Source organism: Mycolicibacter sinensis (assembly GCF_001673565.1).
GTDB lineage: Bacteria > Actinomycetota > Actinomycetes > Mycobacteriales > Mycobacteriaceae > Mycobacterium > Mycobacterium sinense_C.
Genome location: NZ_LZMF01000070.1, coordinates 1 through 57352, shown reverse-complemented (window position 1 = coordinate 57352; position 57352 = coordinate 1). Strand labels below are relative to the sequence as shown.

Annotated in this window: 54 protein-coding genes, 1 tRNA gene and 1 other RNA gene (1 of these 56 cut by a window edge); 21 read left to right on the top strand and 35 right to left on the bottom strand. The window is 67.8% G+C overall.

The window, feature by feature from the left end:
- The 10 genes from egtB to A5648_RS10830 form a co-directional block, all read right to left on the bottom strand.
- A protein-coding gene (gene egtB / locus A5648_RS10870; RefSeq protein ID WP_065024553.1) for an ergothioneine biosynthesis protein EgtB crosses the window boundary here: on the bottom strand, nt 1-742 show its 5' portion. Its footprint begins 548 nt before the window's first position; the window shows 742 of its 1290 coding nt (coding positions 1-742); the start codon lies at nt 740-742; its stop codon lies off the left edge, out of view.
- Nucleotides 739-2025: an ergothioneine biosynthesis glutamate--cysteine ligase EgtA gene (gene egtA / locus A5648_RS10865; protein WP_065024552.1), complete on the bottom strand. Its 1287-nt coding sequence runs from the start codon at nt 2023-2025 to the stop codon at nt 739-741. Before egtA ends, egtB begins: the two co-directional genes overlap by 4 nt.
- A 66-nt stretch (nt 2026-2091) precedes the next feature.
- Complete coding sequence (locus A5648_RS10860) at nt 2092-2733, bottom strand: sensor domain-containing protein (RefSeq protein ID WP_109470752.1); 642 nt, start codon at nt 2731-2733, stop codon at nt 2092-2094.
- Nucleotide 2734: 1 nt separating this feature from the next.
- Entirely contained in the window at nt 2735-3166 is a 432-nt protein-coding gene (locus A5648_RS10855; protein ID WP_065024551.1) for an Ohr family peroxiredoxin, read from the bottom strand.
- A gap of 32 nt (nt 3167-3198) precedes the next feature.
- Nucleotides 3199-4647, bottom strand: a complete 1449-nt coding sequence (locus A5648_RS10850) for a catalase (RefSeq protein ID WP_065024550.1) — start codon at nt 4645-4647, stop codon at nt 3199-3201.
- 88 nt (nt 4648-4735) lie between these two features.
- On the bottom strand, nt 4736-5083 hold the full coding sequence (locus tag A5648_RS23775; RefSeq protein ID WP_082966429.1) for a hypothetical protein: 348 nt from the start codon (nt 5081-5083) through the stop codon (nt 4736-4738).
- Nucleotides 5084-5160: 77 nt separating this feature from the next.
- Nucleotides 5161-5508: a hypothetical protein gene (locus tag A5648_RS10845; protein ID WP_065024549.1), complete on the bottom strand. Its 348-nt coding sequence runs from the start codon at nt 5506-5508 to the stop codon at nt 5161-5163.
- A gap of 65 nt (nt 5509-5573) precedes the next feature.
- Complete coding sequence (locus A5648_RS10840; protein WP_065024548.1) at nt 5574-6698, bottom strand: DUF4185 domain-containing protein; 1125 nt, start codon at nt 6696-6698, stop codon at nt 5574-5576.
- Nucleotides 6699-6755: 57 nt separating this feature from the next.
- Entirely contained in the window at nt 6756-7802 is a 1047-nt protein-coding gene (locus A5648_RS10835) for an aspartate-semialdehyde dehydrogenase (protein WP_065024547.1), read from the bottom strand.
- Nucleotide 7803: 1 nt separating this feature from the next.
- Nucleotides 7804-9069 (bottom strand): aspartate kinase, encoded by a 1266-nt coding sequence (locus tag A5648_RS10830; RefSeq protein ID WP_065024546.1) that lies wholly within the window; start codon nt 9067-9069, stop codon nt 7804-7806.
- 240 nt (nt 9070-9309) lie between these two features.
- Between A5648_RS10830 and leuA the strand changes: the two genes are divergently transcribed.
- On the top strand, nt 9310-11163 hold the full coding sequence (gene leuA, locus A5648_RS10825) for a 2-isopropylmalate synthase (protein ID WP_234787393.1): 1854 nt from the start codon (nt 9310-9312) through the stop codon (nt 11161-11163).
- A 217-nt stretch (nt 11164-11380) separates the two neighbouring features.
- Here the strand turns inward: leuA and A5648_RS10820 are convergent, their stop codons facing one another.
- Nucleotides 11381-12370, bottom strand: coding sequence for a DEDDh family exonuclease (locus A5648_RS10820; protein WP_065024544.1), 990 nt, complete (start codon nt 12368-12370; stop codon nt 11381-11383).
- 72 nt (nt 12371-12442) lie between these two features.
- Between A5648_RS10820 and A5648_RS10815 the strand changes: the two genes are divergently transcribed.
- From A5648_RS10815 to A5648_RS10790, 6 genes are all read left to right on the top strand, one after another.
- Nucleotides 12443-13666: a Mur ligase family protein gene (locus A5648_RS10815; RefSeq protein WP_065024543.1), complete on the top strand. Its 1224-nt coding sequence runs from the start codon at nt 12443-12445 to the stop codon at nt 13664-13666.
- On the top strand, nt 13663-14370 hold the full coding sequence (locus A5648_RS10810) for a type 1 glutamine amidotransferase (protein ID WP_065024542.1): 708 nt from the start codon (nt 13663-13665) through the stop codon (nt 14368-14370). Before A5648_RS10815 ends, A5648_RS10810 begins: the two co-directional genes overlap by 4 nt.
- Before the next feature lie 14 nt (nt 14371-14384).
- Complete coding sequence (locus A5648_RS10805) at nt 14385-15641, top strand: PucR family transcriptional regulator (protein ID WP_065024541.1); 1257 nt, start codon at nt 14385-14387, stop codon at nt 15639-15641.
- 63 nt (nt 15642-15704) lie between these two features.
- Nucleotides 15705-16928 carry an alkane 1-monooxygenase gene (locus tag A5648_RS10800; protein ID WP_065024540.1) on the top strand — a complete coding sequence of 408 codons (1224 nt, stop codon included), beginning with the start codon at nt 15705-15707 and terminating at the stop codon, nt 16926-16928.
- A gap of 70 nt (nt 16929-16998) precedes the next feature.
- Entirely contained in the window at nt 16999-17181 is a 183-nt protein-coding gene (locus A5648_RS10795) for a rubredoxin (protein ID WP_065024539.1), read from the top strand.
- Nucleotides 17178-18350 (top strand): NAD(P)/FAD-dependent oxidoreductase, encoded by a 1173-nt coding sequence (locus A5648_RS10790; RefSeq protein WP_082966428.1) that lies wholly within the window; start codon nt 17178-17180, stop codon nt 18348-18350. The genes A5648_RS10795 and A5648_RS10790 overlap by 4 nt, the downstream gene beginning before the upstream one ends.
- Here A5648_RS10790 and A5648_RS10785 read toward each other — a convergent pair.
- From A5648_RS10785 to A5648_RS10775, 3 genes are all read right to left on the bottom strand, one after another.
- Entirely contained in the window at nt 18347-19195 is an 849-nt protein-coding gene (locus A5648_RS10785; protein WP_065024538.1) for a hypothetical protein, read from the bottom strand. The two genes, A5648_RS10790 and A5648_RS10785, sit on opposite strands and share 4 nt — an antisense overlap.
- Before the next feature lie 137 nt (nt 19196-19332).
- Nucleotides 19333-19944 (bottom strand): recombination mediator RecR, encoded by a 612-nt coding sequence (gene recR / locus A5648_RS10780; protein WP_065024537.1) that lies wholly within the window; start codon nt 19942-19944, stop codon nt 19333-19335.
- Nucleotides 19945-20280, bottom strand: a complete 336-nt coding sequence (locus A5648_RS10775) for a YbaB/EbfC family nucleoid-associated protein (protein WP_082947220.1) — start codon at nt 20278-20280, stop codon at nt 19945-19947.
- A gap of 116 nt (nt 20281-20396) precedes the next feature.
- Between A5648_RS10775 and A5648_RS10770 the strand changes: the two genes are divergently transcribed.
- The 4 genes from A5648_RS10770 (at nt 20397) to A5648_RS10755 (ending at nt 24625) form a co-directional block, all read left to right on the top strand.
- On the top strand, nt 20397-21170 hold the full coding sequence (locus A5648_RS10770) for an Rv3717 family N-acetylmuramoyl-L-alanine amidase (RefSeq protein ID WP_065024536.1): 774 nt from the start codon (nt 20397-20399) through the stop codon (nt 21168-21170).
- A 51-nt stretch (nt 21171-21221) separates the two neighbouring features.
- Nucleotides 21222-22601, top strand: a complete 1380-nt coding sequence (locus A5648_RS10765; protein WP_065024596.1) for an FAD-binding oxidoreductase — start codon at nt 21222-21224, stop codon at nt 22599-22601.
- Nucleotides 22598-23893 carry a class I SAM-dependent methyltransferase gene (locus tag A5648_RS10760; RefSeq protein ID WP_065024535.1) on the top strand — a complete coding sequence of 432 codons (1296 nt, stop codon included), beginning with the start codon at nt 22598-22600 and terminating at the stop codon, nt 23891-23893. The genes A5648_RS10765 and A5648_RS10760 overlap by 4 nt, the downstream gene beginning before the upstream one ends.
- 93 nt (nt 23894-23986) lie before the next feature.
- Complete coding sequence (locus A5648_RS10755; protein ID WP_065024534.1) at nt 23987-24625, top strand: TetR/AcrR family transcriptional regulator; 639 nt, start codon at nt 23987-23989, stop codon at nt 24623-24625.
- On the opposite strand, the gene A5648_RS10750 is transcribed toward A5648_RS10755, so the two are convergent.
- Entirely contained in the window at nt 24622-25419 is a 798-nt protein-coding gene (locus A5648_RS10750) for an enoyl-CoA hydratase/isomerase family protein (RefSeq protein ID WP_065024533.1), read from the bottom strand. The two genes, A5648_RS10755 and A5648_RS10750, sit on opposite strands and share 4 nt — an antisense overlap.
- Before the next feature lie 112 nt (nt 25420-25531).
- Here A5648_RS10750 and A5648_RS10745 point away from each other — a divergent pair, with 112 nt between their 5' ends.
- A complete protein-coding gene (locus tag A5648_RS10745; RefSeq protein ID WP_065024532.1) occupies nt 25532-26272 on the top strand; it encodes an SDR family NAD(P)-dependent oxidoreductase in 741 nt (246 codons plus the stop codon).
- Between the two features lie 4 nt (nt 26273-26276).
- Here the strand turns inward: A5648_RS10745 and A5648_RS10740 are convergent, their stop codons facing one another.
- The 5 genes from A5648_RS10740 to ffs all read right to left on the bottom strand — a co-directional run bounded on the left by A5648_RS10740 (nt 26277) and on the right by ffs (nt 31662).
- Nucleotides 26277-27491, bottom strand: coding sequence for an FAD-dependent oxidoreductase (locus A5648_RS10740; RefSeq protein WP_065024531.1), 1215 nt, complete (start codon nt 27489-27491; stop codon nt 26277-26279).
- A complete protein-coding gene (locus A5648_RS10735) occupies nt 27491-29425 on the bottom strand; it encodes a DNA polymerase III subunits gamma/tau (protein WP_065024530.1) in 1935 nt (644 codons plus the stop codon). Before A5648_RS10735 ends, A5648_RS10740 begins: the two co-directional genes overlap by 1 nt.
- A 54-nt stretch (nt 29426-29479) precedes the next feature.
- Entirely contained in the window at nt 29480-30073 is a 594-nt protein-coding gene (locus A5648_RS10730; protein ID WP_065024529.1) for a CHAP domain-containing protein, read from the bottom strand.
- 188 nt (nt 30074-30261) lie between these two features.
- Nucleotides 30262-31536, bottom strand: coding sequence for an aminotransferase class I/II-fold pyridoxal phosphate-dependent enzyme (locus tag A5648_RS10725; protein WP_065024528.1), 1275 nt, complete (start codon nt 31534-31536; stop codon nt 30262-30264).
- Between the two features lie 31 nt (nt 31537-31567).
- An RNA gene (gene ffs / locus A5648_RS10720) (signal recognition particle sRNA small type) lies at nt 31568-31662 on the bottom strand.
- Between the two features lie 69 nt (nt 31663-31731).
- Here ffs and A5648_RS10715 point away from each other — a divergent pair.
- From A5648_RS10715 to A5648_RS10705, 3 genes are all read left to right on the top strand, one after another.
- Nucleotides 31732-31817, top strand: a tRNA-Ser gene (locus A5648_RS10715).
- An 80-nt stretch (nt 31818-31897) separates the two neighbouring features.
- Nucleotides 31898-32608, top strand: a complete 711-nt coding sequence (locus tag A5648_RS10710; protein ID WP_065024527.1) for a hypothetical protein — start codon at nt 31898-31900, stop codon at nt 32606-32608.
- 29 nt (nt 32609-32637) lie between these two features.
- Nucleotides 32638-33969 carry a DUF4226 domain-containing protein gene (locus tag A5648_RS10705; protein WP_065024526.1) on the top strand — a complete coding sequence of 444 codons (1332 nt, stop codon included), beginning with the start codon at nt 32638-32640 and terminating at the stop codon, nt 33967-33969.
- Nucleotides 33970-33974: 5 nt separating this feature from the next.
- Here A5648_RS10705 and A5648_RS10700 read toward each other — a convergent pair whose 3' ends face one another.
- The 4 genes from A5648_RS10700 to A5648_RS10685 form a co-directional block, all read right to left on the bottom strand.
- Nucleotides 33975-34538 carry a hypothetical protein gene (locus A5648_RS10700; RefSeq protein WP_065024525.1) on the bottom strand — a complete coding sequence of 188 codons (564 nt, stop codon included), beginning with the start codon at nt 34536-34538 and terminating at the stop codon, nt 33975-33977.
- A gap of 2 nt (nt 34539-34540) precedes the next feature.
- A complete protein-coding gene (locus A5648_RS10695) occupies nt 34541-35005 on the bottom strand; it encodes a DUF5078 domain-containing protein (protein ID WP_064855808.1) in 465 nt (154 codons plus the stop codon).
- Between the two features lie 229 nt (nt 35006-35234).
- Entirely contained in the window at nt 35235-38144 is a 2910-nt protein-coding gene (locus A5648_RS10690) for an MMPL family RND transporter (protein ID WP_207511659.1), read from the bottom strand.
- Complete coding sequence (locus A5648_RS10685; RefSeq protein WP_065024523.1) at nt 38141-38563, bottom strand: MmpS family protein; 423 nt, start codon at nt 38561-38563, stop codon at nt 38141-38143. Before A5648_RS10685 ends, A5648_RS10690 begins: the two co-directional genes overlap by 4 nt.
- Before the next feature lie 109 nt (nt 38564-38672).
- On the opposite strand from A5648_RS10685, the gene A5648_RS10680 reads away from it, so the two are divergent.
- Nucleotides 38673-39356 carry a TetR/AcrR family transcriptional regulator gene (locus tag A5648_RS10680; protein WP_109470750.1) on the top strand — a complete coding sequence of 228 codons (684 nt, stop codon included), beginning with the start codon at nt 38673-38675 and terminating at the stop codon, nt 39354-39356.
- On the opposite strand, the gene A5648_RS10675 is transcribed toward A5648_RS10680, so the two are convergent.
- The 3 genes from A5648_RS10675 to A5648_RS10665 all read right to left on the bottom strand — a co-directional run bounded on the left by A5648_RS10675 (nt 39348) and on the right by A5648_RS10665 (nt 42424).
- Nucleotides 39348-40376, bottom strand: a complete 1029-nt coding sequence (locus A5648_RS10675; protein ID WP_065024521.1) for a DNA polymerase domain-containing protein — start codon at nt 40374-40376, stop codon at nt 39348-39350. The two genes, A5648_RS10680 and A5648_RS10675, sit on opposite strands and share 9 nt — an antisense overlap.
- Before the next feature lies 1 nt (nt 40377).
- The gene (locus A5648_RS10670) at nt 40378-41412 is read right to left on the bottom strand and encodes an ATP-dependent DNA ligase (protein ID WP_109470759.1); all 1035 of its coding nucleotides are present in this window, start codon (nt 41410-41412) and stop codon (nt 40378-40380) included.
- Between the two features lie 106 nt (nt 41413-41518).
- Nucleotides 41519-42424, bottom strand: a complete 906-nt coding sequence (locus tag A5648_RS10665) for a haloalkane dehalogenase (RefSeq protein WP_065024519.1) — start codon at nt 42422-42424, stop codon at nt 41519-41521.
- Between the two features lie 74 nt (nt 42425-42498).
- Here A5648_RS10665 and A5648_RS10660 point away from each other — a divergent pair, with 74 nt between their 5' ends.
- Both A5648_RS10660 and A5648_RS24020 read left to right on the top strand, forming a co-directional pair.
- Nucleotides 42499-42915 (top strand): DUF302 domain-containing protein, encoded by a 417-nt coding sequence (locus tag A5648_RS10660; RefSeq protein WP_065024518.1) that lies wholly within the window; start codon nt 42499-42501, stop codon nt 42913-42915.
- Nucleotides 42916-42928: 13 nt separating this feature from the next.
- Nucleotides 42929-43084 carry a hypothetical protein gene (locus A5648_RS24020; RefSeq protein WP_165607329.1) on the top strand — a complete coding sequence of 52 codons (156 nt, stop codon included), beginning with the start codon at nt 42929-42931 and terminating at the stop codon, nt 43082-43084.
- On the opposite strand, the gene A5648_RS10655 is transcribed toward A5648_RS24020, so the two are convergent.
- A complete protein-coding gene (locus A5648_RS10655; RefSeq protein ID WP_065024517.1) occupies nt 43081-43548 on the bottom strand; it encodes an NUDIX domain-containing protein in 468 nt (155 codons plus the stop codon). The genes A5648_RS24020 and A5648_RS10655 overlap by 4 nt on opposite strands.
- Nucleotides 43549-43551: 3 nt before the next feature.
- Nucleotides 43552-44910 carry a WS/DGAT/MGAT family O-acyltransferase gene (locus tag A5648_RS10650; RefSeq protein WP_065024516.1) on the bottom strand — a complete coding sequence of 453 codons (1359 nt, stop codon included), beginning with the start codon at nt 44908-44910 and terminating at the stop codon, nt 43552-43554.
- 49 nt (nt 44911-44959) lie between these two features.
- Between A5648_RS10650 and A5648_RS10645 the strand changes: the two genes are divergently transcribed.
- The 3 genes from A5648_RS10645 to A5648_RS24605 all read left to right on the top strand — a co-directional run bounded on the left by A5648_RS10645 (nt 44960) and on the right by A5648_RS24605 (nt 47782).
- Nucleotides 44960-45700, top strand: coding sequence for an Rv3717 family N-acetylmuramoyl-L-alanine amidase (locus A5648_RS10645; protein WP_082966427.1), 741 nt, complete (start codon nt 44960-44962; stop codon nt 45698-45700).
- A gap of 2 nt (nt 45701-45702) precedes the next feature.
- On the top strand, nt 45703-47139 hold the full coding sequence (locus A5648_RS10640) for a neutral zinc metallopeptidase (protein WP_065024514.1): 1437 nt from the start codon (nt 45703-45705) through the stop codon (nt 47137-47139).
- Between the two features lie 319 nt (nt 47140-47458).
- The gene (locus tag A5648_RS24605; RefSeq protein WP_065024513.1) at nt 47459-47782 is read left to right on the top strand and encodes a DUF4333 domain-containing protein; all 324 of its coding nucleotides are present in this window, start codon (nt 47459-47461) and stop codon (nt 47780-47782) included.
- Nucleotides 47783-48156: 374 nt separating this feature from the next.
- Here the strand turns inward: A5648_RS24605 and A5648_RS10630 are convergent, their stop codons facing one another.
- The 6 genes from A5648_RS10630 to A5648_RS10605 form a co-directional block, all read right to left on the bottom strand.
- Nucleotides 48157-48729, bottom strand: coding sequence for a hypothetical protein (locus A5648_RS10630; protein ID WP_065024512.1), 573 nt, complete (start codon nt 48727-48729; stop codon nt 48157-48159).
- A gap of 271 nt (nt 48730-49000) precedes the next feature.
- Nucleotides 49001-53911 carry a DEAD/DEAH box helicase gene (locus tag A5648_RS10625; protein WP_065024511.1) on the bottom strand — a complete coding sequence of 1637 codons (4911 nt, stop codon included), beginning with the start codon at nt 53909-53911 and terminating at the stop codon, nt 49001-49003.
- 184 nt (nt 53912-54095) lie between these two features.
- Nucleotides 54096-54467, bottom strand: a complete 372-nt coding sequence (locus tag A5648_RS10620; protein ID WP_131810550.1) for a hypothetical protein — start codon at nt 54465-54467, stop codon at nt 54096-54098.
- Nucleotides 54468-54664: 197 nt separating this feature from the next.
- On the bottom strand, nt 54665-55261 hold the full coding sequence (locus tag A5648_RS10615) for a recombinase family protein (RefSeq protein WP_065024509.1): 597 nt from the start codon (nt 55259-55261) through the stop codon (nt 54665-54667).
- Nucleotides 55262-56013: 752 nt separating this feature from the next.
- Nucleotides 56014-56766 (bottom strand): hypothetical protein, encoded by a 753-nt coding sequence (locus tag A5648_RS10610; RefSeq protein WP_131810549.1) that lies wholly within the window; start codon nt 56764-56766, stop codon nt 56014-56016.
- A 54-nt stretch (nt 56767-56820) separates the two neighbouring features.
- Nucleotides 56821-57352: IS3 family transposase (locus A5648_RS10605; protein WP_065024507.1), on the bottom strand; the 532-nt coding region annotated here is incomplete at its 5' end.

Below are 57352 nucleotides of genomic sequence, written 5' to 3'. Positions count from 1 at the left end.
CGCTCAGGCCGGCCTGCTCCCGGTGGTTCCAGCCTCGCTCGGTCCACCACCGGGGCTGCCGGTAGCCGCCGTCATCGATGAACGCCCGCCATTCGCGGTTGGTCACCGGTACCCGGCCGATCCGGAACGCGGCCACCTCGACGCGGTGGGCCGGCCGCTCGTTGTCGAGCGCGAACGGCTCATCGGTGAGGTCGACGCCGAGCACGAATTCACCGGCGGGCACCAGCACCGAGGTCCCGGCCAGCTCGGGCCGCCCGGCCGGCAGCGGTCGCCCCGCATCGAGCAGCGGCGCGCCGGTGCGCAGGTTCAGTGCCTGCAGCATGGTCTCGTCGTGCTGGTGTTCATGGCTGAGCACCAGACCGAACACGAAGCCGTCGGCGAAATCGCCGAAATCATCGGGCAGGGCGTCCAGTTCGTCGAAGACCTGGGATCGAACTGTGGCGCAATACTTCCGGGCTTGCTCCGGGCTCAGCAACGGCAGATCGACGCGGCTGGCCCGGGGATGGACGAACGCGTCGTAGAGGCCCTCGACGTCGGCTGGCAGCGTCCCGGGCCGGGCCGGATCGCCGCCGCGCAGCAGCCACAGTTCCTCCTGCTGACCGATATGGGCCAGGTCCCACACCAGCGGGCTCATCAATGGGTCGTACTGGCGGTGCAGTTCGGTGTCGTCGAAGTCGACGAGCGCCAGGGTGCGCTCGCGCGCCCGGGCCAGGCCGCGCGCCAGCGTCTCCGGTGTGCTCACGACTGCCCTCGCGCCAGCCGGGCCACCATCGCCGGGACACCGGTGCGGCCCACCTCGTCGGCGACGTCGTCGGCTGGGCAGCGGGCCCGTTCGGCCAGCCCGACCAGCCGGTCCATCCCGGCCCGCAGCGGCGCCGGCGCCTGATCGGCCACCAGCTCCAGGCACCGGCGCGCGGCCTTGTGCAGGCGCGGGTCGGCCAGGCCGATCCGGGCGGCGACGTCCCAGGCGGTCGCGACGGGCTCGACCGCGTCGGCGGCGGCGTCGGCGGCGACCGGGTCGTCGAGCAGGGTGGCCAGGGTGAAGACGAGGGCCGGCCACAGTGCGTCACCGACGCTGTCGAGGTAGCGGATCTCCAGCCACCCTCGCGGGCGCACCGGCGGAAACAGGGTGGTCAGGTGGTAGTCGAGGTCTTTGACCCCGGCGCGACGGCCGCCGAGGCGCACCCGGCCGTCGGCCCAGTCGGCGAACGGCACGTAACGGCTGACCGGGCTGGCCTCCGGGGCATGCACCAGCATCACGGGCGCCTTGAGCGCATAGCGCGCCCAGTCCGCGGCGGGATCGGTGCCGTCCAGACCCAGGACGGGACCGCAGCGCGCCGAGTCCAGCCGGCTCCACACCCGTTGCCGGGTGGAGCGCCAGCCGGAGAATTCCCCGCCCAACAGCGGGGAGTTCGCGGCGATCGCGACCATGGTCGGGCCCAGCGCGTGCGCCAGCCGCACCCGGTCGGCCCAGCCCGACCGCGGTCCGGCATCGAGGTTGAGCTGCACCGAGGCCGTCGACGTCATCATCGCCGCGCCGGCCGAGCCGGTGTGGCTGGCGGCGAAGAACTGCTCCATCGCCGCGTAGCGCGCGCCGGGGTTGACCCGACTCGCCGGGCGCAGCGGGTCGGCGCCGAGGGGCACCAGCCCCAGCCCGGCGTCGGCGAACGCCGAGCGCAGCACCGCTTGGTCGGCGGCCATCGCCTCGATCGCGGCGAGGGCACCCGGAAGCGGCGGGCCGGACAGTTCCACCGCGCCACCGGGTTCCACGGTGACCCGACTGTCGCCCGGCAACACCGGCAGCGACGTCAGCACCTCGCCGATCTCGGCCCAACCGGGGCGGCGCAGCGGATCGGCCGGATCGAAGCAGTGCGCCTCGATCTCCAGGCCCACCCGGCCCAGCGGTGCATCGGTGAGGCAGCGAACAGCGATGTACTCGGCGGCTTCGGCGGCCCCGCACAGTTCGTCCTCGTGGGGGCGCGGGTCATCGGCGCGGGACAGTGGTGTCGCCGCGACGAGCCCCATATATCAACCCCTCCGCCTGTTGATTTCCCCGACGCTACCGGAGTCGCCCGACAAGTTGACCGCCGTTTACTGGCCCAGGGAGTTCTGCATCGCCCCGGCCAGCACGTTCACCGCCGGCCCGGCGTTGCCGGACTGGCAGACCTTGGCCTGTAACAGCACGTTGGCCCGCAGGCGGGTCTGGTTGAAACAGCGGCGATCGGTATCGGCCTCCTGCTTGGTCCAGCCGGCGTCGGCCGCGGCGGCCGGCCCGCCCTCGAACGCCCACACCTGCGTGGCGCCGTTGTCCAGGTGCATCGCGGTGGTGCGACCCGAGCACCCGGTCGTGCGGTCGGTCGCCCGGTGGAAAGCCCGCTCCGCAGCGGCCTCGGTGGCGAACACCCCGACCGCCTGTTTGACGAAATGGGTTTGGTCGGTGGCCGAGGTCTGGGTCACCGCACTGTTGTAGGAGGCCAGGTCGGGATCGTTGTAGACCTCGGGCAGGCCGATGTCGGCCCAGTTGTTGCATGCCGGGTCGTCGACCCAGAACGCCTGGAACGGCGCCCCGGACACGGCTTCCCAACCCATCGGGGCGCCGACGATGTTTCCGACCGACCCTTTCGGCAGGACCGCATAGGACACCACGCCCGGGTCGGAGGGCCGTGCCGTGACCGCAGGGGCAGCTGCGAGCCCCAGACCGGTCGCCACCACCAATGCCGCGGCGGCCCGCACGCTACACCGTCGCCGACACGATGAAGTCGGCGTTGCCGCGGGTGACGCGCGAGTACGGGCACACCTCGTGGGCCTGCGCCATCAGGTCGTCGGCGATGGCCTGCGACAGCCCCGGCAGATTCCCGATGATGGTTCCGGTCAGGCCGAATTCTTCGGTGGCGGCGTCCTTACCCAGGGCGACCTGGACGGTGACGTTGGTGGCGTCGTCGAGCGCGACGGCGGACCGGCGCGCCACCAGGCGCAGCGCGCCCAGGAAACACGCCGCGTAGCCCGCGGAGAACAATTCCTCGGGGTTGGTGCCCTCACCGTTGCCGCCCAGCTCGCGGGGCGGGCGGGTGTCCAGGTCGATGCGGCCGGTCGCGGAGCGGACGTGGCCGTCTCGACCACCGCCGGTCGCTGTCGACTCGGTGGCGAAAACGACTTTGATACTCATGGCTCGATCATGCCAGGACGACGGCCCGCCCGTCAGGCAAGGTTGGCCCGCACCCCCGCCTCCACGGCGCGGCCCAGGTCCGGATCGACGTTGTGCCAGTACTCGAACACCCGCGACAGCACCGGCTCCCGCACTCCGTTGGAAGCATGTCCAATGATGTTGTCGGCCAGTCGCTTTCGCTGATCATCATCGTAGACGTGCCGAACCAGGGTTCCGGCCTGGCCGAAGTCGTCGTCGTCTTCGCGCAGTGTGTACGCGGCGCGCACCATGTCTCCGTCGGCGTGCCAGCGCACCTCGGCGGCGCGGGCCGGGTCGGCCACCGGGCCGCCGACCGAGTTCGGCGCGTACACCGGGTCACTCGCGTTGCGGAACCGCATGGCGCCGTCCTTGGAGTAGGCGTGCACCTCCGTTTTCGGTGCATTGACCGGCAACTGGTTGTAGTTGGTCCCGATCCGGGCACGATGGGCGTCGGCGTAGGAGAAGCCGCGAGCCAGCAGCATCTTGTCGGGGCTCAGGCCGGTGCCGGGCACGGTGTTGCTGGGCTCGAACGCCGCCTGCTCGATCTCGGCGTGGTAGTCGGACACGTTGCGGTCCAGCGTGAAGCGTCCGACGTCGATCAGCGGATAGTCGGCGTGCGGCCACACCTTGGTGAGATCGAACGGGTTGAGCCGGTACGTCTTCGCCTGCTCGAACGGCATGATCTGTACCTTCACCGACCAGCTGGGGTATTCGCCGCGTTCGATCGCGTCGTACAGATCGCGCTGGTGGTAGTCGGCGTCGGCGCCTGCGAGCCGCTCCCCCTCGTCCTGGGTGAGGCACTCGACGCCCTGATCGCTGATGAAGTGGTACTTGACCCAGAAGATCTCGCCGGCGGCATTGACCCAGCTGTAGGTGTGGCTGCCGTAGCCGTTCATGTGCCGCCAGGATTTCGGCAGACCCCGGTCACCCATCAGATAGGTCACCTGATGCGCCGATTCCGGGCTGAGCGTCCAGAAATCCCACTGCATGTGGTGGTCGCGCAGATTGCTTGCCACCAGACGCTTTTGGGACCGGATGAAGTGCTGGAACTTCATCGGGTCGCGGAAGAAGAAGATCGGGGTGTTGTTGCCGACGATGTCGAAGTTGCCCTCGGCGGTGTAGAACTTGAGCGCAAAGCCGCGCACGTCGCGCCAGGTGTCGGGGCTGCCGCGTTCGCCGGCGACGGTGGAGAACCGGGCTAGCAGTTCGGTTTCGGCGCCCGGCGCGAATACCGCGGCGCGGGTGTAGGCGCTGACGTCCGCCGTCACCTGCAAGCGGCCGAACGCTCCGCCGCCCTTGGCGTGCGGCTGGCGTTCCGGCGTGCGCTCCCGGTTGAACATCGCCATCTGTTCGAGCAGGTAATGGTCCTGCAGCAGGATCGGGCCGTCCGGGCCGACCGTCAGTGCGTCGCTGTCACTCGGCGCCGGAGCACCGGCCTCGGTGGTGGTGTGGTGCTCGGTCATCGGTGTATCTCCATTTCAGGTCGGCGCAACCGGAACAGACCCGCGCGAATCCCCTTGGGATCGTGGGGCGTTGGTGTGCTGGGAACGACTAACGGTGCGGCGGGGGCGGCGGGACGCCCGGTCCGCCCGGCCCGTTACCGGGACCGGCGGGACGGAAGCCGGGCCAACCCGGTTCGTTACCCGGACCAGCGGGCCCGAAGCCCGGGCCCATCGGCGGACCGTGATGCATCATGCATGGCCCGTGACGGTGTCCGTGCCAACCGCTATCGCTGAGGTAGGTGCCTGCGCAGAAGATCACCGCGGCGACGAACACGGTCCCGGCGATGATCACCACCCATGCTGCTACCTGAAACAGCCGGTTCGGTTTGGCCGGTGGCGACGGAGGCGGTGGCGGTGGCGGTGGCGGCGCCGGTTTGGGTGCGGGTGTCTCGGTCATATCCCGTAATCATGCCTGAGAACCAGGCCAGCCGCCGCCCTTTGAGGCGGCGGCTGGTTTGCTGGTGGCCGGACCGGCTACCGGCCGGGCGGGGGCGGCGGCGACGGGGTGACCGACGGCGGCAGCTCGCCGGGCCCAGGTCGTTCCGGACCCGGCATCATCGGGCCCGGCCCGCGGTGCGGGCCATGGTGGAACCCTTTGTGGAACATCGCGCCGTGGTGAGGCCCGTGGTGTTTGTGGTGGCAGTGGTGACCACGCATGCCGCCGTTGGCATAGACGCCGGCGAAGAAGATCGACGAGACGATGAAGACGATCCCGGCGACGATGGCGACCCAGGCGGCGAGCCGGTAGACCCAGTACGGCTTGGGCTCGACCGCGCGGGGCGGCACGGCCGGGGGCTGGGTGGTTTCAGGTGTTTCGCTCATGGTTGACATGGTGCGCGAACAATCGCCCGGCATCGCTAGGTGCCGGCTATGCGTCCGCTATGAGCTCAGGGCGCTGACCACGGCTTGAACGGATTGACCGCGAACTGGATCACCCGGTACGGCGCCCGGTGATGCGGCTCGGTGTTCCACTGGCTGATGAACACCCGCAGCTCGTCCAGCGTCGAGCCCGGTGAGATGTAGCCGCCGTAGGGCTGGGCCAGCCGGTTGTCGAACGGTGAGGGCAGGGTCTCCACGGGCACCGGCGCGTCCGGCCACTCGGTGTGCTGCACCACCGTGGTCACCGGCGCGGTGCCCAGCCCGGTCGGCTCGTAGGCCACCCGGACCTCCATGTTCCCGGTGGTCCCGTTGAAGTAGGACAGCACCGGCTTGCCGTCGACCTGGCGCAGGCTCAGCTCGCCGATCTGGTCGTTCCATAACGGTGTGGGTTTATGCCCCCAGCCGTTGCCGGCCGCCCAGCCCTGCCAGGCCGACCGGTCGGTGAACGCCTCCGGAGCGACCCGGTACAGCGTCACCGACGCGCTGCGGTCGAAGTTGTTGGCGACGAGGTACACCCAGCCGGTGACCGAGTCCGGTGTCGGAACCGGGTCGTAGTAGCCGCTGATCTGGGATTGGCCGAAATCCTGATAGGAGGCCGGTCGTACCGAACCCGGTACCGTCTGCCAAGCCGGTTGCACCGGATCGGCTTTCACCAGACGTGAGGTCTGGGGCACCAGCATCGTGGCGGTGGTCACCATCAGGTAGTTGGTCCGGTTGATCGACACGATCCCGGCCGGCAACTGCGTGCTGCCGGCCGGTGACGGGTCGGCCAGCAGCGGTCTGTCCACCCCGATCACCCCGGTGTAGCGCACCCCGGCGGGGTCGTCGACCGAGTCCGGGTCGAGCCGCAGCGCGATCGGGGAATACCAGCCGCCGAACCCGACACCTTGGCCGGCGAAGCTGTCCCCGCAGATCTGCAGCACCGCGGTGGGGAACTCCATGAACTCGCACAGATCGGTCGCGCCGATGCCGTAATCACCGGTGAGCGTGCCGGTTCCAGCGCTCGGCCCGATCCGGACCACCTGACCCTCGGCCAGCGGCCACAGCACCGGACGCGGGATCGGCGCGGGCGGTTCGGCATGTGCGGGCGGGCAGACCAACAGCGCGATGACTCCCATTGAGCGTGCAACCATTGCGAAATTCCGCGCGGTTTTTCGCAGCCGGTGCACGTTCGGCGCCTCGGAGCGGGGTCAGGCCCCGGAAGACGCAGCCAGCAGCTCGGCGATCTGAATCGTGTTGAGCGCGGCCCCTTTACGCAGGTTGTCCCCGGAGACGAACAACGCCAGGCCGCGCCCGTCGGGCGCACCGGGGTCGACCCGGATCCGACCCACCAAGGAGTCGTCGGCGCCGGCGACAGCCAGCGGGGTGGGCACATCGGTCACCGTCACACCCGGTGCTGCCTTCAGCAACTCGGTGGCCCGCTCCGGCGAGATCGGCCGGGCGAACTCGGCATTGATCGACAGCGAGTGCCCGGTGAACACCGGCACCCGAACGCAGGTACCACTCACCAAAAGGTCTGGGATGCCGAGGATTTTGCGGCTCTCGGACCGCAGCTTCTGGTCCTCGTCGGTTTCACCGGAACCGTCGTCGACGTAGCTGCCGGCCAGGGCGACCACGTTGAAGGCGATCGGCGCGACGTACTTGTTCGGCGCCGGGAAGTCGACTGCGCCGCCGTCGTGCACCAGCTGCTCGGCGCCGTCGGCGACCGCGCGCACCTGCCCGGCCAACTCCTGCACCCCCGCCACGCCGCTGCCCGAAACCGCCTGGTAGGTCGACACGATCAGCCGGGTCAGGCCCGCCTCGTCGTGCAGCGGCTTGAGCACCGGCATCGCGGCCATCGTGGTGCAGTTCGGGTTGGCGATGATGCCCTTCTTCAAGGACACCCCGCGCACATCCCGGTCGAAGTTCACCTCCGAGACCACCAACGGCACGTCGGGGTCTTTGCGCCAGGCCGAGGAGTTGTCGATCACCGTCACCCCGGCGGCGGCGAAGCGCGGCGCCTGCACCTTCGACATCGCGCCGCCGGCGGAGAACAGTGCGATGTCCAGGCCGGTCGGGTCGGCGGTCTCGGCGTCCTCGACCTCGATCTCAGCGCCGCGGAACTCCAGCTTGCGCCCGGCCGAGCGCGCCGAGGCGAAGAACCGCAGCTGATCGGCGGGGAAGTTGCGTTCTTCCAGCAGGTTGCGCATCACCTGGCCGACTTGGCCGGTGGCACCGACTACGCCTAATGCGACCATCTCAGCGTCCCGTCCCGGCGTACACCGTCGCCTGCTCGTCGCCGCCGAGGCCGAACGCCTGATGCAGCGTGACCACGGCCTTGTCCAGGTCCGATTCGGCCACCAGCACCGAGATCCGGATCTCCGAGGTGGAGATCAGGTCGATGTTGACGCCGTTGTCGGCCAGCGTCTCGCAGAAGGTGGCCGTGACGCCCGGGTGGCTGCGCATCCCGGCACCGATCAGCGACACCTTGCCGACATGGTCGTCGTAGAGCACCTCGGTGAAGCCGATCTCGCTCTTGCGGGACTCCAGCATCGCCACCGCGGCGGGCCCGTTGTCGCGCGGGCAGGTGAAGGTGATGTCGGTCTTGCCGTCCTCGACCTTGGAGACGTTCTGCAACACCATGTCGATGTTGATGTCGGCGTCGGCAATGGCGCGGAAGATCTTCGCCGCGTAGCCGGGCAGGTCGGGAATGCCGACCACGGTCACCTTGGCTTCGCTCTTGTCGTGGGCAACTCCGGTCAGGAGGGCGTCTTCCATGGGGATGTCCTTGATCGATCCGGAAACGATGGTGCCGGGCTTGTCCGAGTAGGAGGACCGGACATGAATGGGCAGGTGGTAGCGGCGGGCGTACTCCACGCAGCGCAGCATCAGCACCTTGGCGCCGCACGCGGCCAGTTCGAGCATCTCCTCGAAGGTGACCTTGTCCAGTTTCTGGGCGTTGGGCACGATGCGCGGGTCGGCACTGAAGATGCCGTCGACGTCGGTGTAGATCTCGCAGACGTCGGCGTTGAGCGCGGCGGCCAGCGCCACCGCGGTGGTGTCCGAGCCGCCGCGGCCCAACGTGGTGACGTCTTTGGTGTCCTGGCTGACGCCCTGGAAGCCGGCGACCATCACCACCTGGTTCTCCCCGAGCGCGGCCTGCAGCCGGCCCGGGGTGACATCGATGATCTTGGCCTTGCCGTGCACGCCGGTGGTGATCACCCCGGCCTGCGAGCCGGTGAACGAGCGGGCCTGGCAGCCCAGCTCCTCGACGGCCATCGCCACCAGGGCGTTAGAGATCCGCTCGCCGGCGGTGAGCAACATGTCCAGCTCTCGAGCCGGTGGGGACGAGCAGACCTGTTGGGCCAGGTCCAGCAGGTCATCGGTGGTGTCGCCCATCGCCGAACAGACCACGACGACGTCGTCGCCGACGTTCTTGGTCTCGACGATGCGCTCGGCGACGCGGCGGACCCGGTCGGCGTCGGCCACCGACGATCCGCCGTATTTCTGCACGACGAGCGCCACGGCTGTCCCTTCTACGTCCACGGGGTTTTGGGCCGACAATCAGGATACGGGGTCGTCCTCGCCGCGCTCACGCCAGCAGGATGGCGGCTTCGCTACCGGCGCGGCTTCGCCCGACCAAGGTCTGCCGTTTTCGCCGTGGCGCCTTTGCCGCGCTAAACTGGCCGACGTGCAGCGGGTGCTCCTTCTCGGACGCCGCGACGGGGTCTGATCCAGACCGGCCTCCCGTCGCGGGTGTTCGCGATGCGCCGGTCTTCAGGTCCCTCTGACAAACCCGGAGCAATCACCGTGACTACTTTCTCCAGCGCCGACTCCTTCACTTCGGGGCGCCCCATCACCAAACCCGCCGGGCCGCCCAGCCCCGGCCAGCCCCCCTGGAATCAGCAGCGCGGCTCGGCGATGCCGGTGCAGCGCTACCGCAGCTTCGCCGAAGAAGTCGAGCCCGTCACCCTCAAAGACCGCACCTGGCCGGACACCGTCATCGACAAGGCACCGCTGTGGTGCGCGGTGGACCTGCGCGACGGCAACCAGGCGCTGATCGACCCGATGAGCCCGGCCCGCAAACGCCGCATGTTCGACCTGCTGGTGGCCATGGGCTACAAGGAGATCGAGGTCGGCTTCCCCTCGGCCAGCCAGACCGACTTCGACTTCGTCCGCGAGATCATCGAGTCCGGTGCGATCCCGGACGACGTCACCATCCAGGTGCTGACCCAGTGCCGCGACGAGCTGATCGAGCGCACCTTCGAAGCGTGCGACGGCGCCAAGAACGTGATCGTGCACTTTTACAACTCCACCTCGGTCCTGCAGCGCCGGGTGGTGTTCAAAGCCGACCGGGCCGCGGTGCTGCAGATCGCCGTCAACGGGGCCCGCAAATGCCTGGAGGAACAGGCCAAGCATCCGGGCACCCGGTGGCGCTACGAGTACTCCCCGGAGTCCTACACCGGCACCGAGCTGGAGTACGCCAAAGAGGTATGTGACGCGGTGGGCGATGTGATTAAGCCATCGCCCGATTCGCCGATCATCTTCAACCTGCCGGCCACCGTGGAGATGGCCACCCCGAACGTTTACGCCGACTCGATCGAGTGGATGCACCGCAACCTGAAGCGGCGCGACTCGGTCATCCTGAGCTTGCACCCGCACAATGACCGCGGAACTGCCGTCGCCGCAGCGGAATTGGGTTACCAGGCCGGGGCGGACCGGATCGAGGGCTGCCTGTTCGGCAACGGCGAACGCACCGGCAACGTCTGCCTGGTGACGCTCGGGTTGAACCTGTTCTCCCGCGGGGTGGACCCGCAGATCGACTTCTCCAACATCGATGAGATCCGCCGCACCGTGGAGTACTGCAACCAGCTCAACGTCCCCGAGCGCCACCCCTATGGCGGCGACCTGGTTTATACGGCGTTCTCCGGCAGCCACCAGGACGCCATCAACAAGGGCCTGGACCAGATGAAGGTCGACGCGGATGCCGCCGACTCCGATGTCGACGACATGCTCTGGCAGGTTCCCTACCTGCCGATCGACCCGCGCGATGTGGGCCGCACGTATGAGGCGGTGATCCGGGTCAACTCGCAGTCCGGCAAGGGCGGCGTGGCCTACGTGATGAAGACCGACCACGGGCTGGTGCTGCCGAGGCGGCTGCAGATCGAATTCTCCAAGGTGATCCAGCACCTGACCGACGGCGAAGGCGGCGAGGTCACCCCGAAGGAGATGTGGGACGCGTTCGCCGACGAGTACCTGAACCCGGTGCGGCCGCTGGAGCGGATGCGGCAGCGGGTGATCGCCGCCGAAACCGACGACGGCACCGACCGCATCGAGGCCACGGTCTTGGTCGACGGGGTGGAGACCGAGATCGCCGGCGCGGGCAACGGCCCGCTGGCCGCGTTCGTCGACGCGCTGGCCCAGGTCGACGTGCATGTGCACGTGCTGGACTACTCCGAGCACGCGATGAGCGCCGGCGAGGAAGCTCAGGCCGCGGCGTACGTGGAGGCATCCATAGGCGGAAACTCCGTGTGGGGCGTCGGGATCGCGTCGTCGATCACCACGGCGTCGCTGCGCGCGGTGGTCTCCGCGGTGAACCGGGCGGCCCGGCTGGGCTGAGTCCCGCGGATAACTCCGGCCCCACCAGCAACCGCGAGGTCGGCATGTGGTTGTTGCCCGCCTATGAGCGACAACCGAGGTTATGTCAGTGCGGGCGCCGGGGTGGGCGGTCGACCTAACGCACGTTGTCGCTCAAAGGCGGGCACAAGCGATGCGCCTTCCCGCCCGTGACAGCTGGGGCAGATGGGGCGACGGTGCCCTAAGAAACGGACTGCGCTCAGAACAGCGAGATCTGCTCGCCGGCCAACCCGGCGTCGGCGAACTGCTCGATGCCGGTGCCTTGGACGACCCGGTCGACGCACGCCATGAAGTGCGCGTCGGTGACGGTCGGCACGCCGAGTTCACGCGCCTGGTAGCCCTTGCCCTGCTCGGCGTGGTCGTTATTGCAGATCACCAGTGAGGTGTTGGTGTCGACGACGTCGCTGTAGGCCAGCCCGGCGTGCAGGATGCGTTCGACGAGTTCCTCGTGGGTGCGACTGCACTCCGCCGACAGCGCCACCCGCATGCCCTGCACCAGCGGGCGGCCCCGCACGTAGCGGCCGGGGTTGAGGTAGGCGCACGGCATCCGCGACGCCAGGGCCTTCAGCGGCCGCAGCTCTTCGTGGGTGATCCGGCCGTTGGGCCACCGGCGGCGGGTGACCGGCCGCACCGGCAACCAGACGTCCCGTTCCCGGGCCCGCTGCAGCGCCGGCTCCAGCACCCCGGCCAGCACCCGGGCGTCGTCGAGCGCGTCGTGCGCGCGGGTCTGGACGATGCCCCAGTGCGCGGCGAGGCTCTGCAGACGCAGGTTGGCCAGCCCAAGATCCAGGCGCCGGACTAATTCCAGCGTGCACATCACCGAGTCGACGGGCAGTTCGGCGCCGGCCATCTCGGCTTCGACGGCCAGGAAGGTGTAATCGAAGGCCACGTTGTGCGCCACCAGGGTGCGTCCGGCCAGCAGCTCGGCGACCTCGTCGAAGACGTCGGCGAACCGCGGCTGGCCCGCCAGCATCTCGGCGGTGAGTCCGTGCACATGGGTGGGGCCGGGGTCAGTGCCCGGGTTGACCAGGCTGGAGACCGATCGCTCGATCCGGCCGTCGGCGTCGAGTGCCAGGGCGGCGACGCTGAGCACCCGGGCCTGGCCGGGCCGAAACCCCGACGTCTCGACGTCGACGACGACCCAGCCGTCGCCGGGATCGCGGGCCGGGCGCCCCCACAGCGCACTCATGCCATGAGAATGGCACGCCGGGGTGACGAAGCCCGGTCGCCCCGGCCCGTGTCGTGAACTTAAACTCTGGCAGTGATCACCGCCCGTGGACGCCTCGCGCTGGCCGCCGGAGCGAGCGCCCGCTGGGCGTCGCGGGTCACCGGCCGCGGCGCCGGCGCCATGATCGGCGGCCTGGTCGCGATGACACTCGACCGCTCGATCCTGCGTCAGCTGGGCACCGGACGGCGCACCGTCGTCGTCACCGGCACCAACGGCAAGTCGACCACCACCCGCATGATCGCCGCCGCGCTGCGTGAGCTGGGCCCGGTGGCCACCAATGCCGAAGGCGCCAACATGGACGCCGGGCTGGTGGCCGCACTGGCCGCCGACCGCACCGCACAGCGCGCGGCGCTCGAGGTCGACGAGATGCACGTGCCGCACGTGGCCGATGCGGTCTCGCCGGCCGTGGTCGTGCTGCTCAACCTGTCCCGCGACCAGCTGGACCGGGTCGGTGAGATCAACGCTGTGGAACGCGCACTGCGCACCGGGCTGGCCCGGCATCCGCAGACGGTGGTCGTCGCCAACTGCGACGACGTGCTGATGACCTCGGCCGCCTACGACTCCCCCAACGTGGTGTGGGTCGCCGCGGGCGGCGGCTGGGCCGGTGACTCGGTCAGCTGCCCGCGCAGCGGCGAGGTGATCGATCGCCGCGACGAGCACTGGCGCTCGACCGGATGCGACTTCGCCCGGCCCGCCCCGCAGTGGTGGTTCGACGACGACTCGCTGTACGGACCCGACGGGCTGGTGCTGCCGATGCGCCTGTCGCTGCCCGGAAACGTCAACCGCGGCAACGCCGCCCAGGCCGTCGCCGCCGCCGTCGCGCTCGGCGCCGACCCGGTCAAAGCGGTGGCCGCCGTATGCGCCGTCGACGAGGTGGCCGGGCGCTACCGCAGCGTGCAGGTCGGTCAGCACACGGTGCGAATGCTGCTGGCCAAGAACCCGGCCGGCTGGCAGGAGGCGCTGTCGATGGTCGACCACCAGGCCGGCGGGGTGGTGATCGCCGTCAACGGGCAGGTGCCCGACGGCGAGGACCTGTCCTGGCTGTGGGATGTGCGCTTCGAGCACTTCGAAGGGGTTCCGGTGGTGGCCGCCGGGGAGCGCGGCACCGACCTGGCGGTGCGGCTCGGCTACGCCGGTGTGTCACACACCCTGGCGCACGACACCTGCGCGGCCATCGCGTCCTGCCCGCCCGGGCGGGTGGAGGTGGTCGCCAACTACACCGCGTTCCTGGCACTGCAGCGGAGGCTTTCGTCATGACGGTGCGGATCGGGCTGGTGTTGCCCGACGTGATGGGCACCTACGGCGACAGCGGCAACGCGGTGGTGCTACGGCAGCGCCTGCTGCTGCGCGGTATCGCCGCCGAGATCGTCGAGATCACCCTGGCCGACCCGGTACCGGAATCACTCGATCTCTACACCCTGGGCGGCGCCGAGGACTACGCGCAGCGGCTGGCCACCCGGCACCTGATCCGGTATCCGGGATTGCAGCGTGCCGCCGAGCGCGGAGCGCCGGTGCTGGCGATCTGCGCGGCCATCCAGGTGCTCGGGCACTGGTATGAGACCTCCGCCGGGGAACGCGTCGACGGGGTCGGGCTGCTCGACGTCACCACCGCACCGCAGGACACGCGCACTATCGGCGAAGTGGTCGGCACCCCGCTGCTGGCGGGACTGACGCAGCCGCTGACCGGCTTCGAGAACCACCGCGGCGGCACCGTGCTGGGGCCTTCGGCAACACCGTTGAGCGCGGTGACCAAGGGCGCCGGGAACCGGACCGGCGACGGACACGACGGCGCCGTGCAGGGCAGCGTGGTCGCCACCTATCTGCACGGGCCGTGCCTGGCCCGCAACCCGCAACTGGCCGACCTGTTGCTGTCGAAGGTGGTCGGCGACCTGGCGCCGCTGGAGCTTCCCGAAGTCGAGATGCTGCGCGCCGAAAGACTGAGCGCGCCGCGGCGCGCCTGACTACGTTTGCGACCATGACCGATCCGAGCACCGTTGCCGACGCGGCGATCGGAATCTCCCAGCGGCTCTACGATCGCCTGGCCGATACCACCGCAGTCATCGAGGCACTGGTGGCCAAGGAGTCGCCGGACCTGACCGCGGACTCGTCGCTGCTGCAGCTGCTGCACGAAACCGTGACGGCGAACGTCGAAACCTACTTCTCGGCGATCCGGCACAACATCCCGGTGGCCGACGTCGCCGCGCCGCCCGTCGCTTTGGAGCACGCCCGCCGGTTGGCGCAGCGCGGGGTGCCGGTGAACGCATTGGTACGGGGCTACCGGCTGGGCCACTCAATGGCGCTGCGGGTGGTGCTGGAGGAGATCCGTTCCGCCGACCTGGATCCCGATCTACGGCTGGATGTGCTCGGGGAGATGTCGACACTGATGTTCGGCTACATCGACGAGATGTCGCAACAGGTGTCGGCCGTCTACCAGGCCGAGCGCGAACGCTGGCTGGAAAGCCGAAACGCGGTGCGCGCCTTGCGGGTCCGAGAGATCCTGACCGGGGACAGCTTGGACGTCGACGCCATGACGGCCGCGATCCGCTATCCGCTGCGGCGAACCCACGTGGCGCTCGTCGTGTGGTACCCCGAGGCTGGCGGCGACAAGCTCGCGGCCGCCGAAGGTTTCATCAAGCAACTCGCCGAATCGGTTGCCGGGCAGGGTGCACCGCTGTTCATCCCGGCTGACAGCGCCACCGGGTGGGCCTGGATTCCGTTGGCGTCGAATGCCGGTGCCGAGGCGGTGGAACAGATCCGGTCCTGCGCGCAGGCCGATGAGCCCTGGGTGGCGATCGGTAATCCGCTGCCCGGAGTGCAGGGCTTCCGCCGGTCGCATCAGCAGGCGCTGGCCACCCACACCCTGGCAGTAGCCTCCGGCTCGGTCCGGGTCAGCGCGGCAAGCGATCCGGGACTGTCGGCCGCGGCACTGCTCGGCGGTGACAACGTGGCCGCCGCACGAGCCTGGGTCGGCGAAATCCTCGGCCCGCTGGCCTGCGCGACCGACGGCGACGAGCGGCTGCGCGACACGCTGCGGGTGTTCCTGCGGACCGGTTCCAGCTTCAAGGCGGCCGGCGAGCAGCTGCACTTCCACGTCAACACGATGAAGTACCGCGTTCAGCGCGCGATCGAACGTCGCGGCCGCCCGATCACCGAGGATCGGCTCGACGTCGAGATCGCGCTGCTGCTCTGTCAGTGGTACGGCGCCGCCGTGTTGTCTCCCGAAGACGAATAGCCGGCCGAATTCCGGTTTCGCGGGACGAGCGGCGAGTGGGCGCCGATACCTAACGTCGGCGACATGAACACCGAACTGAGTGACAAGCCAAAAATCTGGCACGACAAGAAACGACACCTGTGGCTGTTGGGCCTGTTCGTGCCCACCATGATGTTCCTGGTGCTGCCGCTGGTGTGGGCGATGAACCAGGCCGGCTGGCAGACCGCGGCGCAGCTGCCGTTGTACATCGGGCCGATCCTGCTCTACGTGATCCTGCCGGTGCTGGACCTGTGGGTCGGGGCCGACGGGCAGAACCCGCCGGATGAGGTGATGCCCGCCCTGGAGAACGACAAGTACTACCGGTACGCGACCTACGCCTACATCCCGCTGCAGTACGCCAGCGCCATCCTGGGCGCCTACCTGTTCACCGCCTCGGACCTGGGCTGGCTCGGCTTCGACGGGTCGCTGGGCTGGCTGGGCAAAATCGGTGTGGCGATGTCGGCGGCCACGGTGGCCGGGGTGGGCATCAACACCGCTCACGAATTGGGCCACAAGCGGGACTCGCTGGAGCGGTGGCTGTCCAAGATCACCTTGGCGCAGGTCTGCTACGGACACTTCTACGTCGAGCACAACCGTGGCCACCACGTGCGGGTGGCCACCCCGGAGGACCCGGCGTCGGCGCGTTTCGGCGAGACGTTCTGGGAGTTCCTGCCGCGCAGCACCTGGGGCGGCATCCGCTCGGCGTGGGAGCTGGAGGCGGCGCGGATCCGTCGTACCGGCAAGAACCCCTGGAACCCGCGCACCTGGTGGGGCAACGACGTGATCAACGCGCTGGCGATGTCGGTGCTGTTCTGGGGCGTGATGATCGCGGTGTTCGGTGTCGCACTGATCCCCTACCTGCTGATCAACGCTTTGTACGGCTCGTCGCTGCTGGAGTCGGTGAACTACCTGGAGCATTACGGCCTGGTGCGTCAGAAGCAGGCCGGCGGCCGCTACGAGCGCTGCACCCCGCAGCACAGCTGGAACTCCGACCACATGGTGACCAACCTGTTCCTCTACCACCTGCAGCGGCACAGCGACCACCACGCCAACCCGACCCGGCGCTACCAGACGCTGCGCAGCTTCGAGGACTCGCCGAACCTGCCGGCCGGATATGGAGCGCTCATTGGGGTGACCTACTTCCCGCCGGTGTGGCGCAAGCTGATGGACCACCGGGTGCTGGAGCACTACGCCGGTGACATCACCCGGGCCAACATCCAGCCGCGTGTGCGGGCGAAGGTCCTGGCGCGGTACGGGGCGGCCGCCTGATGGCCGCCCACGGATGCCCTGACGGTGCAGTACGCGAAAAGCTGGATTTCGAACCGATGGGAGTGAACTCATGAACGACTACAAACTGTTCCGGTGCCTGCAGTGCGGCTTCGAGTACGACGAGGCGCTGGGTTGGCCGGAGGACGGCATCGCCCCGGGCACCCGCTGGGCCGACATCCCCGAGGACTGGAGCTGCCCGGACTGCGGTGCGGCGAAAGCCGACTTCGAGATGGTGGAGGTGGCGCGGCCGTGAGCGGGGTCGTCATCGTCGGGGCCGGCCTGGCCGCGGTCCGTACCGCGGAGCAATTGCGCCGCAACGACTATGCCGACGCGATCACCATCGTCGGCGCCGAGGCCCATCTGCCCTACGACCGTCCGCCGCTGTCCAAGCAGATGCTGCGGGGTGAGGTAGACGACGTGGCTTTGAAGCCGGCGGCGTTCTACGAGCAGCACCGCATCGGGTTGCGGCTCGGCGTCGCCGCCCGTGGCGTCGACGCGGCCGCCCACACGGTCACGCTGGCCGACGGGGAGGTGCTGCGCTACGACCAGCTGGTGATCGCCACCGGCCTGGTGCCGCGGCGCATTCCGTCGTTCGGCGAGCTGGACGGCATCTGTGTACTGCGGTCGTTCGACGACTGTGTGGCGCTTCGGGAGCAGGCCGCGGGCGCCCGGCGTGCCGTGGTGATCGGGGCGGGGTTCATCGGCTGCGAGGTCTCGGCCAGCTTGCGCAGCTCGGGGGTGGATGTGGTGCTGGTGGAACCCCAGCCCACCCCGCTGGCCTCCGTGCTGGGCGAGCAGCTGGGCGCGTTGGTCACCCGGCTGCACCGCGACGAAGGCGTCGACGTGCGCACCGGCGTGACCGTGACCTCCGTCGCCGGGACGGACGGCGTGGAGTCGGTGACGTTGTCGGACGGCTCGGTGTTGGCCGCTGATCTGGTGGTGGTGGGCATCGGGTCACAGCCCGCCTGCGACTGGCTGGCCGGCAGCGAGATCGCGGTGGCCGACGGGATCGTCTGCGACGAGGTCGGGCGTACCAACGCCCCGGACGTCTGGGCGCTGGGCGATGTGGCGAGTTGGCGCGATGGCACGGGTTCCCAAGCCCGGGTGGAGCACTGGAGCAACGTCGCCGAGCAGGCGCGCAGCCTGGTGTCGGCGATGCTGAACCTGGATGCGGTGCCCGCCGCGGGTGTGCCGTACTTCTGGAGCGACCAGTACGACCTCAAAATCCAGTGCCTCGGTCACCCGCGGGCCGGCGACACCGTGCACCTGGTCGAGGATGACGGCCGCCGGTTCCTGGCCTACTGCGAGCGCGACGGTGTGCTGGTCGCCGTGGTGGGCGCGGGCATCCCGGAGCAGGTGCGGACGGCTCGGGGGAAGATCGCCGCGGGGGCACCGATTTCCGAAGTGCTGCAACCGGCCTAAGGCCGCCGGCCGCGGGACCGCAGCGCCTCGGTGACGCGGCGGACGGTCTCGCTGGAGTTGTCCTCATTGATGACCCGGATGTTGATCCAGCCCAGGCGTTCCAATCTGCGCTGGCGCTTGTGGTCTTTGACGTACTGCTGACGATCCTTTTGATGGTGATCCCCGTCGTATTCGGCCGACACCTTGTAGTCCTCCCAGCCCATATCAAGCCAGGCGAACGGCCAATACCCCCGCTCGATCACCGGGATCTGGGTGGTCGGGACGGGCACGCCGGCGTCGATCAGTCGCAACCGCAGCCAGGACTCCCTGAGTGAGGCGGCGCCGGGATCGACCAGTGGAAGCGCCGCCCGCAGCTTTCGTAAGCCGCGCGCGCCGTTGTGATGCTTGGCGATCAGCAGCACATCCTCAGCGCTGAACGGGGTGGCCCGGGCGAGGGCGTCGAGCCGGGCCACCGCGTGAACTCTTGGCAGGTGCCGGCCCAGGTCGTAGGCGGTGCGGGCGGGTGTGGTGACCGGTATGCCGGCGACTGTGGTTATTTCCTCGCCGGCCAGGGTTTCATCGCGGGCGATCAGGCCCCGCGGTGGCCGGGTATTCGGCCAGATCAGTTCGATCGGGATATCGGAGTCCACCCACCTGGCGCCGTGGAGGGCCGATGCGGCTAACCCGGCAATGACGCCTCGCCGTCCAGAACGGAGCCACGCCCCCTCTACCCGGTCGTGCAGGCTGGGCTGATGTCGTGTCGGCACATAGACGTCGCGGAAAATCGCCCGGTGCCAACGGCGCAGCTCGTACTCGGTGAGGCGCCCCTGGGCCAGCGCTTCGCTGCCGATGAGGACCTCTCCCATGGCCAGATCCTGCCGACGGGGACTGACACGTTCACCGAGCCTGTAGTTGGCGCGAAGAAGTGCGAGTAGCGAGCACGGTAACCACAGGCTCGCGGGGCGGGGCCAAGTCCTAAGCCATGGAACGCGGCGAGGAAGCCCTAGGCCATGGCGCGGCGGCCGGTGAACGCCCGGCCCAGCGTCAGCTCGTCGGCGAACTCCAGGTCACCGCCCATCGGCAGCCCGGAGGCCAGGCGCGTCACCGAAAGGCCGGGGATGTCGCGCAGCATGCGCACCAGGTAGGTGGCGGTCGCCTCGCCTTCGGTGTTGGGGTCGGTGGCGATGATCACCTCGTTGACGTCGACCCCGTCGATCCGCTCCCCCACCCGGTTCAGCAACTCACGCACCCGCAGCTGCTCCGGCCCGATTCCGCTCAGCGGATCCAGCGCGCCGCCGAGCACGTGGTAGCGGCCGTGGAACTCCCGGGTGCGCTCGATGGCGGCGACGTCCTTGGGTTCTTCGACGACACAGATCTGGGCGAAATCCCGGCGAGGATCCCCGCAGATCCGGCAGCGCTCCGCATCCGAGACGTTGCCGCACACCTCGCAGAACCGCACCCCGTCGCGCACCTTCGTCAACACCGCACTGAGCCGATCGATCTCTGAGGGCTCCACCGACAGCAGATGGAACGCGATCCGCTGGGCACTCTTGGGGCCGATACCCGGGAGCTTGCCCAGCTCATCGATGAGGTCCTGGACCGGACCTTCAAACACCTAGGCCCCCGGCATGCCGAGCGCGTTGCCCATGCCGCCGGCCAGCGGGGAGAGCCGCTCCTGGGCCAGGGTCTGGGCTTTCTTCGACGCATCGGCGAGCGCGCCGACGATCAGGTCCTGCAGCGTTTCCAGGTCGGAGGGGTCGACGACCTTCGGGTCGATCTGCACGGCCAGCACCTCACCGCTGCCGTTGGAGGTGACCTTGACCAGGCCGCCGCCGGCTTCGCCGTGCACCTCGGTGACGGCCAGCTCCTGCTGCGCCTGCAGCAGTCGCTGCTGCATCTGCTGAGCCTGGGCCAGCAACGCCGACATGTCGGGCGGGCCTCCTGGTTGCATGACGTTCCCCTTGCGTTGTTGTGCGCGGTCTCGACTTGATTGCGGCTTGGTATCAGCTCCAAGACCCGGCGCGTGTGAAACACCCAGCGTAGTCGGCCCCGGCCTACCTTGGCGGCGTGCGCGTACCAGTTCTCTCCCGTGTCGGCGTCGCGATCGCCACCGGCCTGGTGGTGGCCGCGGCCATACCGAGCGCCCCGTTGTCCTCGGCGGCGCCGGGCAATATCGCCGGCATGATCGTCTTCCTCGACCCCGGGCACAGCGGCACCGCCGATCCCGCCGCCATCGGCCGCCAGGTGACCAACGGCCGGGGCGGCACCAAGAACTGCCAGACCAGCGGCACCACCACCAATTCCGGCTACCCCGAGCACAGCTTCGCCTGGGACACCACGCTGCGGATCCGCCACGCCCTCAACGCGGCGGGGGTGCGCACCGCGATGTCCCGCGGCGACGACAACGGGCCGGGGCCGTGCGTCGACGAGCGCGCCGCCATGGCCAACTCCCTGCACCCGAATGCGATCGTGTCCATCCACGCCGACGGCGGACCGGCCGCCGGCCGCGGGTTCCACGTCAACTACTCCGCGCCGCCGCTCAACCCGGCGCAGGAAGGCCCCGCGGTCCGGTTCGCCCAGGTGATGCGCGGGCAGTTGCAGGCCGCGGGCATTCCGCCGGCCACCTATATCGGCACCGACGGCTTGAAGGGTCGCGCCGACCTGGCCGGGCTGAACCTGGCCGAATACCCGTCGATCCTGGTCGAGCTGGGCAACATGAAGAATCCCGCCGACGCTGCCCTGATGGAAAGCCCGGCGGGCCGGCAACGCTACGCCGACGCCGTCGCCCGCGGCATCGCCGGTTACCTGAGCAGCCAGGCGGTGCCGCAACAGGCCCAATAGGCCTGGCGAGTCGGCTGCAGAGCGGGCGATCCGCCGCTAGCGTAGGAGGTGATGTCCGTCCGGCCCGCTGACGCACCGACATCCCACACGCGCGGGGTGCAACGTCTGCTGGACAGCTACCGGGCGATTCCCGCCACGGCCTCGGTCCGGCTGGCCAAACCCACCTCGAATCTGTTCCGGGCGCGCACCAAACGGAATGCGCCGGGCCTGGACACCTCGGGTCTGACGAGTGTCATCGGCGTCGACCTGGCGAACCGCACCGCCGACGTCGCGGGCATGTGCACCTACGAGGACCTGGTCGCCGCCACTTTGCCGTACGGGTTCGCGCCGCTGGTGGTTCCGCAGCTCAAGACGATCACCGTCGGCGGCGCGGTGTCCGGCCTGGGCATCGAGTCGACGTCGTTCCGCAACGGGCTGCCGCATGAATCGGTGCAGGAGATGGACGTGCTCACCGGCGCCGGTGAGCTGCTGACGGTGTCGCGGGACCAGCACGAAGACCTGTTCCGGGCGTTTCCGAATTCTTATGGCACGCTGGGCTATTCGACACGGCTGCGGGTCGAGTTGGAGGCGGTCAAACCGTTCGTGGCGCTGCGGCACATCCGGTTCGATTCCCTGGATGATCTGGTCGCGACCATGGACCGGATCATCGATACCGGCGGCCTCGACGGGGTCGCGGTGGACTACCTCGACGGGGTGGTGTTCTCCCCCGCCGAGAGCTACCTGTGCGTCGGAATCGAGACCGATACCCCCGGCCCCGTCAGCGACTACACCGGCCAGCAGATCTATTACCGCTCCATCCAGCACCCGCAGGGAATCAAAGACGACCGGCTGACCATTCACGACTACCTGTGGCGCTGGGATACCGACTGGTTCTGGTGCTCGCGAGCTTTCGGGGCGCAGCACCCCTCGGTGAGACGCTGGTGGCCGCGCCGCTACCGGCGCAGCAGTTTCTACTGGAAGCTGATCTCCTACGACCAGCGGTTCGCCATCGCCGACCGGATCGAGAAACGCCACGGCCGGCCGCCGCGCGAACGGGTGGTGCAGGACATCGAGGTCCCGCTCAAGCGCTGCGGGGAGTTCCTGGACTGGTTCTTCGCTCACGTGCCGATCGAGCCGGTGTGGCTGTGCCCGCTGCGGCTACGCGCCGACGAGGACTGGCCGCTGTACCCGATGCGGCCCAACCGCACCTACGTCAACGTCGGGTTCTGGTCCTCGGTCCCGGCCGGCGCCACCGAGGGCGCCACCAATCGGCTGATCGAGGCGAAGGTGAGCGAACTCGAGGGCCACAAGTCGCTGTACTCCGACTCCTACTACACCCCCGCGGAGTTTGACGAGCTCTACGGCGGTGAAACCTATCGGTCCGTCAAACGGGCCTACGACCCCGACTCGCGGCTGCTGGACCTCTACGACAAGGCGGTACGACGACGATGACCACGTACAAGGAGCAGACCCGTACCGGCCGGCTGAGCCTGGCCGAGGTGCTGGAGACCCTGGCCACCGACGGTCACCTGCCGTTGCGTTTCACCGCCTACGACGGCAGCAGCGCCGGCCCCGACGACGCCCCCATGGGCTTGGACCTGCTCACCCCGCGCGGCACCACCTATCTGGCCACCGCGCCGGGTGATCTGGGTATGGCCCGCGCGTATGTCGCCGGGGACCTGGAAGCGCACGGCGTGCATCCCGGCGATCCGTACCTCCTGCTCAAGGCGCTCGCCGACGAACTGCACTTCAAGCGGCCCCCGGCGCGGGTGCTGGCCAACATCGTCCGCTCGATCGGGGTCGAACACCTGGTGCCGATCGCACCGCCGCCCCAGGAGGCCCGCCCGCGATGGCGGCGCGTGGCAGAAGGCCTGCGGCACAGCAAAACCCGGGACGCCGACGCCATCCACCACCACTACGACGTCTCCAACGCCTTCTACGAGTGGGTGCTCGGGCCGTCGATGACCTACACCTGCGCGGTCTACCCCACCCCGGACGCGACACTGGAGCAGGCCCAGGAGAACAAGTACCGGCTGGTCTTCGACAAACTGCGGCTGAGCCCCGGCGACCTGCTGCTCGATGTGGGGTGCGGCTGGGGCGGCATGGTGCGCTACGCGGCGCGACACGGTGTGCGCGCCATCGGTGCGACGCTCTCGGCCGAGCAGGCCCGATGGGCGCAGCGCGCGATCGCCGAGGACGGCCTGGCCGACCTGGCCGAAGTACGCCACTGCGACTACCGCGACGTCGGCGAGTCCGAGTTCGACGCGGTCTCCTCGATCGGGATGACCGAACACATCGGCGTCGCCAACTACCCGGCGTACTTCGGTTTCCTCAGATCCAAGCTGCGCACCGGTGGTCTGCTGCTCAACCACTGCATCACCCGGCGCGACAACACCGCCAACCCGACCGCGGGCGATTTCATCGACCGCTACGTGTTCCCCGACGGTGAGCTGGCCGGGTCGGGGCGGATCATCAGCGAGATCCAGGACGCGGGCATGGAGGTGTTGCACGCCGAGAACATCCGGCACCACTACGAGCTGACGCTGCGGGACTGGTGCGCCAATCTGGTGGCGCACTGGGACGAGGCGGTCGCCGAGGTCGGCCTGGCCACCGCGAAGGTCTGGGGCCTCTATATGGCCGGTTCGCGGCTGGGCTTCGAGCACAACGCGATTCAGCTGCATCACGTGCTGGCGTGCAATGGCGAGGTCGATCGCCCATCGCTGCGCCCGTGGTGGCGGCCCTAGATTCGTCCGAACGGTCGAATAGCCGAACCCTCAGCCGGACTTGGCTAGGATGGGGTGTCGCTTAGACATCCATGCTCAGTGCCGAGGGGACCGATGGCCGAACGTGTCAAGAACCAGCGCCCGAACGGGACCGCCGGTTCGGATCGTGTCGCCCGGCGCCGCGACCGCCGCAAGGCGGAGATCGTCCGGACCGCGACGCTGCTCCTGGCCGAATCGGGCTACCAGGGAATGAATCTCGATTCCGTCGCCGAACAGACCGATATCGCCAAGGCCACGCTGTATCACTACTTTCCGTCCAAGGACGTCCTGGTCGCCGCAGCCCTGGAGGCCACGACTCAGGAGGTGCTGGCCCGGCTGAACGCCCGCGAGGAGCAGCTCGGCGCGGTGAGCGCCCGTGATCATCTGGCGGCGCTGATCGACGAACAGATCCGGATACTCACCGAAACCGCTCCGGAGGTGGCCGCGGTGTTCGCCTGGCCGCGCGGGTGGCCCGCCACCTTCGGCGACGACATGAAGGACATGCGCCGACGCCACGACGCGGTGTTCCGCCGGGTGGTCGAGAAAGGTGTCGCCGCCGGTGAATTCGGTTGTCCCAATATCGATGTCGCTTTGCAGTGCCTGCACGGGATCTTGAACCAGTCGTCGGTTTGGCTACGACCCGGCGCACGCGCGGATGATCGGACCGAGATGCGCGCCGCAGTCGTCGACCGTGCGCTGCGGGTGTTCGACTAGACGGTGCGGCCGAAGTTGGGTGGACGCTTCTCCCGAAGGGCGGTGTAGCCCTCGACGACGTCCGGCCCCAGAAAGGTCAGCATCTCGTAGGCGGCCGATTGATCGAAGATCGGCCCGGCGCTGCGCAGCCAGTTGTTGAGCGAGCGTTTGGTGAGCCGGATCGCCTGCTGTGCACCGGTTGCCAGCACCTCGGCAACACGCAGCGCCTCGGGCAGCACGTCTTCGCGGGGAAGCGCCTTGGCCGCCAAGCCGATTCGTTCGGCTTCGATTCCGGTGATCATCTCACCGGTGAGCAGGTAGTAGCGCGCCTTGGCCATTCCCGCCAGCAACGGCCAGATGATCGCGGCGTGGTCACCGGCGGCCACCCCCAACTTGACGTGGCCGTCACCGATGCGCGCGTCCTCGGCGACGATCGCCACATCGGCGAGCAGCGCGACCACCGCTCCGGCGCCGACGGCGACACCGTTGATGGCCGACACGATCGGCTTATCGCAGTTGATCATGTTGTAGACCAGCTCGCTCATCTCGGTGAGCATGTGCGAGACGCGGTCGTAGTCACCGGCCATCCGCTCGACCATGGCGAGGTCGCCACCGGCGCTGAAAGCCTTGCCGGCACCGGTGATCACCGCGACGCGGATGTCCGGGTCCGCGGCGACGTCGCGCCAGATCCGGGCCAACTCGGCGTGCATGCCCTCGTCGGCGGCGTTGTACTTCTCCGGCCGATCGATGGTGATGAGGAGGACGCCGTGGTCACGACGGCTCAGGGTCAGCTGCTCATAGTCGGTGAAGGCCATCAACCGAGGCTACGGTTATTCGACCGTCCGAGTCAATATTCGACCATATGGTTGATTTTCTGTCACGTGGAGCCGATAGTGGTGGGATATCCCGCGTCCTAGGAGGTCAACCATGCGTTTCGAGAACAAGACCGTGGTGGTGACCGGTGCGGCCTCGGGGATCGGCCGGGCGATCGCGACGGGTTTCGGCAGTCGCGGGGCGGCCGTCGTCGCCGTCGACCGGGACGCGCCGGGGTTGACCGAAACCGTGGAGCGGATCGGCGCGGCGGCCAGCGCCCACGTCGTCGACCTGGCGGATCCGGCGGCGATCGCCGCGTTGCGCGACGATGCGGTGGCCGCGTACGGCCCAGCGGACATCATCGTCAACGCCGCCGGTTTCGACCGCGTCGAACCGTTCATGTCCAATGACGCCGCGTTGTGGGAAGCCCTGGTCGCGGTGAACTTTCTCGGACCGGTCCGGCTCACGCACGCGTTTCTGGAGCCGATTCTGGCGCACGAACGCACCGCGAAGATCGTCAACATCGCCAGCGACGCCGGCCGCGTCGGCAGTCTGGGCGAGACGGTCTACGCCGGCACCAAGGGCGGCCTGATCGCCTTCACCAAGTCGCTGGCCCGGGAACTGGCGCGCCACCAGATCAACGTCAACTGCGTATGCCCCGGCCCCACCGACACGCCGCTGTTCGCATCACTTCCCGACAAGGTGCGCGACGGGCTGATTCGGGCCATCCCGTTTCGCCGGCTCGCGACCCCCGAACAGATCGCCGACGCGGTGCTGTTCTTCGCCTCCGAGTACGCCGACTACATCACCGGTCAGGTCCTCAGCGTCAGCGGCGGCCTGACCATGGCCGGCTGAACAGTCAGCCGCGCCGCGCGAACGACGGCGCCCGCTCCGGTCGGACCCCGACGCCGACCAGGTAGGCCGGAATGGCCGAGAGCCAGGGGAGTTTGGCGAAAACCGTTCCGAAAGCCGCCGGCGGGCTGAGGTTTTTGCCGCGCAGGATCGGTGTGAGAGCGCGGTGCAGCACCCGCTGAACCGACTGGGTGACGACGGTGGGCAGCGCTCGGCGCCGTTGCACGGCAGCCAGATCGCGCTGGGTGACGCGCCCCTGCCGCAGCGGCTCGGCCAGGATGGTGGCGGCGGCCACCGCGTCCTGCACCGCCAGGTTGATGCCGACACCGCCCACCGGAGACATGGCGTGTGCGGCGTCGCCGATGCACAGCAATCCGTCGACGTTCCAGCGCCGCAGCCGATTCACCCGCACGTCAAGGTGTTTGACGTCATCGAGGCTGCGCAGTGCCATCGAGTCGGCGGCCTCCGGGATGAGTTCGCCGACCTCGCGGCGGAACGCGTCGATGCCGCGCGCCCGCATGGCCGCGTCATTGCCCTTCAGCCCGAGGTAGGCGACCTGAAAGTAGCCCTCGCGCGGAATCATGATCGCGGCCCGGCCGGGCCCGAGGCGCGGCAGCAGCGTCGGCTCCGCGCCGCGGTCGTTCGGCAGCCGGAACCACCACACGTCGAAGTCCACCGGAAACTCGCGTGAGGTCAGGCCGGCCTCGTGCCGCGCAATCGACCACCGGCCGTCGCAGGCCACCGTCAGGCCGGCGCGAAGCTCACCCGGCCCATCCGGCCCCTGGTAGCGCACCCCGGCCACCCGGCCGTTCTCGTGCAGCAGGCCGGTGACCTCCGACTGCATCCGCAGCGTGAAAGTCGGCTCCTGTTGGGCGGCTTCGGCGAGCAGGTTGAGCAGATCCCACTGCGGCACCATCGCGACGTAGGGGTGCGGCTGGCGCCGCAGCCACCCGAAATCGACCACCGTGACGCCGCGCCCCGCCACGTCGAGGCTGACCTGGTGGATTTCGCTGTGCGACAGCTTGGTGAAACGGTCCCACAATCCGAGCTCGTCGAGTAGCCGCAGCGTGGTGGGATGCACTGTGTCGCCGCGGAAGTCGCGCAGGAAGTCGCCGTGCTTCTCCAGCAGCGTCACTTCGACACCGGCGCGGGCCAGCAGCAGCGCGAGCACCATGCCGGCGGGACCGCCGCCGATGACGGCGCAACCGGTGGACTCCGTCATCAATCGCCACCGATGCGGCGCGCACCCAGCTCGCTTTGCAGCAGCTCCAGGGCCGCCTCTTCGGGGTCACGGCGCGGCGCCGGGTCGGAGCGCTCGGCATCCGCCTCGGCGAGCATGGCCTCCTCGTCGGCTGCCCGCTCCACCTCCGCGGTGACCGGTGCGGGCGCGGCGGGCGACGCGGCTTCCGGTGGCGCGGCCCCGGCTTCGCAGCGCACCCGCCAGTTCACCCCGAGGGCGTCCTTGAGCGCCTCCACGATGACGTCGGCGTTGCGCTGTTCGCAGAGCCGTTTGGCCAGTGGAGCCGACTCGTGGCTGAGCACCAGGGTGTTGCCGTCCACGGCGCGCACGGTGGCGCCGGCCAGCATCACCTCGGTGGTGCGGCTGCGCTGACGAACCTTGTCGCGCACCGTGCTCCACATCGCGCGCACGGCGGCGGCGTCGGGTTCTCCCGGAGTCGCCGCGGCCGGTGGCGGCGGTGGCGGTGGCGGTGCAGGTTCGGCTGGCGGCGCGGGTTCGGCTGGCGGCGCGGCCGCGGGTTCCGGGGCGGCCGCGGGTTCCGGGGCGGCCGCGGGTTCGGGCTCCGGCGTGGGGTCGGCCGCCGGCGGCGGCGCGGGCGCAGCGGTCGGCTCGGGAGCCTGCGAGCGGCGGGTGAACTGCTTGCCCGGGGGCGACGAGCCCGCGGGCGAGGAGAGACCCGGGCGCATCGACCCGGCCGGGGGCACCACAGCGCCTGCGCTCGGCTGGGCGACCGCACCCGGGATCGACATGTCCAGCCGGCTCTCGATGCGCTCGATCCGCTGCAGCAGCGCGGCTTCGGTGTCGGCGGCCGACGGCAACAGCAGCCGGGCGCAGACCACCTCCAACAGCAGCCGCGGAGCCGTCGCGCCGCGCATCTCCCCCAGCCCGGCGTGCACCACCTCGGCGTAGCGGGCCAAAGTGGCCGAGCCGAGCCGGGCGGCCTGCTCCTGCATCCGTTCCAGGATGTCTTCGGGTGCGTCGACCACGCCCTTGGCCACCGCGTCGGGAACCGCCTGCAGCACGATCAGGTCGCGGAACCGCTCCAGCAGATCGATGGCGAACCGGCGCGGGTCGTGGCCGGCATCGACTACCGCCTCCACCGCCCCGAACAGTGAGGCGGCGTCCCCTGCCGCCAGCGCGTCGACGGCGTCGTCGATCAGGGCGACGTCGGTGGCGCCCAACAGGCCCAGCGCCCGCTGGTAGTGGACGTGGCTGATGTCGGACTCGTCCTTCTGCGAGCCGGCCAGCAGCTGGTCGAGCACCGAGAGGGTGTCGCGGGGCGAGCCGCCGCCGGCGCGGATCACCAGCGGGTACACCGCGTCGTCGACGACGACGCGCTCCTGCTCGCAGATCCGCCCGATCAGCTCACGCATGGTCCGCGGCGCCAGCAGCCGGAACGGGTAGTGGTGGGTGCGCGAGCGGATGGTCGGCAGCACCTTCTCGGGCTCGGTGGTGGCGAACACGAAGATCAGGTGTTCGGGGGGCTCCTCGACGATCTTGAGCAGCGCGTTGAATCCCGCGGTGGTCACCATGTGCGCTTCGTCGATGATGAAGATCCGGTACCGCGACTGGGCCGGTGCGTAAAACGCCCGGTCCCGCAGATCCCGGGTGTCGTCGACGCCGCCGTGGCTGGCGGCATCGAGTTCGACGACGTCGATGCTGCCCGCACCGTTGGGCGCCAGTGCCTGGCAGGAGTCGCAGGTCCCGCACGGCGTGGGAGTCGGCCCCTCGGCACAGTTCAGCGAGCGGGCCAGGATGCGCGCCGACGAGGTCTTGCCGCAGCCCCGCGGACCGGAGAACAGGTAGGCGTGGTTGATCCGGCCCGCCGACAACGCGGTGCACAGCGGTTCGGTGACGTGCTCCTGCCCCACCACTTCGGCGAACGTTGCCGGCCGGTATTTGCGGTAGAGCGCCACGCCAGCAGGGTACTTGCTCGGGCCGACGGCGGTGCAGGCCCGCCGGACTGCGCGCTACGCCTTCGGGCGCAGATAGCCCAGGGTGTTGTAGGCGGGGTTGAAGTCGCGCCAGTTCAACGTCACGAACAACCGGCCGCCGGAGTTCTGGTCGGCCGTCTCATAGCGGAACGGGAAGCTGTTTCGATCGACGGCGGTGACGACCGCGGCGTGTCCGTGTTCGCTGACAAATCCGCCGGGGCCGTAGACGGCGATGTCCCCGACCTGCGGCTGATTCGCCCCGCCGGCGAACGGGATCTGGTCAAAGAATTGACTCAGGCCGTTGGTGGGGAAATGTTCGTAGAGGTCGAAGGCGTTACCGCTGGGGTCGGTATTGCGCCAGGGGGCGCCCAGCGCCTCGATGTAGTGCTGGATAAGCGGATAGCACTGGCCGTCGCCGTACATCACCGGATTGCCCAGTGCGGCATCAGCGGCGTCGCGCCGGTAGCCGTCGAGTGCCTCGGTCATCTTGGCCGGCAACACGTCGGCCTGGGCCTGCACCGGAGAGGGGCCGGGCGCCGGACCCGGCACTGCGTACGCCGCGGGAACCTGGCCCAGCACGACGAGACTTACGGCCAGTGCGCAGGCCCCGGCACCGTTCACGATTGCCATTGCTCCGCCCCCGGCTCGCATTGCAGTTGGCTCATTGACGCAACTTCCCCAACTGTATGTCAGCCCTATCGGCGGCGGGGACATACAGCTGCCCGCGCCGTCGCCGAACGTGCAATGGTTGCGAAAATCCGGCTGGATTTTCGCAATGAGTACACGTTCGGCGCGAGAAGAGGGGCCGGCCCCGTGGCTCAGCCCAGCATTGATTCGACCGCGGCCAGCAGCGCGCAGGTGGCCAGGCCGTCGACGGCGTTGCGCAGGTCGTCGGTGGACGGGAACGACGGGGCGATCCGGATGTTCTTGTCCTCGGGATCCTTGCGGTACGGGAACGACGCGCCCGCCTCGGTGACGGCGATGCCGGCGTCCTTGGCCAGCGCGACGGTGCGCCGCGCCGTACCCGGCAGCACATCGAGGCTGATGAAGTAGCCGCCCTTGGGGTCGGTCCACGACGCGATCTTGGAGTCGCCGAGCCGGTTCTGCAGAATCTCGGCGGCCATCTCGAACTTGGGCGCCAGGATCTCCTGGTGGCGGCGCATGTGCAGCCGCACCCCGTCGGCGTCGCCGAAAAACCGCAGGTGGCGCAGCTGGTTGACCTTGTCCGGTCCGATCGAGCGCTTCCCGGCGTACTGCAGATACCAGGCGATGTTGCCCAGCGAGCCGCCGAAGAAGCTGACACCGGCGCCGGCGAAGGTGATCTTCGAGGTGGAGGCGAACACGTACGGCCGGTTCGGGTTGCCCGCCGCGGTGGCCAGCCCGAGCACGTCGATCTGGTGCGGGAACTCGGTGGTCAGGGTGTGCACCGCGTAGGCGTTGTCCCAGAACAGCCGGAAGTCGGGGGCGGCGGTCTGCATCTGCACCAGCCGGCGCACCGTCTCCCAGGAATAGGTGATACCGGTCGGGTTGCCGAACACCGGCACCGTCCACATGCCCTTGATCGCCGGGTCGGCGGCGACGAGTTCCTCGATCAGATCGACGTCCGGGCCGTCTTCGCGCATCGGGACCGGGATCATCTCGATGCCCAGGGTCTCGGTGATCGCGAAGTGCCGGTCGTAGCCGGGCACCGGACACAAGAATTTGACGACCGGCTCCTGGCTCCAGGGGCGCGGTGAGTCGACGCCGCCGTGCACCATCGAGTAGACGACGACGTCGTGCATGAACTCCAGGCTGGCGTTGTTGCCGGCGATCAGGTTGGGCACCGCGATGCCGAGCAGCTCGCCGAAGATGGCCCGCAGCTCGGGCAGACCGTGCAGGCCGCCGTAGTTGCGGGTGTCGGTGCCGTCGTCATCGCGGTAGTCGTCGGGCCCGGGCAGTGCCAGCAGGCCGTTGGCCAGGTCGAGCTGCTCGGGTGCCGGCTTGCCGCGGGTCAGGTCCAAAGTCAGCTTCTTGGCCTGCAGTTCGGCGTAATCGCGCTGGTAACGCTCGTGTTGAGCGACCAAATCGGCACGGTTGAGGTTCTGCAACGACACAGGGGCGCCTTTCACGTCGAAGGCCTGAGACGTAAGGGGACCCCGCGCACCCGCCAGAGCCCATTGACCCTTGCTGCCTTCCGGCCCTGGGGGAGTTCACAGGATAGACGCCGCGCGGGGTCCGCTGGGCAGTCTACCGGCGGTCGGGACGAGGAGCGCGCGGCCCCTGCGGGAGTCTCCGCTACCATTGCCGACGGAGGATTCGCCTAGTGGCCTATGGCGCTCGCCTGGAACGCGGGTTGGGTTAATAGCCCTCAGGGGTTCAAATCCCCTATCCTCCGCACCCGATGCAGGTGCGACCGGACCGCAATACCTCGGTCCGGTCGCACCTGACTCACTACTGACGAACAGGGGAGGTGGCGTGAGTCGCACCGTCGCCACGGTTTGGCACGCGTCGCTCTCGACTCTCGCCGCCATTGTGTACTTCTTGTTCGTGCTGCCCCGCTGGTGGGAGCTGACCGACTTCACCTCGCACGTGCTGGGCACTGTGCTGCGGATCATCCTCGGGGTGCTGGTCGCCGTGACCGCGCTGCCGGTGGCGGCCACCTTGAAGCGCGCCCGCAAGCCGGAGTACGGCACGCCGCAGCTGGCGCTGACGCTGCTGACCGGCTCGATCGTGGCCCACATCGTGGCGGGGACGCTGATCGCGGGCGCCGCGATCAGCGAGATCTGGCTGTCGCTGGACAGTGCCGGGATGTGGTTGTTTGGCATTTACGGGGCGGCCGCCGCGATCGCCCTGCTGGGGATCGGCGCGTTCTACCTGTCGTTCGTCGCCGAGATGCCGCCGCCCCCGCCCAAACCGATCAAGCCCAAGACGGAGAAGCAGCCGAAGCGCCGGCTCCGGCGTGGCAAGAAGACCGTCACCGCCGAGGACTCAGACGAAGACGAGTCCGGCGACGAAACGGAGCCGGCCGAGGCTGACGAGACCGCCGAAACCGAGACCGCCGAAACCGAGACCCAGGCCGAGGAGATCCTCGAGCCGGCGGGTGAAGAGTCCAGCGAGCCGGCCGTGAGCGGCGCCGAGGAGAAGCTGCGCCCCTCCGGCAAGCGCCGGGCGAAGAAGAGCACGTAGCCCCGCCTCACCCGGCTAATCTCTGCGCTATGACCGAGAATCTCGGTGCTTTCGCCGACGCGGCACGGGCGCGAGAAGAACAGCTGGCCAACCGGCTGGCGGCGTCGGTGGCCGCCGATCAACAGCTCCAGACCATCCTGCGCGAGGCCGTGCAGCACAACTCCAGTTCGCGGCAGCGCCTCGATGCGCTGGAGTCCGAGATCCGACAGGCCGCAAGCACCTGGCCGGGACTGGACACCCCCGCCGGGTCCCGCCAGTTCCAGCGATTTCTGAACGGCAAGACCCGCGAGATCCACCAGATCGTCTCCGACGCCGCCGCGGACAGCGAGCATCGGGCCGGCCTGGTGCGGACCCTGACCCACCGCTACGAACTCGACGGTGACGACGGCGAGGATCCGCATATCCGGCTGGTGGACAATGAGATTCCGGCCGATACCCCGCCGCCGCACGACCCCACCATCGACGGGCGCGGCAGCGAACCGGTGCCGGAGACCCAGGACGGCTCGCCCTACGACTTAGGCGCCACCATCCCGGGCACCGGCATCGTCATCACCGGCGACCCGGAAACGGGGCACCCGCGGCTACACATCCCCGGGCAACCCGACATCGACAACCCGTTCCCCACCGACGAGGGGTTCCGGGCGCTGCCGACCGGTACGGCGATCGGCCCGAACGGCGAGCAGTACGCGTTCTACAGCGTGCGCCCCTACGGGACCGGGACGTCTCCGGACAACTACATCGCCCCGGAGTCTCGGGTGCAGAATCTGGCCGACCCCGCAACGGATTTGGGGCCGCTGATGGGCACCACGCTCGGCTCGGACACCAAAATGGGCATCTCGCAGGCCAGCGGGGTCTACGACGCGGCGTCGGGACGGATGGTCATCGTCGGCAACATCGGTCAGGACGGTCAGCGCGCGATGTGGCAGTCCGACCCCATCGCCCCCGGCGCCCCACCCAACGCCTGGATGAACAGCCTGCAGCAGGTCGGCGCCTTCGACAATCTGGGCGCGGGCAACCGGGAGAACCAGATCGTGGCGCTCCCGCAGGGCGGATACCTGCTGACCAGCGCCAGCGACGGCGGCCAGGTGATGGGCGTGACCGCGGGCAGTCCCCAGGGGCTGCTGCAGGCGCCGTCGCACGAAATCACCGGCCCCGGGCTCATTTCCAGCCCCGGGAATCAGCCTGCCGTTCCTTACGGCCCGAGCATCGTCAACGTCGAGACGCTTCCGAACGGGCAGGAGCAGGTCACCATGCGGGTCAGTACCTGGCCGACCCCGGAGGGCTGGCCGGTGGGGCCCGATGCCCCGCCGCCGCCCTATCATCCGCGGACCTATACGACGACGTTCAACGTCAACCCGTAGGGTCGCTAAAAGGCGGTGCTTCCCGCCGGCCGCAGCACGAAACCGTGATGTCCCAGCGAGGTGTCCAGGCAGGCGACGAGTTGGTCGGCGCCCACCGCACAGGTCACGTTGGCGTAGGAGACCTTCTGCCCCACGCCCAGGAAGCCGCCGTTGGAGAACTGCCGGCCGCAGCTGGTCGATTCGCGGTTCAAGCGCAGCCCGGCCGCGCCCTGCGAGCGCACGGTGCCGATCACACATCCGCCGGGCACCGGCGCACCCGAACTCAGCGGTGCGTTGGCCATGCCCGGCATGTCGCCGTCGCACATGATCGCCTGCGAGGAGCCCGCCGGCGGTTCGATGGCGTCGAACTGGCACGCGATGTTGTATGGGGTGGCGAAATTCACCCAGCGCCCGGGCCCCTTCGGGCCGGTGCTGAGGTAGTCGTCGACCGGGACCGTGGTGAAGTCATCCAGGTTGGGAAAGCCCGCAGGTTGGGCTTGTACCGGTGAGCCCTGCCCGGCCATGAGCAGACCGCCCGCCAAGCCGGCGAGGGCCACAGCCTGCGTGACTCGACGGATGAGCATCGGCATGGTTACGGCTTGGGCGCCCAGTCCCACACCGACATGTCGTCGCGCGGGTACTGGCTGCAGGCTTCGGTCGACTTGGCGACGACACCCTTGTTGTTGAAGAAGATCTTGGCGTGGTTGGGCCAGGACACCGTCAGCGGGTCGGCGAAGTTCGTCGCCAGTTCTTCGGAGTAGGCCCGGCGCTGCTCGGGGCTGAGCGAGAAGAACCAGTGCATCTTGTCGATAGCGGCCTGCTGTACCTGCACCGGCTTGTTGTGCATGTCGATCATGTAGCGCTCGTAGTAGATCGGCGACAGGTCGCGACTGGCAGCCAGCATCTGCTCGGCGCTGCAGTCGGTGCGGATCACCCGCCGCGGGATCGGAAAGTCGTCGGTGGCGTCAGCGGCGGCGGTGGCGGGGAACAGGGCGGCGGCGAAACCGGCGACGAAGGCCAGCGCGACTCCGCGCCGAATTGGGCGATGCGTACGCATGGAATCCACTGTAGCCATTATCCCGTTCTTTCCCTATGTCGGTTTGCGGCGGCAATCCCCGCTGGTGAGACCGCTGCGCCGGGTGAGACGGACGCAACGGCACAGGGCTGCGGAATTATCCGAACTCGACACGTAATGCTACATAACTTTAGCCGGGCTACCTAACTATTCTTCCGCCCTGGCCGCATGGGCTCGCTCACAACCGAGCACCGGTTGTGTTCCCCCCGCCTCAGGCCTGCGGACGGGAGAACTCCTCGGTCGACTCGGCGTCGGCGGCGTGCTCGGCCGCGGCTTCGCGCTGCCGGGCGGCTTTGCCGCCGACGTGCGGCAGCACGTTGATCGGCCACCAGAACCAGCGGCCCATCAGCGCAGCTATCGACGGCGTCATGAACGCCCGCACGATCAAGGTGTCGAACAGCAGCCCCAGCCCGATGGTCGTGCCGATCTGCCCGATGATGCGTAGGTCGCTGACCGCCATCGAGGCCATGGTGAAGGCGAACACCAGGCCGGCCGCCGTCACCACCTTTCCGGTTCCGCCCATGGCTCGGATGATGCCGGTGTGCAGACCGGCGTGGATCTCCTCTTTGAATCGGGAGACCAGCATCAGGTTGTAGTCCGAGCCCACGGCCAGCAGGACGATCACCGACATCACCATGACCAGCCAGTGCAGTGGCATACCGATGATGTGCTGCCACACCAGCACCGACAGCCCGAACGACGCCCCCAGTGACAGCGCGACGGTGCCGACGATCACCAACGCGGCGACCAGCGCACGGGTGATGATCAGCATGATGACGAAAATCAGGCACAGCGAGGCGATTCCGGCGATCAGCAGGTCGTAGTAGGAACCGTCGTGCATGTCCTTGAACAGCGCCGCGGTCCCGCCCAGATAGATCTTGGCGTCCTCGAGCGGCGTTCCCTTGAGCGCCTCCTCGGCAGCTGTGCGGATCTGGTCGATACGCGAAATGCCTTCGGCGGTAGCGGGATTGCCCCGGTGCGAGATGATCATGCGGACGGCCTTGCCATCCGGGGACAAGAACATCTTCATCGCCCGCTGGAAGTCGGGGTTCTCGAACACCTCCGGCGGCAGGTAGAAGGAGTCGTCGTTCTTGGACTCGTCGAACGCCTTGCCCATCGCGGTGGCGTTGTCGCCCATCTCGTCCATCTGGGCGAAGATCCCAGACATGGTGCTGTGCATCGTCAGCATCATGGTCTGCATGGTCTGCATGGTGTCGATCATCGGCGGGAAGGTGGTCAGCATCTCCGGCATGAGCTTGTCCATGTCGCCCATGTGCGCGATCATCTTGTCCATGCTCTCGCTCATCTGATCGACACTGTCGACCATGTCGAACGCCGAGCGCAGCGAGAAGCAAATCGGGATGTCGTAGCAGTGCGGTTCCCAGTAGAAGTAGCTCCGGATCGGCCGCCAGAAATCCTCGAAATCGGCGATGTGGTCCCGGATGTCGTAGATCTGGCCCTGTAGGTTGTCCATGTCAACCACCATCGCGTGGGTGGTGGCGGCCAACCGGCTCATGTAGCCGAGCATCTGGCGCATGGTGGCGATGGTCTCTCCCATCGCATCGGCCTGGGTGAGCATGTCGTCCATGCGCTTCTTCTGGAACTGCATGGTCGCCATCTGGCCGGCGTTCTGCATGCTGATCTGGAACGGGATCGAGGTGTGTTCCAGCGGGGTGCCCTGCGGCCGGGTGATCGCCTGAACCCGGGAGATGCCGACGACCTTGAACACCGCCTTGGCCAGTTTGTCGATGACCAGGAAGTCCGACGGGTTGCGCAGGTCGTGATCGGATTCGATCATCAGCACCTCCGGCATCATCCGGGACTGCGAGAAGTGCCGGTCGGCCGCGTTGAAGCCCTCGTTGGCCGGTATGTCGGTGGGGATGTATTTCCGGTCGTCGTAGGCGGGCTGGTAGCCGGGCAGCGCGAGCAGGCCGACGGCCGAGATGGCCAGGGAGGCGACCAGAATCGGACCCGGCCACCGGACGATCGCCGTACCCAGCTGCCGCCAGCCCCGGGTGCTCATCTTGCGCTTCGGCTCGAACAGGCCGAACCGGCTGCCGACGGTGATGATCGCCGGGCCCAGCGTCAACGCGGCGAGCACCGAGATGACCATGCCGACCGCGCACGGGATGCCCAGCGAGACGAAGTAGGGCATGTGGGTGAAGTGCAGGCAGAACACCGCCCCGGCGATGGTGAGGCCGGAGCCCAGGATGACGTGCGAGACGCCGTTGAAAGCCGTGTAGTAGGCGGTTTCCGGATCCTCACCGTTGTGGCGGGCTTCGTGGTAGCGGCCGATCAGGAAGATCGCGTAGTCGGTGCCGGCGGCGATCGCCAGCGAGACCAGCAGGTTGACCGAGAATGTCGTCAGTCCGATCAAGTGGTGATGGCCCAGGAAGGCCACCACTCCGCGTGCGGCGGACAGTTCCAGGCCGACCGAGGCCAGCAGCAGCACCACGGTGGTGATCGACCGGTAGACCGCCAGCAGCATCGTCAGGATCACCATGATGGTGACGGCCATCATCCGCAGCATGGACTTGTCGCCGGCGGAGTTCATGTCGTTGGCCAGCGCCGCGGTGCCGGTGACATAGACCGTCAGCCCTGGCGGTTTCTGGACCGAGTCCACGATGTTGCGGACCGACTCCACGGAGTCGTTGGCCGCCGCCTGCCCGATGTTGCCGACGAGGTTCAGCTGCACGTAAGTCGCTCTGCCGTCGGCGCTTTGGGCACCGACCGAGGTCATCGGGTCGCCCCAGAAATCCTGGACGTGCTGCACGTGCGCGGTGTCGGCTTCGAGCCGCTTGACCATCTCGGCGTAGTACTCGTGTTCGGCGTCGCCGAGTTCGTGGTCGGCCTCCAGCACGATCATCGCGGTGCTGTCGGAATCCGACTCCTGAAAGACCTTGCCCATCTCGGTCATGGCCTGCATGGATGGGGCGGTGGTCGGACTCGCCGAGACGGCGTTCTCCTTGCCGATCTGTTCCAGCGACGGCACGGTGACGCTGAGCAGCACGATCAGCCCCAGCCAGGCGAGGATGATGGGCACCGACAGCCGGCGGATGGTGCGCGCGACGAATGTCCGCTGAGGAGGTCCGCCCGCGCTGTCGGTTATAGGCGAACTCATGCCGCCTTCAGCAGACAGAAGGTGTAGGCGTTCACCTCATTGGAGATGCGTTCGGCCTTCACCTCCCCATCCACGGTGATGCGGCAGCCGATGCTATTGCTATTGCCTTGCGCCATAATGCTTCCCACCACTGCCGGCAAGGTAGTGACGATTTCGAGCTGCCATGGCAGCGCGGCGTCGGAGACGCGTTGCGGTTCGGAGTTGACGTCGAAGTAGCTGATGTCGGCCACGGTGCCCGGCGGGCCGAAGATCTCATAGGTCAACCGCTTGGGGTTGAAGGGCTTGGTCTCGTCGATCTGGCCGTCGGCGTAGGTCGGCCGCTTCTCGGATCCGAACAGGCCATGGATACGCGTCACCGTGAACCCGGCGACACCAACGACGGCCAGAATCACCAGGGGTATCCACACCCGACTCAGCACCTTGAAAATCGGAGTCCCCTTCAGCTAGCACCTTTGGGTACCCTAACCCAAGTCCACGTGCGTAAACGCACGCTACAGCACGCTCCGGAGCTGTCGCAACGCACATCGTGTGCGTTATTCTCGCGCGGTGCGGCAGGTCTCATTTCAACGCGCTCGCAGCGAAGAAAAGAAGCGGCAGCGGGCAGAAGCGCTGGTGGAAGCCGCCCGTGCGGTGGCGCTGGAGGCCGGTGTCGCGTCGGTGACCTTGACCGCGGTGGCGAGCCGCGCCGGGGTGCACTACTCGGCCGTGCGCCGCTACTTCAGTTCCTATAAAGAGGTGCTCCTCCGTCTGTCAGCCGAGAGCTGGCAACGCTGGTCGGAGTCGGTCTGCACCGACTTGGACCGGCCCGGCCCGATGTCGCCGGAGCGGGTGGTCCAGACCCTGGTCAGCGGGCTGGCCGCCGATCCGCTGTTCTGCGACCTGCTGTCCAACCTGCACCTGCATCTGGAGCACGAGGTGGACGCCGAGCGGGTGATCGAGGTGCGGCGGGTCAGTGCTGCCGCGGTGATGGCCAGTGCCGGTGCGATCGAACGGGCGCTGCCCGCACTGGGGCCGAAAGGGGCGCTGGATCTGCTGTTGGCGGCCTATTCGCTGGGGTCGGTGCTGTGGCAGGTCTCACACCCGCCGCCGTCCCTGACCGAGGCCTACGCCGACGAGCCGGAACTGGCGCCCGGCTGGGACCTGGACTTCAGCACCGCGCTGACCCGGCTGCTCACCGCGACCTGCGTGGGGCTGCTGGAGCAGTCAGCCTGACTTCTCCCGGCTGGGCTGCACCCGCTTGGGCTCACCGGGCATCTTCGGATAGTTCGGCGGGTACGGCAGGTCACCGAGGCCACGCGCTTCGTCGGCGACGACCATCTCCAGCAGCGGCTCGAGGGATTGTTCGAGATCATCGATGGTGCGCCACGGATCACCGCGACGTGCCACCAGGTCGGGCACGGTGGCGATGGTGTAGTCGTCGGGATCCGCGTCGGCGAGTTCGCCCCAGGCCAGCGGCGTGGAGACGGTGGCGATCGGGGTGGCCCGCACCGAGTAGGCCGACGCCATGGTGCGATCGCGGGCGTTCTGGTTGAAGTCGACGAAGATTCGCGCGCCCCGTTCTTCCTTCCACCAGGAGCAGGTGGCCGCCTCCGGTGCGCGCCGCTCGATCTCGCGGGCCAGCGCGATTCCGGCCCGGCGGACCTCGATAAAGTCCCAGTCGGTCTTGATCCGCAGGTAGATGTGCAGGCCGCGGCCCCCGGAGGTCTTGACGTAGCCGACGAGTCCGAGTTCATCGAGCAGCGGACGCACCACCTCCAGTGCGACAGCACGGGCCTGCGTGAAGCCGGTGCCGGGCTGCGGGTCCAGATCGATGCGCAGTTCGTCGGGATGGTCGGTGTCGGGACAGCGCACCGGCCAGGGGTGGAAGGTGACGGTGCTCATCTGCACCGCCCACAAGATGTCGGCGGGCCGGATGACCTTGAGGGCGTCGGCGGTGCGGCCGGACGGGAACGTCACCCGGCAGGCCTCCAGATCGTCGGGATGGCCCCGCGGCAACCGCTTTTGGTAGACCTCGGCACCTTCGATGCCGTCCGGGAACCGCTGCAGGTGGGTGGGCCGGTCCCGGAGCGCCTGCAGCAACGGCCCCTTGGCCACCGCCAGGTAGTAGTCGGCCAGCGCCCGCTTGGTGCCGCCCGCGCCGAGCCGGGGAAAGTACACCTTGTCGCCGCTGGTGAACCGGACGGCGGTGCCGTCGACGATCAACTCCTCGTCCGATTTCCCGCCTGTTCCCATCTCAGCTCTCCAGCACGTCGGCGAGTTCGTAGTTCAGCGGGACGTCGAGCTGGTCAAAAGTGCAACTGGCCGGGTCCCGGTCGGGGCGCCACCGCAGCAGCTTCACGGTGTGGCGGAAGCGCATCCCTTCCATCTGGTCGTAGGCGACCTCGGCGACCCGCTCGGGCCGGATCGGCACCCACTGCTTGTCGGCCTTGTTGGGCCCAGTGTTCCACCGGCTGGGCTCGCCCTCGCGGACGTCGCCGAGGCGCAGCGGCTCCAGCTCAGCCAGGAGCTTGAGCCGGTCGGCGTCGGTGAACGAGGCCGCGCCGCCGACCATCGCCAGTTCGCCGTCGGGGCGGTATAGGCCCAGCAGCAGCGAGCCGATGCCGGCGCCGCTCTTGTGGATGCGGTAGCCCATCACGACGCAGTCGGCGTCGCGGCGGTGTTTGACCTTGACCATCTCGCGCTTGCCGGGCAGATATGGCCCGTCGGTGCGCTTGGCGACCACGCCGTCCAACCCGGCCCCTTCGAACGTGGTGAGCCAGTGCATGGCCTGCTCGGGGTCGGCGGTGGCGCGGGTGACGTGGCAGCTGGGGCCACCGGTGATCAGCTCCGCCAGCGCCTCGCGCCGCACCCGGAACGGTTCGTCGAGCAGCGAGGCTTGCCCGGTGGCCAGCGCGTCGAAGCCGATGAACTGCGCCGGGGTCTGCTCGGCCAGCATCCGCACCCGGCTCTGGGCGGGATGGATGCGCTGGCTCAGCGACTCCCAGTCCAGCCGGGTGCGTCCGCCGATCTGCCGGGGCACCACCACCTCCCCGTCGAGCACGCAGCGCGGGGCGACCTCGGCGCGCAACGCGTCCAGCAGTTCCGGGAAGTAGCGGCCCAGCGGCTTGCCGTTGCGCGACTGCAGCAACACCTCGTCGCCGTCGCGAAACACGATGGCGCGAAAGCCGTCCCACTTGGGTTCATAGGACCAGAGGCCGGGTTGGTCGGGAACCTTGACCGCCGCCTTGGCGAGCATCGGATCCACCGGCGGGGCCACGGGCAGGTCCATGCTGTCCATCAAAACCCCGCCGACTGTGCGGTTTCATCCGCGACACACCGGAGTTGGCGGATAGAAACGCACATTCGACGGGCGGGGCGGGACTGGCATAGGACCTTCAACGGCGCAGGAACTCCACGATGTGGCCGGCCAGCTCCTCGCCGGCATCCTCCTGCAGGAAGTGGCCGGCGTCGTGGATCACCGGGTGGGCGCGGCCGCGCGCGCCGCGCATCTCGCGCTGGAAGATCGGACCCATCGCCCCGGTGATCGGATCACCGTCACTGAACGCCACCAGCATCGGGGTCTCCGAGGCGCACAGCGCGGCCCACGCCGACCGGTTAGCCGGGGCGGCCGGGTCCTCGGGGGTGGTCGGGATCAGCGACGGCATGGTGCGCGGGCCGACGCAGTAGCTGTCGTCGGGGAACGGCGCGTCGTAGCCGGCCCGCACCGCGTCGCCCATCGGCTTGCGGCACCCCGACTGCACGAACCATCCGACGTCGATCGTCGGCGCGCTCTGGATCGCCTCCCGGAAGCGCCACCAGATCTCCGGCATCGGGATATCCCCGGTGGGCAGTCCGGTGTTGGCCACCACGACCCGGGCGAACCGATCCGGGTTCTCGGCGACCAGCCGCAGTCCGATCAGCCCGCCCCAGTCCTGGCCGACCAGCGTCACCCGCTGCAGGCCCAGCACGTCGAACGCCAGCGCCCGCATCCACTCGACGTGGCGGGCGTAGGTGTGGTCTTCGGCGCGGGTCGGCTTGTCCGAGCGCCCGAACCCGACCAGGTCTGGACAGATCACCCGGTGTCCGGCCTCGGCCAGGATCGGCATCATCTTGCGGTACAGATACGACCACGACGGCTCGCCGTGCAGCATCAGGATCGGGTCGCCGTCGTCGGGACCGTCTTCCACCCAGGCCACCCGCAGGGTGCCGCCGTCATCGTCGTCGAGGTCGCAGAACTGGGGCGAATAGCCGAAGTCGGGAAGGTTGACGAACCTGTCGTCGGGGGTACGCAGGGTCTGCATGAGGCGACACTACCGTGGCGGTATATACCCCATGGGGTATATTGGGGGTATCCACGGCGACCAAGGAGGTCTCAATGTCCGTCGCGATGAGCACCGCGGTTTCCGGCGTCGACTTCGACACCGTTACCGCCAAGACGCGAGAATTACTGAAAGACAACGGTTTCGGTGTACTCACTGAAATCGACATGCAGGCGACGCTGCGGGCCAAGCTCGGTGAGGAGATGGAGCGCTACCTGATCCTGGGCGCCTGTAACCCGCCGCTGGCACACCGTGCGGTGACCGCCGACAAGCGCATCGGGGTGCTGCTGCCCTGCAACGTGGTGGTTCGCGAGGACCCGCAACAGGCCGGCACCGTCCTGGTCGAGGCGATGAACCCGCAACTGATGGCCCAAGTCGTCGACAATCCGGCGCTGGGGCCGATCGCCGACGAGGTAACCGAGAAGATCCGCACCGTCATCGATACCCTGGCGGGTGCGTTGCGCACCGCCTGAAAGGAAACCGCTGATGTGCTACCCCGTGCCGTGTCGGGTCTGTGGCAAGACCACCTGGGACGGCTGCGGCGAGCACATCGCCGACGTGCGCGCGCAGGTGCCGCCCGAGCAGTGGTGTGAGGGGCACGCCGAGGCGCAGGCCCCGCGGCGTTCCTGGTTCCGCCGTTAACCGTTAACCGCAGCCAGCAGGCGGTCCAGCAGCGGACGCTGGCCGGCCAGCAACTTGGTGCGCGCTTGGGCGACGGTGAACCAGCCGACCCGGTCGACCTCGGGAAACTCCCGCAGTTTGCCTGACCGCGGTGGCCACTCCAGTTCGAAGGTGTTGCTGCGGGCGTCAGCGACGTCGAGGTCGCCGCGCACAGCAAACGCCGTGACCACTTTTCCACCGGCCTGTCGCACCACACCGAGCTCCAGTCGCTCACCGTCGGGCGGGTCCAGTCCGAGTTCCTCGACGAATTCACGTCGCGCGGTGACCCACGGGTCCTCGCCGTCGGGTTGCTCGCCCTTGGGGATCGACCACGCCCCGTCGTCCCGGCGTGACCAGAACGGCCCGCCGGGATGGGCGATCAGCACCTCGACGGCGCCGTCGGGTCCCGACCGGTAGAGCAGCAGCCCGGCGCTGCGCTTGGCCACGGGTCAGACACCCACGGCGCGTTCCAGGTCTTCCAGCGCGGTGTCCAGGTGCCCGAGCAGGCGCTGCAGGTGCGGAATCGACCGGCGGCAGCCGACCAGACCGAAATCGAGGTTGCCGGCGTTGCTGACCACGGTCATGTTCAGCGCTTGCCCGTCGAGGGCGATCGACAGCGGGTAGTTGCCGTCCAGGCGGGCGCCCCGCCAGTACAGCGGCTCGTCCGGGCCGGGCACGTTGGAGATGACGATGTTGAAGGGCGGGGGCGCCGCCGAGACGAAGCCGGGGATCGCCGCCAAGGCCAGCGGCGCCATGTTGGCCGCGGACAGTGCCAGCGCCTGAGCACGCGGCAACTCGCTGAACACCTTCTTGTTGCGGCGCATCGATTCGCTGATGGTCTCCAACCGCTGCGCCGGGTCGGTGAGATCGGTGGCCAGGTTGCACAAGATGGTGCCGACCATGTTGCCGCCGGAATCGGCGTCGGTGTCGCGGCGCAGGCTCACCGGCACCATCGCCACCAGCGGATGCTCGGGCAGGGCGTGCTGCTCCTCGAGGTAGGCCCGCAGCGCCCCGGCGCACATCGCCAGCACCACATCGTTGACGGTCACCCCGGCGGCCCGTTTGATCGCGACGACGCGGGCCACCGGCCAGGACTGCGCCGCGCACCGGCGGGCCCCGCCGATCTTGACGTTGAGCATGGTGCGCGGGGCTTCGAACGGCAGGGTCAGCTGCTGTTCCAACAGTGCGGCACGCGCCAGCTTCACCGTCGACGGGCCCAGCGCCGCAACGTCTTTGGCGATTCCGGTCAGCTGCCGCAGCCGAGACGGGGCATCCGGGCGCGGCCGCGACGGCGGCGCGAGGGACCACGGGGTGCGCAGGTCTGCCGCCCGCGGATCGTCCGACAGCGTGCGTCGCAGCAGCCGCAGCAGCGACACCCCGTCGATCAAGCTGTGGTGGATCTTGACGTACACCGCGAACCGGCCGTCGTTGAGACCCTCCACCAGGTGCGCCTCCCACAGCGGACGGTGCCGGTCGAGCAGGCTGCCGTGCAGCAGCGACGTCAACTCCAGCAGATCGCGCACCCGGCCCGGCACCGGCAGCGCTGAGCGCCGCACGTGGTACTCGATGTCGACGTCGTTGTCGAAGGCCCAGCCCACGTTCGCGATTCCGCCGAGCAGGGTCGCCGGATGTTTACGGAAGGCGGGCTGCAGATCACGGGCGGCCAGCAGCCCCTGGTAGATCTCGCCGACGAACTCCAGCCCCGCGCCCTCCGGCGGCTCAAACAGCATCAGGCCACCGACATGCATGGGATGCTCGCGGCTTTCGGCTAAGAGGAAGACCGAATCGGTCGGTGACATCAGCTGCATCGATCCATTACACCCCGGCCGGCCGTCGCCCGCTTGCTAGTCTTTGGCGGTGCGCCGCCGGACCATTGCCTGTGTCGCCTTCGCCGCTTGTTTCGTGGCGACTACCGCCGGTGCGCCCACCGCGCCCGCCGACCCCGACGGCCCGGCCGTCTCCGGCAAGACGGTGTTTCTGGATCCGGGTCACAGCGGCGCCACCGACGCCTCGATCACCCGGCAGGTGCCCAACGGACGTGGCGGCACGAAGCCCTGTCAGACCAGCGGGACCGCCACCGACGACGGCTACCCCGAGCACAGCCTGAACTGGGATGTGACCAACCGGATCCGGGCGGCCCTCGACCAGCTGGGCGTACACACCGAACTCTCGCGAACCGACGACGCGTCGGTAGGGCCGTGCATCGACGCGCGGGCCGCCGCCGCCAACACCGCACGCCCCGATGCGATCGTCTCGATCCATGCCGACGGCGGACCGGCCTCAGGCCGCGGCTTCCATGTCAACTACTCCAGTCCTGCGCTCAATGATGCCCAGTCCGGCCCGGCGGTGCGGCTGGCCGGTGCCATCCGCGACTCGCTGGCGGCCGCCGGGATCCCCGAGTCCAGCTACCTCGGCGCCGACGGGCTCTACGGCCGGGCGGATCTGGCCGGGCTGAACCTGGCCGAATATCCCGCGGTGCTGGTCGAATTGGGCAATATGCGCAACGCCGACGACGCGGCGTTGCTGGGCAGCCCCGACGGGCGCGCCCGGTATGCCGCGGCGGTCACCAGCGGGATCGTCGCGTTTCTGCGCGGGTGACGATGTCCAGATTGGTTGTCGCACTCACCACCATGCTGCTGGTGCTGACCGGCTGCGCGAGCGGCCCACCCACAGTGGTGGCCGGCCGGGCGGTGTCGATGCTGTATGACCCGGGCCGAGTCGGCGGATTGCCCGCCGCCAATGGCCCCAGCGGCCCGCGCGGCGACGTCCCGCCGGTGACCGCCAGGTTGGCCAACAGCGACGGCGGACAGATCGACCGGTTGGCGCTGCTGGCGGTCGACGACATCGAGGACTTCTGGACGCACCACTACGCCCAGTCGCTGCGCGGACGCTTCACGCCGGTGTCGACACTGGTGTCCTACGACTCCACCGACCCGAATTCTCCGGCGGTGTGCGGCGGCGACGTCTACCGCCTGCCGAACGCGATGTACTGCCGCCGCGCCGACACCATGGCCTGGGATCGGGCCAAGTTCATGCCGACGGCCCGAAAGTACTTCGGCGACATGGCGATCAACGGCACCTTGGCCCACGAGTACGGGCACGCCCTGCAGGCGATGGCCAACATCGTCAACCCGCTGACCCGAACCCTGGTGCGCGAGCAGCAGGCCGACTGTTTCGCCGGGGTGTATCTGCAGTGGGTGGCGGCGGGCAAGTCGTCGCGCGCGCAGTTGGGTACCGGCGACGGGCTCAACCATGTGCTGGCCGGGCTGATCGTGATCCGCGACCCGGTCTCGACGCCGGACAACCCGGTGTCGGTCTCCGACGAGCACGGCACCGCGCTCGACCGGGTCGGCGCCTTCCAGACCGGCTTCGACGGCGGCGCGGAGATGTGCGCTCAGATCGACATGGGCGAGATCCGCAAGCGCCGCGGGAATCTGCCACGCTCGCTGTTCGATTCGGACAACCCGCAAAGCGACCTCACCATCGACGAGGGCGTGTTGTCGACGCTGATGGAGCAACTGGGACAGATCTTCGGCTTGTCCCGCCCACCGAAGCTGGCGACGTCGGGCAAGTGCCCCAGCGGCCATGAGCCCGACCCGGTGGCCTACTGCCCGGAGACCGACACCATCGTCGTCGACATGCCCGGACTACAGGACATGAGCGCACCGACGGATCAGTCGACGATGGGGATGCCGCAGGGCGACAACACCGGATTGTCGGCCGTGACGTCCCGCTATGCGCTTGCGGTGCAAAGTGAACGCGATGTCGGTCTGGCGTCGGCGACCGCCGCGCTGCGCACCGCGTGCCTGACCGGGGTGGCCCAGCGCCGGATGGCCGAGCCGATGACGATGTCGTCGGGCCCGGGACTGATGCTGGCCGGCGGTGACCTGGACGAGGCGGTCACCGGTCTGCTGATGAACGGGATAGTCGCCAGCGACGTCGACGACCACACCGTGCCGGCCGGATTCACCCGGATCCTGGCGTTCCGGTCCGGGCTGCACGGCGATATCGACGGCTGCTTCGAGCGGTTCCCGTGATGGGGGCGCGATGAACCGTCGCGACGAACCGCCCGAACCACCGGAGCGGCGGACCAGGCCGATCCCGCGGCCTTCGCAGCCGCGCGGGCCTGCCCAGCCGCCCTATCGGCCTGCGCAGCCTCCCCACCGGCCCGCGCAGCCTCCCCGCCGGCCGGCGCAGCCTCCCCACCGGCCGGCGCAGCCTCCGCGCGGGCCCGCGCAGCGTCCCGAGCAACCGTGGTATCTGGAGTTCCGGCGGCCGCCGGCCCCGCAGCAACCGGCGCGGCCGGCCGCTGCTCCCCCGAAACCTGCTGGCCCGCAACGTCCGTCACAGCGGGTCGTGCTGATCGGCGCGGGCGCCACCGGGCTGCTCGCGCTGGCGCTGCTGCTGACGCTGGTCCTGCGCGGCGTGGTCGGCGGCTCTGGGACGGTGCAACTCGACGTCGGCCACGCCCAAGACGGGGTGCGCGGCGTGCTCACCGATCCGATCAACGGCTACGGGCGTGAGCAGGTGGGCGATGTGCGCTGCAACAACGGGGTCAACCCGACCGTCCGCAAAGGCGGCACCTTCACCTGCGCGGTCACCGTCGACGGCGCCCGACGCCACGTGCTGGTGGAGTTCACCGACAACGCGGGGACCTACGCCGTGGATCGGCCGCGGTGAGCGCTGTGCGGCCAACGTGCACGGTTGTACGCCGCTCCCAGGGAGTCGGCGTACAAACACGCACGCTCGGCGCGGGTTTGCTATGGCGGTGGCGGAGGGATTTGAACCCTATTCGCGGGTGCAGGTCGACGCCAGGATGAGCTTTGAGCTGGCAAAACTCGATCACACTCGATCACCTACATCGCAGATGATGCGTCCAAATTGTGTCCAGCTCGCGTCCATTCACGAGCCGAAGGAGGTAGATGGTCTGCGCATGGCGTGCGGCGGGGCACACCTTGGGCCGGAACTTGCCGCTCTGCATCGCCTGAAGTGCGGTGGAATGCACCGAGTCCTCCACCGACAGCACCGGGTGTTGTTGCGCTGGCGTGCTCGATCTAGAGGAAGGCCCACCCGTTGACGTGCGAGGCCACGAGTCCAGCATCGACAAGACAGTTCGTCCAGTCGTTCATCGCATCCTCGGCGAGAACAAGCGCGTCGTACTCCTTGCCGTTGATCGTGATGATCCACATCCATTGATGCTCACCAATTCGAGGGACGTCATCGACAAGTCGCCGAGCGAACTCCGGTAGGTCGTCGACGGACGACATACACTCGTGCGTGACGTTCGCGTGACCACCCTCCGAATAGCTTGAGCGGTCCAACACGGCGTGCTTGGACTCGTTCGCGAGGTCCGCGCATGCAGCGAGTGCGATTGATGTCCCCGGCTTCCGCTGCGCTGGGTTCTTCGAACGCTGACCGAACAGCTGCCGCACCGCGTCTTTGGAGGATTGATCAATGTCGGCGGCCTGCAGCCAGTCACATAACTCGAACGCGTACCGGCAAAACTGCTGCAAGGCCTCGCGACTAGTTATCGGATCGTCGACATTGGTGTCTTCGACCACTTCTCGAAGGTCGACGAAAGAACGCCAGAGACGTTCAGCGACCACCTTCCAGTCGTCTTCTAGCATTGTTCAAATCTAACCATCTCGGCGGACATTCGTTGCCGTGATCTCCCCATCGATATTTGTGTCAGAGGTGATCCGGTCGCCGCCATCCGGCATTCGCTCCCCTATTCGACTTCAGTCTCACCGCTTGCGAACAGCTCGACCTGTTCTGAGGGCGAGTTCGACGGCCTGGTCCTCGCGGCCGGTTGGATAGCCGTCGCGGGCGGACAGAGGGCCGACCATGGAGCGCATCCCGGCCCCGACGCCGCCGCTCAGGCTGCAGCCCACAACGCCGCTACGTGCTGAGGCTGTCCGCAATCTTCGTCGTCTCGACGGCGATGGTGGTGACCTTCTTGATGAGGTCGACGATGTAGGTCGGGTCCCCGTGTTCGTCGCACCAGTCGTTCGGGTCGTTGACGATGCCGGAGGCCTTGTCGGTCTTGACCTGGTAGCGGTCGATGATCCAGGCCAGGGCGGACCGGGGGCCGAGCATGTAGCGTTCGGCCTCTTTGGGGATGCCCGCGATGGTGACCTGCGGGTTGTAGACGATGGTCGTTTGGTCGGCCTTGGAGGCCCATTTCATCGTCGCGACTCGCCAGGTCTCGCGGTTGTCCGGCCCCGCACCGGGCTTGAGTTGGACGTCAAGCGGGTAGGGGTCCGCGGTCTCATAGCCAACGTGCAACTCGGCCAGCCGGTGTCCAGCATCGCCTAGTTGTTCGAAGCGCTCCCGAGTCTGCGGGGTGGGGATGTGCGGGAGCATCTTCTTGAGGTCGGCCGCGTAGCGGGTGCGGTAGTCAGGGTCGTGGAGCAGGCCGTAGACGTAGTAGAAGATGTCGTCCTTACTCACGTGTCCGCCGATGGCGTCGCGGTACAGGGTCAGAATGGCGTCGGTGATGTTGTCCACCCGGCGATACCCGTACTCGTCGACCGGACCATCTTCAGCGCTCATGAAGTTCAGGCCGTCGTCATCCAGGTTGGCCTCCTCGTAGGTCCAACGCGGGAAGAACTGCGCGGTGTCCAATACGTGCAGGTTCGGGAGCAGGTCGGTGATAAACGGCGTGAACTCGAAGTGCGACGCGGGGCCGGTAACGACGATGCCGGTGTTCTTGTGGTGTGGCGTCGGGAACATGGATGCCAGTTGGTACACCATGTCGTTAACTCGACGATCGAAGTAGCTCCATTGCCGTTGAAATGGGCGGTAAGCGCTCAACCGCAGGCTGTTTCCTGAGTACGCGATGGTGGTGTTCTTCGCGGCGTACTGCCTGAGGCTTCGGTTCCAGCTGATCATTCCGTCGCGAGTAAACTCGGCCTTCGACTGCAGGAACCGAGTGACGTCAGCCTCTCTGGGAAGCGCTCCTCGGAACTCCCTTTGGAAGGCTTCCCTGACGATGTCGTACTGGGTGATGAGTTCGTGGATGTTCGCATTGAGCTGATCGCGCGAGTAGTCGTAGCACCAGGGATCACGCCCGGTCTTCAGGCCGGATGAATAGCTCGCGAAGACGGTCAGGACCCCTGAACGGGCTCGCTTGTCTCCGATAGTTGGCCAGCTGTTGTAGGTGTCGTCGCGTTGGTTGATCCAGTCGCCGTGCGTGTTGGGGGTGATGGTCCGCCAGTCAATGGTGTCAAACTGGGCTTGACTGACCGCGCGAATCTTTTCGCCAGCGGAGAGGTAGTCAGCTACTTCGGTGTACTGGACGGTTATAGGGCCGGTCTGGTGTGGGTCTCTGACGAGTAGGACGATGGCGATCGCCGCCCTTGATCCTCCATCGGTGTTACTGATCTCTGTGCCGTCAGCTCGCCGCCCACCGAACTCGAAGACGGGTCGGCCTTCCTTCCGGAGCTCCTCACCACTAGTCCGGCGATTTCCTCGCAGGTTGTAGACGTAGATCGTGCTGTAGTCGTCGGCCAGGGATAGGCGCATGCCGTCGGCAGTATTGCCATCGATCCAGCCCCCGTTGGAGACGAACCCGACGATCCCGGCGTCTCCGATGCGGTCGGTGGCCCACCGGAACGCGCGGATGTAGGAGTCGTAGAGGCTGTTCTTGTTGGTCGCGGTCGACCGCTTGACGTAGGTGTCCTCGATGCGCTTGTCGAGGGTGCGGTACTTGATGTTGGCGTTGAGGTCGTTTGCGCTGGTCTGCCCCACCGAATACGGGGGGTTGCCGACGATGACGTTGATCGGGGTGGCGAGCTGGGCTCCGATGCGAGCGTTGTTGTGGGGGAACATGACCGAGTCCATTGAGTCATCGGCTTCGCTGATCTGGAAGGTGTCAGCGAGCACGATGCCCGGGAACGGCTCGTAGTCGTCTTCCCCTGCGGTCTTGCCGGTCAGGGCGTGGTAGGTGGTCTCGATGTTGACCGCGGCGATGTAGTAGGCGAGCAGCATGATTTCGTTGGCGTGCAGTTCGCTGGCGTACTTGCGAGTCAGGTCGGGCGGGTGGATGAGGCCGGATTGCAGTAGCCGGGTGATGAAGGTGCCGGTGCCGGTGAACCCGTCGAGGATGTGCACACCGGCGTCGGTGAGTCCGCGCCCGAAGTGGGTGCGAGAGACGGTGTCGACGGCGCGCAGGATGAAGTCGACGATCTCGGTCGGGGTGTAGACGATGCCTAGAGCATCGGCCTGCTTCTTGAAACCGATGCGGAAGAACTTCTCGTACAGCTCGGCGATAACCTGCTGCTTCCCCTCGGCACTGGTGACTTCGGAGGCCCGACGGCGCACCGAGGCGTAGAAGCCCTCCAGTCTGATGGTCTCGGCTTCCAGCCCGGCATCACCGAGGGCGTCGACCATCTTCTGCATGGTTCGCGAGACAGGGTTGTGGGAGGCGAAGTCGTGCCCGGCGAACAGGGCGTCGAAGACCGGTTTGGTGATCAGGTGCTGGGCCAGCATGCTGACTGCATCAGCGGTGGTGATGGAGTCGTTGAGGTTGTCGCGCAGGCCGGTGAGAAACTGCTCGAACCCCGCGGCGGCGTCGGAGTCGGCTGCGTCGAGTAGGGCGGTGATGCGGGTGACCAGGCGGGCGGCGATGTCGGCGACGTCGGCGGCCCACTGCTCCCAGTAGGTGCGGGTGCCGACCTTGTCGACGATGCGCGCGTAGATGGCCTCCTGCCACGCGGACAGGGAGAACAGCGCCATCTGCTGCTGGGTCAGGTCGCTGGCGGCGGTCTCGGTGGTGCCGTCGTCGGTGACGGGGCCGATGTGGTCGAGCATCAAGGTGCTGCCCTGGCCGGTCTTGGTGTCGGGCTTGCCGTTCAGGGCGATGGAGTTGACCATCGCGTCGAAGCGCTCGTCGTGGGAGCGCAGGGCGTTGAGGACCTGCCAGACCACCTTGAACCGCTGGTTGTCGCCGAGCGCTTCGGACGGTTCCACGCCTTCGGGGACTGCGACCGGAAGGATCACGTACCCGTAGTCTTTGGACTCCGCTTTGCGCATCACCCGCCCAACGGACTGCACCACGTCGACGACGGAGTTGCGGGGGTTGAGGAACATCACTGCGTCCAGGGCCGGGACGTCGACGCCTTCGGATAGGCAGCGGGCGTTGGACAGCACCCGGCACTCGTCTTCGGCGATGACGCCTTTGAGCCAGGTCAGTTGCAGGTTGCGTTCCAGGGCGTTGAAGGTGCCGTCGACGTGGCGGACCGCGCAGGTCAGCCCGCGGTTAGTGTCGTTGATGGGCTGGCCGTCGTTCTCGTGCTCGTTGAGCATGTCCTGGTAGGCCTCGACGACCAGCGGGAACATCTCGGTCAGCTGCTTGGAGGTCTTGATGTCGCGGGCGAACGCTACTGCGCGACGCATCGGGGCCTCACCCGGGGCGAACCCGCCACCATCCGGTGAGGTTCCAGCCCGTTTGGCCAGGCCGTTCCAGCAGCCGATGATCTTGGAGGCGTCATCGAGGGGCAGTTCGCCGGAGACGGTTGCGAGCTGTTGTTGGAGCCGGGGTGCGATCACGGACTCGTTGACGGTGAGGACCAGCACCTTGTAGTCGGTGAGCAGGCCGCGCTCAACGGCCTCGCCGAAGCTCAGCCGGTGGAATTCCGGGCCGTAGGTCAGTTCGTTGTCCATCGAGACCAGTTCGGCGGAGTGCTCGTCGGCCTTGTCTTTGACCGCGTCGGCGAAGATCCGCGGTGTGGCGGTCATGTACAGCCGCCGTCGGGCCTTGAGGTAGTCAGAGTCGTGGACGCGCACGAAGTTCGATTCGTCCTCACCGGCCAAGGTGACCCCGGTGGTGCGATGAGCTTCGTCGCAGATGACCAGGTCGAACTCATCAACCCCAGCATCTTGGGCGGCGGCGACGGCGGGCAGGGACTGGTAGGTGGAGAACACCACCGTTAACCCGGCGGCACGCTTACGGTGCGCCATGTCCTGTGCCAGGCGAGCCGGGTCGGTGGTGACCGGGATCGGCACATCGTGGACGTTGTAGTCCTCAACCGTGCGCGACACCTTGGTGTCCGAGCAGACCGCGAACGCCCGCAAGTCCAGCTCGGTCTGGGCAGTCCACTCCCGCAGCGTCTGGCTCAACAGCGAGATCGACGGCACCAAAAACAACACCCGCGCCGCCCCGCCCTGGTCGGCAGCGACGCGCTCGCACAGGCGTAGCGCCGTGAAGGTCTTTCCGGTGCCGCAGGCCATGATCAGCTTGCCCCGGTCGTTCCCGGAGGCGAAGCCGCGCAGGACGGCGTCGATGGCCTGTTCCTGGTGTGGCCGGGGCGCGAACCGCTGCGATGGGGTGAGTTCGATCTGGAGTTGCCCGGCGGGCCAGGCGATGTCCCAGTCGATGCGGGACTCGGCGATCATGTCGAGCCCGATGCGGCTCACCGGCTTGGAGCGGCCCTCCAGCGACTCCTCGGCGTTCTTGCCCCACCGGTTGGTGGTGGAGATGATGATGCCCTTGGTGAACGGGTCCTTGCCGAGTTCGTTGAGGAAGGAGTCGATCTCGCCTTTCGGCAGGGTGTTTCCCGGCTCGTAGAACTTGCACTGAATCCCGACGTACTCACCGGTGTCACGCTCGCGGGCCACCAGATCGATGCCGGTGTCGATCGTGCGGTTGCGGCCGGGCCAGTCGATCCACCGGCACACGTGGTCGTACTGCTGGACCAGCATCGGGTCAAGTTCGAAGTAGCGCACCATCAACTTCTCGAACTGGGTGCCGCGCTCAGAGTTCGACGGCGCTTGGCGCAGCACCTCGATCACGTCATGGATCGAACCCATATCCCTGCGCACCCTCCGCGTCGACTGTGGACGACCTCATCATCGCCTACCGACAGTTACAGGCCTACAACATCTGGACGTCGATGTAGGCCCGGGCGGGATCGGGATATCGCCTGCCTCTGAGCTGGCGAACCCCGGGTCGGGCCTCGGTCAGCGCTGCCCGGCTTCAGTTCATTGGCCGGCGCTAGGCGTGGGAGTCCGGTACCCAGGGCTTGAATGCCCGATGTTTCAGGCCCTCGTATCGCTTGCGGAAGGGGCGACCAATCTGGCGTGCCACGTCAGCGAGCATCGCGTTTTTCTCGATATAGAAGTCGCGGCGCGGCTCGTCGAGTTCTCGCGCCTTGTGCAAGTCGTCGCCGTAGCGGCGGATCATGGCCTTGACGGGAACGCCGAACTTGCGTGCCTTTATTTGAAGAGCCAGTAGGAGCAGTTCTTCCTTAGTTGGGATGCCATGCACGAAGGGGCTGCCGCCGGGAAGGTCCACATCTGGAAAGTTGATTCCGTAGCGATTCCGCCAGTGTTCGACTCTGCGCGATCTCGCCGTAATGTCGTCCATGGTTGTTACCTGCCCTCATTCGTAGGCCCGCTCATCGCCGCACTGGTCAAGTGTGGCCGCTGGGAGCCGATGGTCGCGCGCCGCGGCCGAGAACCGCCGAACGATCGGGGGCTTCCCGATCAGGATCGCCGGGCGAAACGGAATCAACTGGAAACAACCGCGGCATGGCCGACCGCAGCTGCCGCAGCTTCGGTCGGTCAGCTCTTCTCGGACAGGTAGCGGTACAAGGTTGGTACTTTAAGGCCTAGTTGCTTGGCGATTTCGGCGACCGGTTCCCCAGAGGCGCGCATCCGCTGGGCGAAAGCGACCTGTTCGTCGCTAATCACCCGAGGCCGACCGATCGGCAGGTTGCGGGCCTTCCGGGCAGCTTTCGCGGCACTACGACGTTCGCGACCCAGCTCCAACTCCAGTTCGGCGAGGCTGGCCATAATCCCAAGCACGGCCCGGCCAGTGGGCGTGGAGCTATCGACCCCCTCCCGCAGAGAGCGGATAATCACGTCATAGTCGAGCAACTGCTTGATGGTGGCCATGACCTCGGCGGCGCTGCGTCCCAGCCGGTCGATACCGACGACCACGATGGTGTCGCCAGCGCGGGCGTAGTCCAGCAGTGCGGCCAAGCCGGGCCGCTGCTCCTTCGTTGAGGTGCCGGTCAGCTTGTCGTCGTATACCCGGTCGCGGTCGACCCCAGCGGCGGTGAGTGCGTCGACCTGTGCATCGAGGGACTGATGACCGGTAGACACCCGGGCGTAGCCGAGCAGGTGGCCGGTGACGGGGTTGGCGACAGAAGACGTCATGCTGTCGATTATATCTCAAAATACCGACGGGCGACGGTTTAGATAAGAGAGAACTTTCGAGAAAATTGAACTGCGGATACGCGAGCGCCGGCAGCTTCGCCGGACAGTCTCTCGAAACTAAAGAATCGAGACAACTGTTGGATAGATGGGCGGCAGCAGTGAGAAAGTGTCATACAGGTGTGGGTCCTGCTTGCGCGCATACGTGACCGGGGGGTAGAGCATGGATAGCTGTCCGTGCCTTCATACGTGATGATGCCGCCTAGCTGGTCCCGCCCGGGGCAGAAGGCATGAACCGTCAGCGATCTACGTCCGTCGGATCTGGTCTAGCGCGGCACGTGCCTGAAAGGCATCGGCCTGGCCGGGCTTGTTGCTTACCGACGAGCCCGCAAGCCACCGCTTATCGGTGGCCTACTAGATACATGTGGCCACAGGTGGGACCGAGCCTTCGACCGAGGAACGTGGGGCGTCCTTTGGCAACGCCCTGACCGAATCCGTCTGGCTCCACCCGATTGGACTGGTCAGGCCATGGCGGCCGCGGAAAGGCTTCGACGACGTTGAGATCGCGCCATTTGCGGTCGCTGGACGCCGTATGCCCGTAACTGCTCTTCAACCTCGGTTCGAACGCTGCTCGACAAGTCCGCTTCGAGCAATCGTTGCAGGAAGGAGACGACCGCAGCATCAGCCTCGGACAGGGTAGTGGGCTTCTTACGTGATCTGGGAGCCATGTATATCCTCCTCCGCTACCACCGATCCTACGGATCGGGAAGAGCCCTCATCAGAAGGCTCGCGGTCATAGCGGTCATCTTCTTGGCGGTGTCAGACGCCAGTACTTTAGTCTTGCCCTCCTTGTGGACCGCGGGGCGATCCACCGACAGTACGCCTACGACCTTGCCCGCGCTAGAGATGATGGCAGCAGCCCGCACTTCGCAGTACTTGCCCGCAAGGGCTGCTCGTTCCGAATCTGTCATTTCCTCGCGGCCACGACGCCCAGCCTCGCTGTCCTTCTTCTGTTCTTCAAGCTCGGCCGTAGTCCACCATTTATAGTCCTCGTTCTTGCTCTTCCATGCTCGCCCCACGCACCCCTTACCCATCGTCCACTTGACGCGGCTCTTATTAGGCGTTTCGCCGAAGCGAAGTCGGGCGATTCGCTTGAGAACTCCAGGGCGGCGACTCAATCGCGCCCAAACACTCCGGTGTACGACAAAGACACTGGCTCCCAAGGTGGTTGTAGCGACTCCAGCATGGCTCGCGATCCCAATCAGCGCCTCAGCGATCAAGACGAAACATGCCTGCTGTACCGCTCGGAGCTTGTGGTCTTTCGCTCGCGATTTGAGGCTGAACCCGCTGACGAGGAACAGGGCACCGGAAGTCGCCAGCCCTGGAGCGGCGGCGATCCAGCCCGTAGCGGGGAGCTTTCCAACCGCGATGAGCGAAGTGGTGACGCCCGACGATAAGGACACAAGGGCAAGAAATCCGTCCCAAAAATTCTGTCGAAGCCTCCTCACCCGCACACCCCTCTTTCCGTAGCACTGAATCGCCCCGGCATGTCCGGAGACTTTCTAGTTTGAGACCTCGACGGGTGTCGAAGTCGGTTGTTGAGCGTAGTGCGCGGCCTCCAACTCCGCTGGCGGCATATCGCCGCAGTACTCGTAGAGCCTGCGGTGGTTGAACCAGTCGACCCACTCGGCCGTAGCGATCTCAAGGTCGTCGAAGCCCTTCCACGGCCGCCGCGGCTTGACCAGCTCGGTCTTGTAGAGCCCGATCACGGACTCGGCCAGAGCGTTGTCATACGAGGACCCCACCGCCCCGGTCGAGGGCTTGATCCCGGCGGTGGCTAGGCGCTCGGAGTAGGCCACCGACAGATATTGGGTTCCGTGGTCGTGGTGGGCGATCAGTCCGGCCAGGTCGTTGCCTTCACGCTGGCGGGTCCAGATTGCCTGCTCGACCGCGTCAACGACGAGCTGGCTGGTCATCGTGGTGGCCACCGACCAGCCCAGGATCCGCCGAGCGTAAGCGTCGATCACCAACGCCGTGTAGCACCAGCCCGACCACGTCGAGACATAGGTGAAATCGGCCACCCACAAGCGATTC

Coding starts and splice junctions, on each gene's coding strand:
- A5648_RS10820 (WP_065024544.1), bottom strand. CDS start 12,370: ATGAGTGCGCTGTGGGGGCGCCCGGCCCGCGATCCCGGCGACGGCTGG.
- A5648_RS10850 (WP_065024550.1), bottom strand. CDS start 4,647: ATGACCGAGCACCACACCACCACCGAGGCCGGTGCTCCGGCGCCGAGT.
- A5648_RS10690 (WP_207511659.1), bottom strand. CDS start 38,144: ATGAGTTCGCCTATAACCGACAGCGCGGGCGGACCTCCTCAGCGGACA.
- A5648_RS24020 (WP_165607329.1), top strand. CDS start 42,929: ATGTGCTACCCCGTGCCGTGTCGGGTCTGTGGCAAGACCACCTGGGAC.
- A5648_RS10750 (WP_065024533.1), bottom strand. CDS start 25,419: ATGGCCTTCACCGACTATGAGCAGCTGACCCTGAGCCGTCGTGACCAC.
- A5648_RS10665 (WP_065024519.1), bottom strand. CDS start 42,424: ATGCAGACCCTGCGTACCCCCGACGACAGGTTCGTCAACCTTCCCGAC.
- A5648_RS10835 (WP_065024547.1), bottom strand. CDS start 7,802: ATGGTCGCATTAGGCGTAGTCGGTGCCACCGGCCAAGTCGGCCAGGTG.
- egtA (WP_065024552.1), bottom strand. CDS start 2,025: ATGGGGCTCGTCGCGGCGACACCACTGTCCCGCGCCGATGACCCGCGC.
- A5648_RS10805 (WP_065024541.1), top strand. CDS start 14,385: ATGACCGATCCGAGCACCGTTGCCGACGCGGCGATCGGAATCTCCCAG.
- A5648_RS10855 (WP_065024551.1), bottom strand. CDS start 3,166: ATGAGTATCAAAGTCGTTTTCGCCACCGAGTCGACAGCGACCGGCGGT.
- A5648_RS10745 (WP_065024532.1), top strand. CDS start 25,532: ATGCGTTTCGAGAACAAGACCGTGGTGGTGACCGGTGCGGCCTCGGGG.
- A5648_RS10700 (WP_065024525.1), bottom strand. CDS start 34,538: ATGCCGATGCTCATCCGTCGAGTCACGCAGGCTGTGGCCCTCGCCGGC.
- A5648_RS10845 (WP_065024549.1), bottom strand. CDS start 5,508: ATGAGCGAAACACCTGAAACCACCCAGCCCCCGGCCGTGCCGCCCCGC.
- A5648_RS10695 (WP_064855808.1), bottom strand. CDS start 35,005: ATGCGTACGCATCGCCCAATTCGGCGCGGAGTCGCGCTGGCCTTCGTC.
- A5648_RS10625 (WP_065024511.1), bottom strand. CDS start 53,911: ATGGGTTCGATCCATGACGTGATCGAGGTGCTGCGCCAAGCGCCGTCG.
- A5648_RS10640 (WP_065024514.1), top strand. CDS start 45,703: ATGTCCAGATTGGTTGTCGCACTCACCACCATGCTGCTGGTGCTGACC.
- A5648_RS10795 (WP_065024539.1), top strand. CDS start 16,999: ATGAACGACTACAAACTGTTCCGGTGCCTGCAGTGCGGCTTCGAGTAC.
- A5648_RS10730 (WP_065024529.1), bottom strand. CDS start 30,073: ATGGCAATCGTGAACGGTGCCGGGGCCTGCGCACTGGCCGTAAGTCTC.
- A5648_RS10800 (WP_065024540.1), top strand. CDS start 15,705: ATGAACACCGAACTGAGTGACAAGCCAAAAATCTGGCACGACAAGAAA.
- A5648_RS10755 (WP_065024534.1), top strand. CDS start 23,987: ATGGCCGAACGTGTCAAGAACCAGCGCCCGAACGGGACCGCCGGTTCG.
- A5648_RS10775 (WP_082947220.1), bottom strand. CDS start 20,280: ATGCAACCAGGAGGCCCGCCCGACATGTCGGCGTTGCTGGCCCAGGCT.
- A5648_RS23775 (WP_082966429.1), bottom strand. CDS start 5,083: ATGACCGAGACACCCGCACCCAAACCGGCGCCGCCACCGCCACCGCCA.
- A5648_RS10660 (WP_065024518.1), top strand. CDS start 42,499: ATGTCCGTCGCGATGAGCACCGCGGTTTCCGGCGTCGACTTCGACACC.
- A5648_RS10785 (WP_065024538.1), bottom strand. CDS start 19,195: ATGGGAGAGGTCCTCATCGGCAGCGAAGCGCTGGCCCAGGGGCGCCTC.
- A5648_RS10840 (WP_065024548.1), bottom strand. CDS start 6,698: ATGGTTGCACGCTCAATGGGAGTCATCGCGCTGTTGGTCTGCCCGCCC.
- A5648_RS10810 (WP_065024542.1), top strand. CDS start 13,663: ATGACGGTGCGGATCGGGCTGGTGTTGCCCGACGTGATGGGCACCTAC.
- A5648_RS10705 (WP_065024526.1), top strand. CDS start 32,638: ATGACCGAGAATCTCGGTGCTTTCGCCGACGCGGCACGGGCGCGAGAA.
- A5648_RS10675 (WP_065024521.1), bottom strand. CDS start 40,376: ATGGGAACAGGCGGGAAATCGGACGAGGAGTTGATCGTCGACGGCACC.
- A5648_RS10615 (WP_065024509.1), bottom strand. CDS start 55,261: ATGACGTCTTCTGTCGCCAACCCCGTCACCGGCCACCTGCTCGGCTAC.
- A5648_RS10650 (WP_065024516.1), bottom strand. CDS start 44,910: ATGCAGCTGATGTCACCGACCGATTCGGTCTTCCTCTTAGCCGAAAGC.
- A5648_RS10765 (WP_065024596.1), top strand. CDS start 21,222: ATGTCCGTCCGGCCCGCTGACGCACCGACATCCCACACGCGCGGGGTG.
- A5648_RS10620 (WP_131810550.1), bottom strand. CDS start 54,467: ATGGACGACATTACGGCGAGATCGCGCAGAGTCGAACACTGGCGGAAT.
- leuA (WP_234787393.1), top strand. CDS start 9,310: ATGCGCCGGTCTTCAGGTCCCTCTGACAAACCCGGAGCAATCACCGTG.
- A5648_RS10630 (WP_065024512.1), bottom strand. CDS start 48,729: ATGCTAGAAGACGACTGGAAGGTGGTCGCTGAACGTCTCTGGCGTTCT.
- A5648_RS10760 (WP_065024535.1), top strand. CDS start 22,598: ATGACCACGTACAAGGAGCAGACCCGTACCGGCCGGCTGAGCCTGGCC.
- A5648_RS10740 (WP_065024531.1), bottom strand. CDS start 27,491: ATGACGGAGTCCACCGGTTGCGCCGTCATCGGCGGCGGTCCCGCCGGC.
- A5648_RS10670 (WP_109470759.1), bottom strand. CDS start 41,412: ATGGACCTGCCCGTGGCCCCGCCGGTGGATCCGATGCTCGCCAAGGCG.